This window comes from Bittarella massiliensis (ex Durand et al. 2017) (assembly GCF_001486165.1).
Lineage (GTDB): Bacteria > Bacillota > Clostridia > Oscillospirales > Ruminococcaceae > Bittarella > Bittarella massiliensis.
In genome coordinates, this window is the sequence record NZ_LN908977.1 from 927404 (window position 1) to 983986 (window position 56583).

The window sequence follows — 56583 nt, forward strand, 5'->3', positions numbered from 1 at the left end:
CAGGAGGCGAGCGTCCGCCCCCCTTCGGCGGCGGCAAAGCGCTCCCCCGTCCGCTGGATGCGGATCACTTTTTCTCCCCCGGGCCGCTCAGGCCGGCCGCCCCCCGCAGGGCCGCCACCTCCTGTTTGGTGAGGGGGCGGTAGGTGCCGGGCTTGAGCATCCCCAGCTTGAGGGGGCCGAAGGCGGTGCGCTTGAGGCGGGCGACCTCCAGCCCCACCTCCTCGCACATCTTGCGGATCTGGCGGTTGCGCCCCTCGCGGATGACGAACTCCAGCACACAGCGGCCGGGCTGCTTGTCCAGCACCCGGATGGTGGCGGGGGCGGTCTTGCGCCCGTCGATGTAGACGCCGTCGCTCATGGCGACGATCTGCTCGTCGGACGCGTCGGGGCGGACGGTGACCCGGTAGGTCTTGGAGACCTTTTTGCTGGGGTGCATCATCAGGTTGGCGAAGGCGCCGTCGCTGGTGAAGAGCAGCAGCCCCTCGGAATTTTTGTCCAGCCGGCCGATGGGGTAGACCCGCTCCCCCACCCCGGCCATCAAATCGGCCACGCAGCGGCGGCCCTGCTCGTCCTGCAGGGTGGTGACATAGCCCCGGGGCTTGTGCAGCATCAGGTACTGGTACTCGGCTTTGGGGGCGCCGTTCACCCGCTCCCCATCCAGGGTGACCAGGTCTTTGCGGGGGTCGATCTTGTCCCCCAGGCGGGCGGGGTGGCCGTTGACCTTCACCCGGCCGCGCTGAATGTACTCCTCGGCCTTGCGCCGGGAGCAGACGCCCCACTGGGACATGGCTTTTTGCAGTCGTGTATCTCTAGGCATAATATCCTCCTTTGGCCATACATTTGTATTTTACCATGTTTTTGGCCGCAGCACCACGCCCTTTTGTAAAATGTCTGCGCCCAGATCCCCCCTTTGCGCTGTCTCCCCCCTTTGCGCTGTCTCCCCCCTTTGCCGGGACAAAAAAGAGCGGGCGCCGGGGACCTGCCGTCCCGAGCGCCCGCTCCCCTTTGGCCCCCTACACCCGGATGGGAAGGCCGTACCGGTCCCGAAAGCTGCCGGCGAAAAGGCTGACCCCGTCGATGACCCAGCCGATGCCGCACAGGCCGAAGGTGAACAGGTAGAGGATCCCCATCCCCACCTTGCCGGCGTAAAACTGGTGCGCCCCCAGGTAGCCCAGCAGCAGCCAGAGAAGGATGGCCACCCACCTGCTCTTGGGGCTTGCCGCCTGCACCGGCTGCTGCACCGGCACGCGGGGCTGCGGGATCGAAAACACCGGCCTGGGCGGTGGTGCCCCCCAGCCAGGCGCCACCGGCGGGGGCGCGACCGGCTCCCGCGGGGGCAGCACCGTGCCGCAAAATTTGCAGACCCCGTCCAGCCCGATCTCCGCGCCGCAGTTGTCACACTTCACACACATCTCCCCCTCTGTCCTTTTTCAGGGTCTATGATAGCACAAAACGCCCGGTTTTGCACCCCGCGGGCCCATTTCACCCACAGCCAAAACCGCCGGCAAAACAGGTGGGCGACATCGGCCTCAAAAGGGAGTCGCACCGGCGCACGGCTCAAGAGACGGTTGCACCGGGCGCACGGCTCAGGGGATGATTGCGCCAGACGCGCGGCCCAAGGGATGATTGCGCCAGACGCGCGGCCCAGGGGACGTCTCTTATACACATCCAGACGTCTATAAGAGGCAGGTCAACGGCACTCCACGAGACCCCTTGCCTCCCCCACAAAGGCCGGGCGCGTGGGTGTCGTGGAGCCCGCGTCGCCGGCCGCCCATGTTGTTCTGTGATGGCTCCGGCAGCCGCCTAGATATACACTCGTGCCCTACACGCCGCTCGTCCGAGCTTACTCCGGTCTCTAATACACATCTAGGTGTGTATAAGGGGCCCGGGGAATGGTTGCGCCGGACGCGCGGCCGCCGGCAAACTGGCAATCGAGAATGCCGGTCCGCACCGCCTCTATTCAGAGATCGTCTTTCTCTTTGCGCATTCCTCTCCATTCAGGAGGCCTTCCGCCAGCGCCGTTTGCCCCCGGTAGAAGCAGGGGGTCGGCCGCTCAAGCGCCAGAGGGGGGAGGGCGAAAAACGCCCTCCCCCCTTTTTGGGCAGAGAAGTGCCGACAGCCGCCGGCAAACGCCCCTTTGAATGCTCCCCCAGCCGCCGCCTGGGAGGGGGGACCCTCTCCCGGCAGGGGCGTCCCCCCTGCCGCCCCCTCAATTTTTGATGGGATAGCCGTGTTGATCTTTAAAGGTGCCGGCGAAAAGGCTGATGCCGTCCACCAGCCAGCCGATGCTGAAAAGCCCGGCGGTGAAGAAATAGATCAGCCCCATCTTCATCTTGCCGGCGTAGAACTGGTGCCCCCCAAAGAGGCCAAAAATCAGCCAGATGACGATGGCCACCACCTTGCTTTTGTCGCTCACCTGCTGCGCCACCGGCTGATAGACCGGCTGCACCACTGGAGCGACCACTGGCGGGACCACTTCCGCCCCCGGCGCCGTCCCGTAGTAGTTGATGGTCACGTTCTGCACCGTTTCCTTCTGCGGCGCGGTATGGCCGCAGAACTTGCAGACGGTGGCCTCGCCCATCTCTGCGCCGCAATTCTCGCACTTCATCTTCCGTCTCCTCCTCTACACCGTTTTCTTTCGACATATTTTAGCATAAAACAACAATTTATACAAGATGCTGGCAGTGTATTTTAGAACGGAAAATGGCGGAAAATAAAATATTTCACCGGTCCTTTTTTTGAAAGAGGCCCAGCAGCCACTGCCAAAAGCCCTTTTTGGGGGTCTCCTTGGCCGCCACCCCCTGGGAGGCGACGATCTCCACCCGCGGGGCCTCCCCCTCCCCCGCGGTGTAGAGGATCTCCCCCACCACCTGGCCCTCCGCCACCGGGGCGTAGAGGAAGGGGGGCAGGTTGACCGTCTTTTTCAGGGCGCTGCCGTCTTTCAGGAGGAGCTCTTCCAGGTCGCTCTCCACCCGCACCGACACCGTCTCCGCCGTCCCCCCGACCACGTCCAGGGTGGCCACGTAGGTGGGGTCGGTGGGCTGCCGGTCGCCGGTGCCGAAGCCGTAATCCATCAAGTCCTTGTGCACCCGCCAGTCGTCGTAGCAGTGCAGGGTGACGCAGATGAGGGTCGCCCCGTCCCGGGTGGCGGCCGAGACCAGGCAGCGGCCGGCCTTTTTGGTAAAGCCGGTCTTCATCCCCACCGCCCCCTCCATCTCCCGCAGGAGGCGGTTGGAGTTGCGCAGGTGCCAGCGGGTGCCGCTGACGGCGATGGCCGCCTCCGAGCTCCCGCAGATGGCGGCAAAGTCGGGGTTTTGCAGGGCCGCCCGCGCCAGGATGGCCATGTCGTAGGCGCTGGAGTAGTGCGCGTCGTCCGGCAGCCCCGAGGGGTTTGCAAAGTGGGTATCCGCCATCCCCAACTGGGCCGCCTTCTCGTTCATCCGCTCCACAAACTGGTCCCCCGCCACCACCGAGGCCACGCAGGCCGCCGCGTCGTTGCCCGATTTGAGGAGCATCCCGGTCATCAGGTCCCGCAGGGTCAGCTGGTCCCCCGCCTTGAGACCCAGCATGCTCCCCTCGGTGTTCACGTCCTCAGCCGAGACGGTGTAGAGCTGGTCCAGCGGCCTGCTTTCGGCCGCCAGCAGCCCGGTCATGATTTTGGTGGTGCTGGCCATGGGGAGCTGGGCGTGGATGTCTTTGCCCGCAAACACCTCGCCGGTGTCGGCGCTCATGAGGATGTAGGCGTCGGCCTCCACCTTGGGGAGGACCGGGTCCCCCGCCCCCTTTTCCCCTTCGGCCCCCCTCGCCTCCCCCCCAAAGGCGAAGAGGAGGAGCCCCGCCAACAGCAGGGCCACCCCCCGGCGGGCGGCCTGGCGGTCCCAAGCCCGCTCCCAGCTCGCCCCCCTCCGGGGCCGTCTGTCCGGTTTTGCCGCTGTCTCTCTTCTCTTCAAAAAAACCACCTGCCCATTCAAAAAATCCTATGCGGAGGGCCGCCCCGCCATGACTGCCCGGCCGCCATTTCAAATTTTTGTCGCCGGGCGCAACTCGGGGCCGATTTGCGGGAAGACTATCTCTGCACCCATGATCCGCTTTTTACTTTTGAAAGAGGGAGGAATCAACCGTGAACGATCCGCGCCAAAACCAGTGGCCGGTCGACCCGGAGGACGACGAGGCGCTCTATTTTGACATGCTGGGGGTGGCCTCCAGCACCGAGACCACCGGGCTGACCCCCACGCCCCCCATCACCGGGGCCGCGGTCCAGTCTTACAGCGAGCTCTCCGACGTCCCCCTGGCCAAAGACCGGATGCCCGAGTTGGAGGGGGAGGAAAAGTGCCCCCGCGATCCCCTCAACGGCGAGGGAGACCGCTAGCTCCAGCCGGGCGGCAAAAAAAGGGACAGGCCTAATGGCCTGTCCCTTTTTGCTCTCTTTTGCGGGTGCGCCGCCGCTCAAAACTCGGGGAAGCGCAGCTCCCCCTCCATGGGGGTGGGGTCAGGGGCGCCCTTTTCCGGCTGCGGCCCGCCCTTGCCGCCCTCTTTCTTGGCGGCAGCCTTGGAGACGATGCCCGAGACCCGGTCCACCACGCCGGGGACCATGTTCACCAGCCGGTCGGCGGTGGTGTCCGACTTCTTGGTGAACTCCAACAGCCGCACGTCGTCGCCGTTGACCACCAAAAAGCCCACCGGGGAGACCGAGAGGCCCGCCCCGCTGGCCCCGCCGAAGACCTGCTTGGGGGTCTTGGTGGGGAAGTCGCTCCCCCCCGAGGCAAAGCCGAGGGAGACCTTGGAGACCGGGATGATGACCCCGCTCTCCCCCACCGGGATGGGCTCGCCGATGATGGTGTTGCCGTCGATCATCTCTTTGATTTTGTTCATCGCCGTATCAATGAGGCCTTGAATGGGATGTTCGCTCATTTGTGTGCACCGCCTTTATCTTCCTTTGCGCCCGGCTTGTCCGGGGCCTTGACACCTCTATTTTGGAGCAATTTGACGGCGACTATTCCCGCCGTTATCAATAGTATAATCGGTAGCGCCCCGATTTGGAAGGACAAATCCAAAAAAAATTCCGGTTCGGAGAAGTTGGGCTCCACCTGCACCCGGTCAAACCGGCAGTCAAAGGTGTTGGCCACCAGCCCCAGGCAGGCGTGGACGATCCCCCCCACCTGGCCGTAGAGGACGGCCGTCTCGTGGGGCTCGTCGTCCCCCACCCGCAGCCGCAGGTCAAAGTGGCGCAGGTGGATGTGCCGGGTCAAAAAACGCAGCCCCGAAAGGGTGGAGCGGAGGATGTCCATCACCAGCCCAAGCTGCTGGGAGAGGGGGGTCTTCTTCCCGCCCTTCCCCTTCTTCTTGCCCTTTCCCTCGGCGGCCCGCACCTCGTCCGCCTCGGCCTGTTCGGCCTCCTCGGCATCCTTGAAGGGGTAGACGGGGAAGCGCAAAAAGAGGTAGCGGAGGGTGGCCCGCTGCTCCTCCAGGCCGATCTCCACCTGGATTTTTAGAGGGATGAGCAGCAAAACCGCCAACAGCAGGAGAAGGCCCAGGAGGATCCGCCCGATCCACACCCACACCATGGCACGTTCCCTCCTCTCCCCTTTTCCGCGGACGGCGGCCGCAACGGCCGGTCACCGCACCCCGCCCGGGTGATGTTCGCCCCCTTGCGGGGGCGGCGCGTCAGCCCTCGGCCGACTCCTCCGACTCCTCCGTTTCCTCCGTCCCTTCCGCCGACTCCTCGGCGGCCAGTTCGGCAAACCGCTCCACCTGGGGCAGGTCCTCCAGGGAGCGCAGGCCGAAACAGCGCAGAAAGTTGTCGGTGGTCTTGTAGGCCATGGGCCGGCCGGGCAGGTCCAGCCGCCCCTGTTCGGCCACCAGCCCCTTCTCCACCAGGTTGACCACGGTGGAGGAGCTGTCGATCCCCCGCACCTGTTCAATGAAGGAGCGGGTCACCGGCTGGTTGTAGGCGATGATGGCCAGCACCTCGAAGGCCGCCTGGGAGAGGGGGGTGTTGCGCTTGACGTCCAGGGCGCGCTTGACCTCCTCGGAATAGGCCTTCTTGGTGGCCAGCTGGTAGCCCTCCCCCAGTTGAAGGAGGGCCAGCCCGCTGCCGGGCCGCTCGCAGTCGTCCTGTATGAGTTTGCACACGTTTTTGACGGTGGAAACCTCGATCTCCAAAATTTCGGAGAGCTTTTTGGGGCTGAGGGGCTCGGCGTAGGCGAACAAGACCGCCTCCACCGCCCCCTTGGCGTGGTTGATGTCCATTGGGGTCTCCCCTCCCTATCTCTTCTTTCCCCTCAGGGTGATGGCGCCGCTCTCGTCGTCCAGGGCGATGCGGCCGCCCTTGATGAGTTCCAGCACCGCCAGAAAGGTGGCCACGTTCTCGGTCTTTTCGTACTGGCGCCCAAAGAGGGTCTGCAGCCGCAGCCCCGCCGACTTGGTCAGCCGCCGCAGCACAAAGACGATGCGGGAGGAGACCGAGACCACCCGCTTGGCCACGATCCCCGAAAAGCTGGACTTGGGGGGCGCCTGCTTGCGCAGGATCTTCCCCCGCAGGGCCACCAGGGCCGAGAGCAGCTCCTCGGGCTGGTGGCGGCGGGTGTAGAGCAGGTCTTTGGGGGCGGGCAGTTGGTTGCGCACAAAGTGGGCCAGGGGGTCGTACTGCTGCCGCAGCTCCCCGGCGATCTGCCGGCAGATCTGGTACTCGATGAGCTGGCCCTGCAGCTCGGCCTTGAGCTGCTCCCGCTCCTCCTCGTGGCGGGGGAGGAGGAGGACCGTCTTCATGTAGACCAGGCGGGAGGCCATCTCCAAAAAGTCGCCGGTGAGCTCCATGTCCAACTGCTCGGCCCGCTCCATATAGGCGGTGTACTGGTTGACCAGCTCGGCGATGTTGATGTCGTAGAGATCCAACTTGTGCTTGGAAATCAGGTGGAGGAGCAGCTCCAGCGGCCCCTCGAATTGCGGCAGGGTAAAGTTGACTTCGGCCACCTGCTGTCCCCCTCCTCTCTCAAAATGGTCGGTCGCGTCAGACGATGGCCCGGGCGATCAGGTCGATAAAGCCGGTGAGGAAGCCCAGCCCCTTGTAGATGAAGCCGGTGAGGAACTGGATGGGCCAGTCCAAAAAGCCCAGCAGCAACAGCATCAGCACCGCCAGGGAGATGTAGGTCTGGTACTCCTGCAGCTTGTAGGTGACGTGGGCGGGCACGAAAAAGGCCAGGATGCGAAACCCGTCGAAGGGGGGCACCGGCAGCAGGTTGATGACGGCGATGGAGATGTTGATCTGGGCGATGAGCCCCAGCATCTGGATGAGGAAGAGGTAGAAGGCCGAGCCCAGCAGGGCGGGCACCAGCAGGGCGACAAGGCTCATCACCTTTACCAGGGCGATGAGCACCAGGGCCAGCAGGACGTTGGCCATCGGCCCCGCCAGGGCGGTGAGGGCCAGCCCCTTTTTCTGGTTGCGGTAGAAGTAGGGGTTGATGGGGGTCTTGCCCCAGCCGATGCCGGTGAGCAGCATGCAGAGGCTGCCCAGGGGGTCCAGGTGGGCGATGGGGTTGAGGGTGAGGCGGCCCTGGTTCTTGGCCGTGGGGTCCCCCAGCTTATAGGAGACCAGGGCATGGCCGAACTCGTGCACCGGGATGACGGTGAAGAGGGCGATGACCCGGACGATGACCGTCACGAGAAGCTGTTGCATGAGGTGGGTGTTCCCCTTTCCGATCTTTCAAATTGCCGGGCACGCGGCCCCGTCCCGCGGGGGCGCACCCGGCCCGATGCTGTCTATTATATCGGTTTGCCGCCCAAAAAACAATAGCGGTCCCCGGCGTTTTTTGAAATTGGGGCTTGCTTTTGGATGCAGATTCTGTTAAAATACATTCGTTGACTTCTAGAATGTTCTTATTGTAGGGAGGTGCAGATAGATGGCAAAATGCGATATCTGTGGCAAAGGCGTGACCTTCGGCATCAAGGTCTCTCACTCGCACCGGCGTTCCAACAAAGCTTGGAAACCCAATGTCAAACGCGTGAAGGCGGTTGTCAACGGCACTCCTTGTCGCGTAAACGCCTGCACCCGTTGCTTGCGTTCCGGCAAAGTGACCCGCGCAATCTAACCTGGGCAGACGGCAAAGGCCAGACCGATTTCGGTTTGGCCTTTTTTGTCGTCTCGATCTCCCCTGCCGCCGCCTCCCGCCCCCCCTTTTTGCGGCCGGGGGGAGCGAGGGCAAGGGAAAAGGGGAAGATGAAAAAAAGAGGGCCGCTGCCGGCGTGTTTGCCGGCGGCGGCCCTCCCCCTTTTTTTGCGGGTATCCCCTACTCCCCGAACCAGACCTGCTCGCTCTCGTGCTTGCGGGGCCGGCTCATGAGGTTTTTGATCCCCTGGCGGCAGTCGAGGCCGTTATAGAGCACCTGGAACATCTGCTCGACGATCGGCATCTCCACCCCGGCCTGCAAGCTCAGCTCCCGGGCCACCAGGGTGGCGGTGTAGCCCTCGACGGTCATCCCGATCTGCTTGATGGCGTCGGTGGCCGCCATTCCCTGGCCGATGAGGAGGCCGCAGCGGCGGTTGCGCGAGTGCATGCTGGTGCAGGTGACGATCAGGTCCCCCACCCCGGTGAGGCCGGCGAAGGTCTCGCTGCGCCCGCCCATGGCCACCCCCAGCCGGGCGATCTCGGACAGGCCGCGGGTCATGAGGGCCGCCTTGGCGTTGTCCCCCAGCTTGAGGCCGTCGCTGATGCCGGCGGCCAGGGCGATGACGTTTTTCAGCGCCCCGCCCAGCTCGACCCCCACCACGTCGTCGTTGAGGTAGATACGCAGGTTGGGGTTCATCAGCACCGTCTGCACGTACTCGGCGTTGGCCCTGACCTTGCAGGCGGCGACGATGGTGGTGGGCACCCCGCGGGCCACCTCCTCCGCGTGGGAGGGGCCCGAGAGGGCCACCACCTGGTGACCGCCGATCTCGGACTCGATGACCTGGGTCAGCCGCAGCTGGGTGCCGTTTTCCAGCCCCTTGGCCACGTTGGCCAGCACCGCCCCCTCCGGCACGTGGGAGGCGACCTTTTGGGCGGTGGAGCGCACCGCCTGGCTGGGCACGGCGAAGAGGAGCAGTTGCGCCCCCTCGGCCACGGCGAGGTCGGTGCTCACCCCCACGTCGGGTTCCAGCACCACCCCGGGCAGCAGCTTTTTGTTCTCCCGCTCGTAGGTGAGCAGGTCCACCTCCTCCTGGAAGGGGGACCAGAGGGTCACCTCGTTGCCGTAGGAGCGGGCCATCACCGCCAGGGAGATGCCGAACCCGCCGGCGCCCAAAATCACGATCTTTGCCATCTGTACAACCGCCTTTCCCCGGGGCGAACGCGCCCCGCTGTATTGCAGGGGGCCTCCCCTATTTCTGCACCTTCTCTTTTTTCTTGCCGAAGCGGTTCTCCTCGCCCCGCAGCAGCCGCCCGATGTTGGAGCGGTGCATGAAGACGATGATGGCCGCAAAGATCACCGCGCAGATGGTGACGGTGACCGGGTCGCGCCCCAGGGCGCGGGAGACGAAGTAGGTGATGACCGGGTAGCACAGGGCCATGACGATGGAGCCCAGGGAGACGATCTTGCTGGTGAAGGTCACCGCCGCAAAGACCACCGCCGTCAGGGCCACCGAGATGGGGTCGATGAGGACCGCCGCCCCCGCCGAGGTGAGCACCCCCTTGCCCCCCTTGAAGTGGAAGTAGAGGGGGAAGATGTGCCCCAGCACCGCAAAGTAGCCCCCCAGATAGGCCCCGTAGATGGGGTCGAGCCCCAGGGCGTACTGAAAGACCAGCCGCCCGAGGAGCACCGAGATCGCCCCCTTGGAAAAGTCCCCCACCGCCACCAGGGCGGCCGCGCCCTTGCCGGCGGTGCGCAGCACGTTGGTCATCCCCGCGTTGCCGCTGCCGTACTTGCGCACGTCGTCCTTTAAAAAGACCCTGCCCACGATGACCGCCCAGGAGACGCTGCCCAGCAGGTAGGAAACCAGCGCCACCCCGGCCATCCAGAGAATCTGTGTCGCCGTCATCTCAAAACCCCTCTCAACTGTGTTTTTACAGCCCAAAAGAGCCCCGCCTTCCCCGCCGGGGCTCCCTCTTCTTTTTTTCCATTGTACCACAGAGATGGAAAAAATGCGGCCCTTTTTAGGGGGAAGGCCCATTCTTTTTTCCTTGCCTCTGCCCCGGAGTTCCCTCTCTCCCGGGGCTACTCCCCCCGCTGCCGCACCGACAGGCGGATGGGGGTGCCCTCCAGGTCGTACTGCTCGCGGATCTGGTTTTCCAGATAGCGCTGGTAGGAGAAGTGGAAGAGCTCCTTGTTGTTGACAAAGCAGACGAAGTGGGGCGGGTTGGTGGAGGCCTGGGTCATGTAGTAGATCTTCAGCCGCTTGCCCTTGTCGGTGGGGGGCTGCACCCGGGCGGTGGCGGCGGCGAGGATGTCGTTGAGCACCCCGGTGGTGATGCGCAGGGAGTTGTTCTGGTGGGCCTTGACCACCTTTTCAAAGAGCTGGCCCAGCCGCTGCCCGGTGAGGGCGGAGAGAAAAACCATGGGGGCGTAGGGCATGAAGGAGAAATCCTCCTGCAGCTGTTTGCGAAAGGCCTGCATGGTGTGGGTGTCCTTCTCCACCGCGTCCCACTTGTTGACGGCGATGACGCAGGCCTTGCCCTGCTCGTGGGCGTAGCCGGCCACCTTGGAGTCCTGCTCGGTAAAGCCCACGGTGGCGTCGATGACCATCACCGCCACGTCGGCCCGATCCACCGCCATGAAGGCCCGCAGCACCGAGTAGCGCTCCACCGAGTCGTCCACCTTGTTCTTGCGGCGGATGCCCGCCGTGTCGATGAAGACGAACTTGCCGTAGCGGTTTTCCACCCGGGAGTCCACCGCGTCCCGGGTGGTGCCGGCGATGTCGGAGACGATCATCCGGTCCTCCCCCAGGACCTTGTTGATGAGGGAGGACTTGCCCGCGTTGGGCTTGCCGATGACCGCCACCTTGATGGCGTCCTCGTCCTCGTCCTCCTCCGCCTGGCCGGGCAGCTCGTCCACCACCGCGTCCAGCAGGTCGCCGGTGCCGTGGCCGTGGACCGAGGAGACGGGCAGCGGCTCGCCGATGCCCAGGTTGTAAAACTCGTAGAACTCGGCCGGGAGGCCGCCCACGCTGTCGCACTTGTTGACGCAGAGGACCACCGGCCGCCGGGATTTGTGGAGCATGGCCGCCACCTCCATGTCGGTGGCGGTGACCCCGTCGGGCAGGGAGACCACGAAGATGATCACGTCGGCGCTGTCGATGGCCAGTTGGGCCTGCCGGCGGATGTGCGAGAGGATGACATCGTCGGAGTGGGGCTCGATGCCGCCGGTGTCCACCAGCAGGAAGGTGCGCCCGCCCCAGTTGCAGTCGTAAAAGATGCGGTCCCGGGTCACACCGGGGGTGTCCTCCACAATGGCCAGACGCTGGCCGATCAATTTGTTAAACAGGGTGGATTTGCCCACATTGGGCCGCCCCACCACCGCCACTACCGGTTTGCTCATTGCGCATTCCCTCCCAACACGGCCTGTATGAAGCCGTATCCGTCGTTTTCCACCAGGGTCAGTTTGGCGCCCAGGCGCGCTTCCAGCGCCTCTCTGGGCACGTCGTCCAAAAATTTGTCCTGCTCGTGGCGGAGCATGCAGGTGGGCACCAGCACCCGGTCGGAGAGGAGCTTGCCCCCCGCCTGCCGCTCGATGTCGGTGGCGGTGACCAGCCCGGCCACCGTCACGTTGCCGCCGAAATACTCGTTTTCGATCACGTGCACCCGCGCCTGCAGCCCGGGCACCCGCTGGGCCAGCGCATCCACCATCCCGCGGATGTAGTCGGCCGCGCAGACCCCGGTGATCAGGTCGCAGGGGGATGTCTGCACCGGGGCTTCCAGCCGGGCCAGCTCGCTCTCAAACTCCTCCAGCAGCAGGGCGGTCATCCCCACCCCGTTTTGCAGCTGCTCGAAGTCGCCGTAGTAGCCGCTGTCGGGGAGCGGCCGTCCGGCGAGGATGAAGAACTCGTCCCCCGGGTAGATGAGCCGGGTGCCGTGCTCCTTCAAAAAGGCGTCGGTGAAGCGGTGGATCTGGTCCAGCACCGCCCCCGCCCCCGCCGGGGTGAAGGGGGTCAGCTGGCAGAGCCCTTGGCGGTATTTGGTCAGCCCCACCGGCACCACCGACACGCTGGACACGCTGGGCCAGAGGGCCCCCAGGTCGGCCATGGTCCGCTCCAGCTCCGCCCCGTCGTTGTAGCCGGGGCAGAGGACGATCTGGCAGTTGAGGCGGATGCCCGCTTGCGCCAGTTGGCGCAGGTAGTCGAGCTTCTCCCCCGCAAAGCGGTTGCCCATCATCTCCCGGCGCAGGTCGGGGTTGGTGGTGTGCACCGAGACGTTCACCGGGCTGATGTGCATCCGCTTGATGCGGTCGATCTCCCGCTGGTGGAGGTTAGTCAGGGTGACGTAGTTGCCGAAGAGGAAGGAGAGCCGCTCGTCGTCGTCCTTGAAATAGAGGGTCTCCCGCATCCCCGGGGGCATCTGGTCCACAAAGCAGAAGATGCAGTTGTTGGTGCAGGAGTGCTGCTTGTCCATCAAGTAGGTCTCGAATTCCAGGCCCAGGTCCTCGTACTCGTCCTTTTCGACGATGACGCCCTGCAGCTCTCCCCCGCTCTCAAACTCCAGCTCCACCTCGGTCTCGCTGGAGTAGAACTGGTAGTCCAGCACGTCCCCGATCTCGTTGCCGTTCACCTTCAGCAGACGGTCGCCCGCCTGAAACCCCGCCTCCTCGGCCGGGGAGCCGGGGATGACCCGGGTCACAGTCACTGCCATCTCTGCCTCTTCACGCCCTTCCCTAAGCGGGCCGCCAACGCGCGCGGCCCCTCTCTATCAGAATGCCCCGCCGGACGGGGCCAATCCACGAAAAAAAGAGAGGGACCACCCTCTCTTTATCTCTGAGGAAGCTTACGCTTCCTTTTTGATGATCTCTTTGCCTTTGTAGAAGCCGCAGTTGCCGCACACTCTGTGAGGGGCTTTCAGCTCGCCGCATTGCGGGCATTTGGAAAACGCGGGCATCTCCAATTTCCACACGTTGGAGCGGCGTTTGTCCCTTCTGGCTTTGGACAACTTTCTCTTTGGTACTGCCAAGTTCAGCACCTCCTTAACATTGGTCTTTCTGGAAAAAAACTATTGCAATAGCTCTTTTAAAGCTTCCAGGCGGGGGTCGATCTGCCTTTTGTCGCAGCCGCAATCACCCTGGTTCAGGTTCGCCCCACAGAGGGGGCAGAGGCCTTTGCAGTCCTCCCGGCACAGAAATTTGAGTGGGAAATCCAGCCGGAGGTCGGTGATGGCGACCTGGTCCAGATGGACGGCATCACCGTCGACAATGATGTCTTCATCGGGACCATTGGGCGACTCCTTGACGAGGGTGTGGGTGTACCGGTACTCGAACGCCCGGGAAATGGGGTCGAGACAGCGGTCGCACACCGTCTCCACCCGGCCGCTCACCGCAAAGTGGAGTTCGGCGATCTGGGCGCGGTTGACCGCCTCTCCCACAATGTGGAGGGAGGCCGGCCGGTCGTCATCGCCGTAGAACTCGCTCTGGGGAACTTGCAGGGTGTAGTCGAAGGGGAGGCGAAGCCCCTCCTCCGCAAGCAGGCGCTTTACGTTTAAAAGCATAGTGACTCCTTAGTCCGCCACAGACTTATTATATAGACTCCCCCTGGGGTTGTCAACGAAAATCCGCGGCTTTTTTCCTTGTTTTCTCAAATTTTTGCGGGTTTTTGGCACCGGGCCTAGACCAGGGCGCGGATCAGGCTGCCCCTGTCCCCCGGCAGCAGGTCGATGACCGGCAGGTCGATCATGGTGTAGGCCCCCGGCGCGCGCTTGCAGGCGGCCCGGGCCGCGCAGACGAGCACCTGGGCGGTGAGGGCGGGGTTGTTGATCGACATATTGAACTCGAAGTTCTGGTTGTGGGTGGTGCCGCTGACCCCTTTGCGCACCAGGTTGACCCCGTGGCCGGTGTCGATGAGGGCCTTCACGTCCTCCACCTGGGCGACGTGGGTCTCGTCGTGGACAAAGTAGGGGTCTGCCAGGACGGCGGCCTTCACCGCCGCAAAGTCGGCCCCCTCTTTGAGCTGGACATAGACCATCCGCCGGTGGACGCCGGTGCCGGTGGGGATGGTCATGGACAGGGCGTTCTCCACCCCGGGGATGGCCTTGACCGCCACCGTGTGCCCCATGCTCATGCCGGGGCCGAAGTTGGTGTAGGTGATCCCCTTGGGGGCCAGCCCCTGCAGCAGGGCCCGCACCACCGAGTCGCTGCCCGGGTCCCACCCGGCCGAGACCACCGCGGCCGCCCCGCCGGCCTGGGCCACCGGGGTCAGCTCCTCCACCAGGTCCCAGATGCCGGTGTGGATGTCGTAGCTGTCCACGGTGTTGATCCCCTGGGCCAGGTACTCCTTGGCGTACTGGGGCACCGACCGGGTGGGGGTGCAGAGGATGGCCACCTGGGGCTTTTCGGGCAGCTCCTTCACGTCGGCTGCCACCGGCACCCCGGCCAGATCGGCGGAGAGGCCCTGGCGGCTGGCCCCTCTGCGCACCAGCCCCACCAACTGAAAGTCCTCGGCGGCCTGCACCGCCTCGACGGCGGCCCGGCCGATGTTGCCGTAGCCGACAATTGTCGCTTTGATCATCTTCATCGCACTCCCTTTTCCCATATTTGCCCGGCGGCCCCGGAGATGGACCGGCCGGCCGCCGCTGATCGCGCAAAAACAGTGTACCCCATTTTTGCCCCCCTCGTCAATACGAAAGAAGGGGGATAGGGGCGCCGCCTATTCCCCCGCCCGCCCGGCGGGGACCGCCTCTGCCTCCTCGGCCTTTCGCAGCGGCTTCCAGACGGTGGCCAGCATGGTCAAATAGCAGGCCGACCCGCCCACGAAGTTGGAGACCGGCTCGGCCAGAAAGACCCCGATGACCCCCAGGCCGCCGATGCGGGGCAGGAGGACGGTCAGGGGCACCACGATGATGGCCTTGCGCAGCAGGGAGAAAAAGACCGCCTGTTTGGAGCGGCCCAGGGCCACAAAGGTGGACTGCCCCGCCATCTGAAAGGCCATCATGAAGTAGCCGAAGAAGTAGACCCCCAGGGCCTGGGCCCCCTTGCCCACCAGCTCGGGGTCGCTGCTGAAGAGGTGGATGAACGGCTGGGGAAAGAGCATCAGCACCAGCCAGGCCGCCAGGGTGTAGACCACGCAGACCACCGACATGAAGCGGATGCCGCTGCGCACCCGGCGGTACTCCCTGGCGCCGTAGTTGTAGCCGATGACCGGCTGGGCGCCGTTGGTCAGCCCGTTCATCGGCATGCTCACCACCTCGCGCACCGAGTTGGCCACCGTCATGATCCCCACGTAGAGGTCGCCCCCGAACTGCTGCAGGTTGATGTTGCAGACGATCTGCACCAGGCTGTTGGTGATGGCAAAGCAGAAGGAGCTCATCCCCAGGGAGACGATCTCCCCCACCAGCTTCCAGTCCAGTTTCATGGTCTTTTTTTGCAGCCGGTAGATGGCCTTTTTGCCGGTGAGGAAGCGAAACACCCAGGCGGCCGAGAGGAATTGGGAGATCACCGTGGCCAGGGCCGCCCCCTGCACCCCCATGTGGAGGACAAAGATGAACAGCGGGTCCAGGAGGATGTTGGTCACCGCCCCCAGGAGGACGGTCATCATCCCCATCTTGCCAAAGCCCTGGGAGTTGATGAAGCTGTTCATCCCCAGCCCCACCATCACAAAGACGCTGCCGCAGAGGTAGACGGTGAGGTAGCCGTCGGCGTAGGGGAAGGTCTGCCCGCTGGCCCCGAAGAGACGCAGCAGCGGCCCCTTGAAGGCCAGAAAGAGGGCGGTGAGGACCAGCCCGGTGGCCACCATCATAAAAAAGGAGTTGCCCATGATGGTCTCGGCCCGCTCGTCGTCCCCCTTCCCCCGGGCGATGGAGCAGAGGGGGGCGCCCCCCATCCCGAAGAGGTTGGCAAAGGCGGTGATGATGGAAATGATGGGGAAGGTCAGCCCCAGGCCGGTGAGGGCCAGGGTCGCCGCCTCGGGGATGTGGCCGATGTACATCCGGTCCACCACGCTGTAAAGGACGTTGATGAGCTGGGCCAGGGTCATGGGCAGGGCCAGGTCGAGGATGTTGCGGGACACCTTGCCCTTTGAAAAGTCGTTTTGTCTCTCCGTCGGGATCGCCTCCATTCACACGCTGTTCATTATACACCGATTCGGGGGCGGGGGCAACGGGGCGCAAACAGCCGGGGGCGGGCGCGATCGGCGCGCCCACCCCCGGCGGGGAGGGAGGAGTTTAGTTGTACCGGGCCACGCAGTCGGCCACCAGGTCCCAGAAGCGGTCGCCGTCCAGGGTGATGCCCACCTGGCAGTTGGCGGGCTTGCCGGTGGTGCCGAAGTAGTCGCAGACGGTGCGGCCGTAGCTGGGGCCGCCGCTCCGGTCCACCTCCACATACATCTCTTTCACGGTGAAGATGGTGGGGTCGATGAGGTAGGCCACACAGGTGACATCGTGCACCGGGCCCCCGTCCAGGCCGTAGGCCTCGTGCTGGGTCTTCCAGGTGAAGCGCATGATGTCGCCGAAGAGCCGGCCGCCCACGTTGTCAAACCCCTCCATCCGCTCAATGACGTCCATGGTGCAGGCGGTCTGGTTGGTCAGGTCCAGCCCCATCATCACGATGGGCACCCCGGAGGAGAACACCACGTGGGCGGCCTCGGGGTCGGCGTAGATGTTGAACTCGGCGGCGGGGGTGGTGTTGCCCAGCCCGTAGGCCCCGCCCATGAGGACGATGCGCTGGATCTTTTGCAGGATGCGGGGCTCGCTGCGGATGGCCACCGCGATGTTGGTGAGGGGCCCCACCGGCACCAGGGCAATGTCCCCGTCGGAGGCCAGCAGGGTGTCGATGAGGTAGCGCACCGCCGGGGTCTTTTCCGCCTGCCGGGTGAGGGGGGCGAACACCGGGCCGTCCAACCCGCTCTCGCCGTGGATGTTGGCCGCCACCACCTGCTCGCGCACCAGGGGGCGGGGCATCCCCGCGTAGACTGGGACATCGAGCCCCAGGTGCTGGCAGAGGTGCAGGGCGTTGGGCAGGGTCTTCTCCAGCGTCTGGTTGCCTGCCACCACCGTGACCCCCAACAGTTCGATGGCCGGGTGCCGAGCCGCCACCATCAGGGCAATGGCGTCGTCGTGGCCGGGGTCGCAGTCCAAAATGATTTTCTGTCGCATCATCAACATTCCTTCCTCTCTCGTCGGGCGCGGCCTGGCGGCTGCGCGGCTCTCTTTACAGTTGTAGTGTAGCAGTCCCCGCGCTATACTGGGTATGAGATTTCTCACATCAAGGAGGGATGCCCTGTGGTCTTGGTCGACGACCAGCCGCTGCTGGACCGTTTTTTGCGCCAGTCCGACTTTTTGGACTGCTTCTCCTTCCCCGCCCAACAGTATGCCCGGCTCTACCACCTGGAAGCCGGGGAGTACATCGTCGAGGAGGGGGTCCAGCCCGCCTTTCTCTACTACCTGGTCGCCGGGCGGGCCAAACTCTACATGACCCTGCCAAACGGCAAGGTCTCGCTCATCGACTTCTTTCGCGCCCCCTGCTTTGTGGGGGAGATGGAACTCATCGGGGTGCAGCGCAGTTCCCGGGCGGTGCAGGCCCTCTGCGGCTGCTACTGCCTGGCCCTGCCGGTCGATGAGTGCCGGGAGCGGCTGTTGGGCGACCCCCGGTTTTTGCGGCGCCTCTGCGTCTATTTGGGGGGCAAGAATGTCCGCACCGTCCTCTCCCTCTCCCAAAACAAGGGCTTCCCCCTGGAAAACCGGCTGGCCCACTTTCTGCTGTTGGCCGCGCCGGACGGCTGGTACGCCGAAAAGCACACCCACGCCGCCGAATACCTGGGGGTCAGCTACCGCCACCTGCTCTACGTGCTGGCCGACTTCGCGTCCAGGGGGTACCTGAAAAAAGAGGGGGGCGGCTATCTGCTGACCGACCGGGCGGCGCTGGTCTCGCTGGCCCAGGGCCTTGAGCCGCCGGAGGGCGGGTAAGCGCCGGAAAGCCGGCGCGCCGGGACCACCGGTCGATTTTTCCCTTTTGCTCTTTTGCTCTTTTGCTCTTTTGCTCAGACCCCTCTCGGGCGGGCGCTTCTCCCCCTCTCTCCAGCGCAGAAAAGAGCCCGCCCGGCGCGCATTTCGGCGCGGCCCGGGCGGGCTCTGAAAGGGGTCTTATAAAACGGAGGTCACAGGTACTTCTTCATGTTCTCGGGGAGCGTGTTCTCGTCGGCGGAGACGGTGAAGACCAGGTTCACATCCTTGATCTCGGCCACACCGGAGAGTTTGTCGAACATGGCGCCCAGCCCCTCCAAGTCCTTCTCGGGGCCGCCCACCTTGAGGATGGAATCCACAAAGACATGGGTGATGTCGTAGTTGCCGGCCATCAGGCCCAGGATGAAGCCGTAGAAGATATCAAAACCGCAGATGCCGTAGGCGTCCATGTCCACCAAGCGGACATTGGAGTCCACATCGTACCGGAGTTTCAGGGTTTTGTCCAAGCATACCACATTTCCAGCTGAAGTTTTTGCTGCGTCGTTGATCTGCTCAAGGAGTTTTTTGGTCTTGCCCGAGCCTCTGCTGCCAACAATGAGTTTTATCATAGTGGTGTACCTCCTATATTTTGGTCCCGCCCCGGAGTGGGGTGGGGACTATTCCTGAATTTCTTTGACGAGCTCTTCCCGCAGGTCCTCGTAGCCGGGTTTGCCCAACAGGGCGAACATGTTCTTCTTGTAGCTCTCCACCCCGGGCTGGTCGAAGGGATTGACCCCCAACAGATAGCCGGAGATGGCGCAGGCCTTCTCCAAGAAGTAGACCAGGTAGCCAAAGGAGTGGGCGTCCATCTTGTCGATTTGGAGGACCACATTGGGGACGCCGCCCTTGACATGGGCGAGGATGGTGCCCTGCATGGCCTTTTTGTTGACGTTGGACATGTTCTGCCCCGAGAGGAAGTTCAGCCCGTCGAGGTTTTCGGGGTCCTCGGGGATGAAGAAGTCGCTCTTGGGTTCGGCGAAGTCGATGACCGTCTCAAACAGCTGCCGCCGCCCGTCCTGGATGTACTGGCCCAGGGAGTGCAGGTCGGTGGAGAAGATGACGCTGGAGGGGTAGAGGGCCTTGTGGTCCTTGCCCTCGCTCTCGCCGTAGAGCTGTTTGAACCACTCGTTCATCTGCCCGTAGGAGGGCTCGTAGCTGGCCATGATCTCGACCGAGTAGCCCTTGTTGTAGAGGATGTTGCGGATCGCCGCGTACTTGTAGCAGTCGTTTTTCGCAAGGTTGGGGTCGGTAAAGGCGTCCTGCGCCTCTTTGGCGCCGGCCATCACCGCGTCGATGTCGCAGCCCGCCACGGCGATGGGGAGCAGCCCCACCGGGGTGAGCACCGAGTAGCGGCCGCCCACGTCGTCGGGGATGACGAAGGTCTCGTAGCCGTTGCGGTCGGAGAGCTCTTTGAGGGTGCCGCGGGCCTTGTCGGTGGTGGAGTAGATGCGCTCCTTCGCGCCCTCGGGGCCGTAGCGCTTTTCGAGCAGCTCTTTAAAGACCCGGAAGGCCAGGGCCGGCTCGGTGGTGGTGCCGGACTTGGAGATGACGTTGACCGAGAAGTCGACCCCCTCGCAGATAGCGAGGATGTCGTTTAAGTAGCTGGGCGAGATGGTGTTGCCCACAAAGTAGATCTGCGGGGTGTCCTTCGCCAGGGCGTTGTAGTTGTTGCTCTTAATGTACTCGATGGCGGCGCGGGCCCCCAGGTAGGAGCCGCCGATGCCGATGACCACCAGCACCTTGGACTGCTGCTGGATCTTCTTGGCAGCGGCCTTGATCCTCTCGAACTCGGCCTTGTCGTAGTTGGTGGGCAGGTCGACCCAGCCCAGGAAGTCGTTGCCCAAACCGGATTTTTCGTGGAGGGTCTGGTGGGCGGCGCAGACCAGGTGCTGCATCCCCTCGTACTCCTCCGGGCGGATAAAGTTTGCCAGGTAGTTGGTATTGCATTTCACTGCCATTTTACTTCCCCCTTATTGGTTGATTCGATTGTAATATATCTAAGCAATACTGTCAAGTATGCTTGTATGCAAAAGATATTTTTTGTAAAAAACCGCCAAATCAGCGCATCACAAATAAGTATTTCAGCAGAATTTGGTAGCCGGTCAAAAAGTCCATCTTGGCCACCGGGGCGGCGGCGGTGACCGGGTATTCGCCGATTTTTTCGCCGTCCAGCGAGAGTTCCACCACCCCCAGTTTCTGCCCTTCCTCCACCGGAGCGGTGACGTCCTCGGCGATCTGCACCGCCTGCACGATCTTGGCCCCGCTGCCCTTTTTCACCAAAAAGGTGCCGTCGCTGCCGTAGCGCAGGGGCACCTCGCCGGTGACCCCGCCCTTGACCTTCAGGGTGGTGGGGGCGGTTTCGGGCAGTTGCAGGGTGGCCATCTCGTAGTTGGCGAAGCCGTAGTCCAGCAGGGCCTTGGCGCCGTTGAAGCGGTCGTTGGAGGTGGGGCAGCCCATCACCACCGCCACCAGGGAGAGGCCGCCCCGCTCGGCCGCGGCCGAGAGGCAGCTGCCCGCCCCGTCGGTGGTGCCGGTCTTGAGGCCCACGCAGCCGTCGTAAAAGCGCACCAGCTTGTTGGTGTTGACCAGTTGGGTCGCCCCGCCCCGCAGGGAGTCCATCCAGACGGTGCTGTACTTTTTGATGTCCGGGTGCTTGAGGAGCTCACAGCTCATGATGGCGATGTCCCGGGCGGTGGAGACGTGGCCCGCCGCGTCGAGGCCGTTGGGGTTTTCAAAGTGGGTGTTCGCCATCCCCAGTTCCTGGGCCCGCTGGTTCATCAGGGCCACAAAGGCCTCGGGGGAGCCGGCCACGTATTCGCCCAGGGCGGCGGCCGCGTCGTTGGCCGAGGAGATGGCGGTGGCCTTGATGAGGTCGTTCACGCTCATCTGCTCGCCGGGTTCCAGCCAGATCTGGCTGCCCCCCATCTTGCAGGCGTAGTCGCTGGCGCTGACCATGTCGTCGTAGCCGAACTTGCCGGCGTCGATGGCCTCCATCACCAGCAGGAGGGTCATCACCTTGGTGATGGACGCCGGGGGCATCGGCTCGTCGGCAGACTGCTCGTAGAGCACCTGCCCGGTGCTCTGCTCCAGCAAGATGGCCGACTTGGCGTTGATGTTGATGGCCCCTTCCGGCGCGGGGGAGGCGGCGACCACGGGCTGTTCGCCCCCCTCCCCCAGCAGGTCAAAGTCGGTGGTGGTCACATCTTCGTATGCAAAGGCCGGCGCCGCGCTCAACAGCAGCGCCGCCGACACCAGGGCGGCTGCCAGTTTCTTCATTCCCTATCACCTCTTGCCAATGGATATGAGGCGAGGGGATGAAAAAGTCGCTTATAAACAGAAAAAATCGCCGCAAGGCGATTTTATTCCACAATGAATTGACGGATGTCGTCCAAGACCTCTGGGCAGTGGTCGCAGTCGATGGTCAGCAGCAGGGGCTTCGAGAGGTCCTGGCTGAAAATGCCGATGATGGACTTGGCGTTCACCCGGTTTTCAGGCTCTCCAATGGTGGCGGTCGCGTCGTATTTGGACAGGCTGTGGATAAAGCTCTTGATGTCGTCAGCCCTTTTGAAAAACACCTTTACTTGTGTCATCGTCTCGCTGCCTCCTTACTTCTTTCATTCATTATATACTACCCCCCTCCTTTTCGCAACCGACTTTGTTGTTTTCAGCTGCATTTTTATGTATAATAATAAGAACTGTTTTTTGGGCAGTTTGCAAAAGCCGCCCCCTCTTTTCGCCCCGGCGCGACCCCCTTTGACCGGGGGCGGCTGCAAGAAAAATGTAAGAAATCCGCTCGCTGTTTTGACCAAAAGAGCGGTTAGACTAATGACAAGGGAAAGTTGGTAGAGCAGATGAGAGTTTCCTTTTACACCCTGGGCTGCAAGGTCAACCAGTACGAGACCCAGGCCATTGCCGCCCAGTTTCAGAAGGCCGGCTTCGAGCTGGCCGGGCCGGAGGAAAAGGCCGATGTCTTTGTGGTCAACTCCTGCACGGTGACGGCCACCGGCGACAAGAAGACCCGCAACCGGCTGGCCCGCTTCCGCCGGGAAAACCCCGACGCGGTGGTGGTGCTCACCGGCTGTTTCCCCCAGGCCTTTCCCGAAAAGGCCAAGGCCCTGCCCGGCATCGACGTGGTCACCGGCGCGGGGAACAAAAACCGGCTCGTCGAGTTGACGCTGCGGGCCATCAGCGAGAAAAGCCGCATCGTCGAGATCGCCGAGCACACCCCCGGCGAGGGCTTTGAGGAGATGCAGGTGCAGGACTTTGGGGAGCACACCCGCGCCTTTGTCAAAATCCAGGACGGGTGCGACCACTACTGTTCCTACTGCATCATCCCCATCGCCCGGGGGCGGGTGCGCTCCAAACCGCTGGAGGCCATCCGCCGCGAGCTGTCGGTGCTGGCCCAAAACGGGTATAAAGAGGTGGTGCTGGTGGGCATCAACCTCCCTTGCTACGGCAAAGACCTGGGGCTGCGCCTCATCGACGCCGCCGAGTGCGCCTGCTCGGTGGAGGGCATCGAGCGGGTGCGGCTGGGCTCCCTCGAGCCGGAGCTGCTCACCGACGAGGACATGATGCGCCTGGCCGCCCAGCCCAAGTTCTGCCCCCAGTTTCACCTCTCGCTCCAGAGCGGGTGCGACGCCATCCTGCGGCAGATGAACCGCCACTACACCACCGAGGAGTACCTGGAGATCGTCCGCTTCATCCGCAACCACTTTGAAAACCCCTCCATCACCACCGACATCATCGTCGGCTTCCCCGGCGAGAGCGAGGAGCACTTCTTGCAGTCCCTGGCCTTTGTCAGAGAGGTGGGCTTTGCCCGGGTGCACTGTTTCCCCTACTCCCGGAGAGAGGGCACCCGGGCAGCCGCGCTGCCCGACCAACTGCCCGCCCGGGTGAAGGAGGAGCGGAACCGCCGCCTGGCCGCCGAGGCCGAGCGCTGCAAGGCCGCCTTTTTAAAGGAACAGGTGGGCCGCACCGAGGAGGTGCTGCTGGAGCGGCAGCGGGAGGACGGCTCCTTCGAGGGCTACACCAAAAACTACACCCCGGTGCGCATCAAGGGCGAGGGGCTCGCCCCCGGTCAGATCGTCCTCTGCCGGCTGGACTGCTGCAGTGAGGAGCACTGCCTGGGCTGCGCGATCTAGGGCAAAAAAATGGACAGCCCCCAGGCTGTCCACCGTCGCACCTATCGGTATTCTTCTTTCAGCAGCCCCTGCAGGCGCTCGAGGGGGATGTTCACCTCGTGCTCCTGCCGCTGCATGGATTCCTGTTCCCCCGTCTTGCAGAGGACGACAAGCTGGGTATCGGTGAGGTAGAAGGGCTGGTCGCCCTCCAGTCCGGCCGGGTGGTCGAGTTGCCGTTCCATTTCATTTTTCACTATGCTCAGATAGTCACTTGAATCGGTAAACAAGTCGCCAAGGGCCAGGCGCTCGCCTGTGGTGAGGCTGTACACAGCCCCCGTCGCGTCGCTGTATACGGGCTGCCCCTCTACCGAGAAGCTGCGCGCACAGCGCACACTGACAAATGCCGGGGTCTGCCGGGTGATCGTTTGGGTATAGCTGCCTTCGGCCCGCTGGTCGGTGTAGGCCAGGGTATTGGCCTGGGCGTTGACCGACGCCAGGTTGTCAAAGGCCGCGTATTGGAGTTCGCTGTTGATTTTGCGGGCGGTCTCCTCCCCCACTTCCTCCCCCACCGAGACGGTGGTGGTTTTATAGGTGAGGTTGTAGTCCTCCAATCGGTCCTCCTGGCCGGGGGCGAAATACTCCGCCCGGGCGGTCCTGGGGACGATGAAGGCCAGCGCCAGCGCCGCCACGGCGCAAATTGCAAACCATTTTTTCATTCGGGACACCTCCCGCCGGGTGCGACGGTAGTATTGTCCCCCCAGGGTTCGGCAAAAACCCCTCAACTTTTTGGCTGGGCTGGCGAAGGCTGGCTGGCCGCCCCACAAATTCCAGTTAAAGAAGGATCGGTATGAAAGAGACGACCAAAAACAGGGTGAATTCCCGCCACTTCAAAATCGCCGCAGTGCTGGTGGTGCTGGCCCTCTGCGGGCTGGCCCTCTGGGCCTTTGCCCCGGTGCTGGGGATGCTGGGCAAACCCAACGCCAGCGAGCTCATCCGCGAGTACATCGACGGCTTCGGCCCGGCCGGGGTCTTTGTCTTCCTGGCCATCCAAGTTTTGCAGATCGTGGTGGCCTTCATCCCCGGCGAGCCCATCGAGGTGCTGGCGGGGATGATGTACGGCACTGTCCCCGGGCTGCTGATGTGCATGCTGGGCTGCTTTATAGGCTCCATCTTGGTCTTCTTTTTGGTCAAGTGGCTGGGGCGGGACTTCGTGCACAACTTCTTCTCCGAGGAAAAGCTGCACAAGCTGAAATTTTTGAACGACAAAAACAGCTTTGAAAAGCTGACCTTCCTCCTCTTCTTCATCCCCGGCACCCCCAAGGACATCCTCACCTACGTGGCCGGGCTGACCCCCATCCGCCCGCTGCGGTTCTTCATCATCTCCTCCATCGCCCGCATCCCCTCCATCGTCACCTCGACCCTGGCGGGCTCCCTCCTCATCAAGGGGCAGGCGGGCAACTCCATCATCGCTTTTGCGGTGGCGGGGGCGCTCTCCCTCATCGGCATCTTCATCTACAACCAAATCGTCAAGCGCTACAACGCTAAGCGGGAAAAACAGTCCTAAAATACAGAGGGCGCCCGGCGGACAGGTTCCGCCGGGCGCTCTTTTTTTGGTCATCTGAGAAAACGCCTGGCTGTGCTGGGGCGCAGAAGGGCTTTCGCGATGCGTGAGAAAGGGAACTCCCGTTTGACACCGCAAAAGTGCGGTCTGCCAAAGGAAGCCCCGTCGCAGACCGGCCGGCGGGAAGAGAACAGGTGGGCCCATTCACGGGCGGCAAGCAAAGACCCCTTCGCCGCTGGCGGGCCGCGCCAACGCCTGGGACATGGCTGGTATCGCGGGACGTTGCCCCTATATATGGGCCCACCCATTCCGCTGGTGGACTCCTGTTGCCGCACAATAAAAACCGAAACGGCCCTGTCCGCCCCTCGCCGCCGGGATGGCGACCGGGGCGAACGGCAAAAAATTGGTCTCTGTGGCCGCGGCCCGGGGGTGGGCCACACGGCCGAAAAAGGGCTGCCTGGCGGCTCTTTTTTATTTCCCGGGAAAGAGGGGCTACTCCCCCTGCTCTGCGGCGCGGCGGAGCATCCGGTCCATCATCGCCCCCATCTTCAAAGGGAAGAGGTAGCACAGCCGCACCTGAAACTGCTGTGCCGGGGAGTGGCAGATGACGAAGCTCCGCTTCCCCAGCCGCCGGGCCAGCCCCTTCCCCACCGCTTCGGGGGCGGCGAAGAAGGCCTTGGGCACCGGCAGGGGGGCGGCGGAACGGGTGTCGGTCAGGGGCGGGTGGAGCAGGTGCACCCCCACGCCCCGCCCCGCCAGCTCGATGCGCAGACACTTGGCCAGCGCCTCGATGGCCCCCTTAGAGGAGGCGTAGGGCGCGATCCCCCCAAAGCCGGTGACCCCCACCCCCGAACTGGTGAAGTAGAGGGCGCCCCCCGTCCGCTCCAGGTGGGGCAGGGCGCTCTTGGCCAGGTGGAGGGCGCCGAAGTAGTTGACCGCCAGCACCGCCCGATAGGTCTCCTCGCCGGTCTCCCCGGCGGGGGCAAAGGTGCAGAGGCAGGCGTTGTGCACCGCCCCGTCCAGCCCGCCCAGCAGCCGGGCCGCCTCGTCTACCGAGCGCGCCACCTCTTCCTCCCGGGAGACGTCGCAGAGGAGGGGCCACAGCCGGCCGGGAAAGCGGGCCACCAGGGGGGCGAGGCCGTCCAGCTCCCGGTCGAGCACCGCCACGGCGTGCCCCCCTTCCAGCAGCCCCTCGGTCAGATAGTAGCCGATGCCCCGGTTGCCCCCGGTCACGATGTAGTTGCCCATTTCAGCAAGCTCCCCTTTCCATGGCGGCCAACTGCCGCCCCACCGCCGCGCCGAAGGCGGCCTTTTTCTCTTCAGTCAGCTCCCCCGAGAGGAGGTAGCGCTGGGTGTAAAAAAAGATGGGCGCGTAGTAGCGCACCGCCAGGTCGGCCGCCGACTCGCCCGCCAGCAGCCCCAGCCGCTGCAACTGGGCGAAGGCCGCCTCCTGGATGCGCAGGGGGCGGTCGAAGAGCCACTCCCGATAGAGGCGGCGCAGTTCGCCGTCGTGGTGCTGCTCGATGGCCAGCAGCCGCAGCACCCGGTTGCAAAAGGGGTCCATCAAATACCCCTCAAAGAAGCGGCGGGAGACCCCCTCCATCGAGACGGGGGCGGCGACCCCCTCCCCCAGGGCGGCAAAGAGGGTCTCGGTGAGCCCGTCGCCCTGCTCCTCAAACCGGGCGAGGATCGCCTGTAAGATGGCCCGCTTGTCGGCGAAGTGGTAGTAGACGGTGCCCTCCTTGATCCCCACCGCCCCGCAGATGTCGCGGATGGACACAGCCAGGTACCCCCGCTGGGCGAACTGCTCCAGCGCAGCCTGCAGGATGCGCTCCCCCGTCTTTTCCCGTTCCATGAAACCCCTCCTCTAACAGTCGTTCGATTTAGTTTATCAAACGATTGTTCAAATGTCAAGGGGCCTCCCCTCTTTCCTGCCGGGTGGCCGGACAGGGACGGGAAAAAAGAGGGATGGAGAGAAGGTGGGGAGAAATAGGCGGGTGCAGGGGTGGAGAGGAAATTGGGCAGACAGGGGCGAAGGGAAGAGGCGGAGAGAACGATGGATAACAGGGACGGGAAGGCCAAACAGGCAGACAGGGAGGGAAAACCGGCGGAGAAAGGCGGATGGGCAAAATTATGAAGAACGGCGGGTGACAGGGAAAAGAAAAAGCGAGCGGACAGAGGCAAAGGGGAAAACAAGCGGAGAGAAATCGGCGAAAAGGCAGGCTGCCAGAACACATAGAAAACGGCGGGCGACAGAGGTGGAAAGGAGAAGCGGACAGAGAGAGGTAAGGGAAAGACAGGCGGACAGAGGCGGAGGGAAAAGTAGGTGGAGAAGAAGCCGGAGAAAAAGATAGACGGACAGAACGTGTAGAAAACGGCGGGCGACAGCGGTGGAAAGGAGAAGCGGGCGGACAGAGGCAGGGTGTGCCGACAGAGCCCAGAGAGAACGGTGAGCACCAGAGGTGGAAAGGCAAAGGGGGGCAGGCGAAAGTGGAGAGAAAGACGAACAGGAGGGCGGACAGAGACAAGGGGAAAACAGGCCGACAGAGGCAAAGGGGGGAAACAGATGGAGGCGCAAAGAGGGCGACAGGCACAGAGGGCCGCCTCTGGCCAACAGCTGTTCCACCCCTCCCCCGCCGATGTCAAATCTCCTCCCCCACCGCCCCCAAAGCAGTGGGAAAACAAGCTGGCCGGGCCAAGAGCCGTCCCGGCAAAAAATCCTCCCATTTTTTTCTCGTCTGCCTTGACATTCCTCCCTGCAAATGCTATATTGAGAGCACAGAGTTAGTTAGTGCTAACCTCCAATCTCCCCTCCCCTGGGTGCTCTGCCGGCGGGAAGGGCGATTGCACGGCGGCTCTGAGCAGGCGTTCCCACACACGCCTGCGTGCAAAGTGTCAACCGGCCTTTGTGTTTCATTCCTCATGTTTCTTACCGGTCAGAAGCGGCGGCCTGCCGAGGGTCGCCGCTTCTGGCTGTTTTGCCGCCCGGCAAATTTGTCCCGGGGCGGGCGCCGCCCTTGTATTGCGCCCCAAATCCGTGTATCATTTGAACAGAGCTTCTGCGGCTGCGGGCCCCGTCCCCGGCCGCCCACAGAGAAAGGGAGAATGTGTGATGAAAACCATCGGATTCATCGGCGCCGGCAACATGGCCGAGGCCATTGTCAAGGGGATCGACCGCACCGAATTCCTGCCCCCGCAACAGATCGGGGTCACCGACGTGAACGTGCAGCGGCTGGAGCACTTTGCCGCCATGGGGCACCGCGCCTTTGCCGACTGCCGGGAGCTGGTGGCCTTTGCCGACTACCTGGTGCTCTCGGTCAAGCCCCAGCAGATGGCCGACGTGCTGGCCGAAGCGGCCCCCGCTCTGCGGGAGGGGACGGCGGTCATCTCCATCGCGGCGGGCATCTCCGCCGACTACATCCGCCGGACGCTGGGACGGCCCGAGCTGGTGGTGATCCCGGTGATGCCCAACACCCCCCTGCTGATTGCCGAGGGAGCCACCGCCGTGGGGCGGGAGGAGGACACCCCCGCCGAGCAGCTGGCGTTTGTCAAGCAGATCTTCGCCGCCAGCGGCAAGGTGTGGGAGCTGCCGGCCAACAAGCTCAGCGAGGTGATCCCGGCCAACTCCAGCTCCCCCGCCTTCATCTACTACTACGCCAAGCTCTTCTGCGATCAGATCAGCCAGTACGGGCTGGAGCGGGAGACGGTCAAGGAGATGTTCTGCCAGACCCTGATCGGCGCGGCGCGGATGATGCTGGAGAGCGGTGAGGACATCGACGACCTCATCGCCAAGGTCTGCTCCAAGGGGGGCACCACCGTCGCCGGCATCGAGGGCTTTCAGGCCAAGGGGCTGGACGCGGCGGTGGCCTACGGCATTCAGCGCTGCATCGAGCGCGCCCATGAGCTGGGGCAGGCCAACGGCTGACCCACTACCCTGACCGCCTCTCTCCCCTGCAAATTGGGATGTGAAAGGGCCGCCTCTGCCAGGGGGATGAGACGGAAAAATTTGATAGCTGGCGGGCAGGGGCGGTTTTGTTGGAACGCTGCCCTCCTGCCAGGCAGTGCGCCGGGCGTCGGCCTGGGCGAGCGGGCTCCCCGACATGTCTTTGGCGCGGGAAGGCGGCGGGACAGCGTTCGCCAGACACCCGGTGACAAGACAGTCGCACCTGTTGCGGTGGAGACTGTTGGGAAGGGGCCTTTCCCCACCCCGGCAGCTGTTTTGGCGGCTGCTGTCGGGGGGAGGGGCAACGTTTCAGGCGCGCCCCCTCCCCTTCCATGGGCTGAAGTGGGAAGGCGGCTGCGCGAAGGAAAGGGAAGAGGGCTGGGCGGTGAGTGCCCGGCTCTTTTTCTGTGGCAAGGTCGTCTCCCTTTGCGCGGCGGGTGCGAAGGGCAAGCAGACAGAAAACACCCGGGCCCTTCGCATCGGGAAAACGCCAAAAGCAGGGCGAAAAAAGGGTCGCTCAAGGGGTAGGCGGACAGGGCGGTTGACAGCAGATTGGGAAAGTTGTATGGTAAAGATAATCAAACGGTCTCCTTTTTTGGGGATGTTTGCTGTCTCCCCCTCACGCAGGGGGAGTGGATTGAAATATTGTGCCGCTGTAAAGAGTGGGGACAAATCCCAGTCTCCCCCTCACGCAGGGGGAGTGGATTGAAATAAAATTGGGGTTGAAGGGAGAGAGACCGCAGACGTCTCCCCCTCACGCAGGGGGAGTGGATTGAAATACCGCCCGGTAGAGGTCATAGGGGATACAGAAGTCTCCCCCTCACGCAGGGGGAGTGGATTGAAATCGTCCTTAGACTGGATACGTCCGGCGATGATTTGGTCTCCCCCTCACGCAGGGGGAGTGGATTGAAATCGCTGGCTGGCGGTGTCCTCGACCAGCCCGACCTGGGTCTCCCCCTCACGCAGGGGGAGTGGATTGAAATTTCAACGGCCTCATCAGCGAGAAGCTGGTCCGAAAGGTCTCCCCCTCACGCAGGGGGAGTGGATTGAAATCTCGTCATCGTCCTGGAGCGCCTGCCACCCCTGCCGGTCTCCCCCTCACGCAGGGGGAGTGGATTGAAATTGATTACCCGCAAATTAATTAAGGGGTGATGCGGCGTCTCCCCCTCGCGCAGGGGGAGTGGATTGAAATTCAGCAAGCGGTGCTTCCGCGTCGGCCAAATCTCGTCTCCCCCTCGCGCAGGGGGAGTGGATTGAAATATGCTGACCACAATGTCGGCCAGCTTTTCGCGGGTCTCCTCCTCGCGCAGGGGGAGTGGATTGAAATTTAGATTTGCGAGCCAAGGGTATTGGGCTCAGGATGTCTCCCCTCGCGTAGGAGGAGTGGATTGAAATTTCTTTTTTCGGCCCTGGCTGCAATTGGACTACGTCTCCCCCTCGCGCAGGGGGAGTGGATTGAAATACGGTATTTCGTCACCGACTCGTTGAAATTGTGCGGGTCTCCTCCTCGCGTAGGGGGAGTGGATTGAAACGCGATTGCGAACGGCAAAGGCGGCGTAGGGAAAAGGTCTCCCCTCGCGTGGGAGGAGGGGATTGAAATGAGGAGCTAGACCAGTTTGCAGGCCCAGAAGAGAGTCTCCCCCTTGCTCGTGAAAGTGGGCATTGCTTAAAACCCGCTGCCTTGCGTCCCTCTACTCCCGGCTTTCAAGTCCTCTTCTGTTTTGAAAAAGTGGTCGGCAATCGGGCTCTCGGTGGCGCGCCCCTCCCCGCACGAGAAGGGCAACTCGCATCGCGGCTTTGGCCTCGGCGCTTTTGACGGTTTCGCCTTCCCCCTCCCGGGGAGTGGTCCCGAGCTGCCGCTCCAAGGCCGGTGGGCGGTGCCGCGACCCCCACCATCGAAAACGTCCACCAAACCCAAAGAGAGAGGGGAAACAGGCCGTTTCCCCTCTCTCTTTTTGTCGGCAGCCGACCCTAGTCCACCACGCCGGGGGTGCGGCCGATGCCCACCACCTCGCTGACCAGGCGGCGCCAGGTGGCGCAGCCGACGATGCCGTCGGCACTCAGTCCGTTGCGCCGCTGATAGTTCACCACGGCGGTGCGGGTGTTCTGGCCAAAGTAGCCGTCCAGCGAGCCCGCCCGGTAACCCAGGGCGTTGAGGGCGTCCTGCAGCACCAGCACATAGGTGCCCACGCTGCCCACCCGCTGCAGGGGGTAGCCCGCCGAGCAGGCCGGCGGGTTGGTGCGCTTGTCAAAGTGCACCCAACTGGGGGTCATGCTCAGCGGCTCGACATAGACCCAGACCCCCAGGGACTGGGCCAGGTTGTGCAGCCGCCGCCGGCAGGTGCTGCCCAGGTTCTGCCCCACGTCAAAGGAGACGCCGGCGTAGTGCTGGCTCTGCTGGCCGTGGCCGCCCTCCCAGATGCGCTTGAAGGCGTAGCCCACGTAGATCCCCTGCCCCCAGGAGCGGCGGGTGGCGTTCCAGGACTCCATGGCGGCGGTGTTGGTCCAGAGGGTGTTGGAGCGGGAGGAGCCCCGAAACTCCTTGACCAACAGGGTGCGCCCATAAGAGTAGGGCATGGGGTCGTTTTCGCCCCGATTGTAGGTCTCCATCCGGTTGGAGCCCACGTTGTATACCAAAATTCTAGCCATATCAATCACCTGTACCTTGTTTTGTGAAGTGGAGGATGCTCATCACCAGTCTATGTTTCCCTCCCCCAGGGGTGATTGCAGGCGAGAAAAGAGCAGGCGACGGTTTTTTTCCCCGCCGCCTGCTCTCCTGTTCCCAGCCGTGTCTCTATTTGGTTTTCGGCAGTTTCATCCCCTGTAAAAAGGGGGCCAGATGCCGCCCGGTGAGGGAGGCGGGGGTCCGGGCCACCTCCTCCGGCGTGCCGGCCGCCACCAGCCGGCCCCCCTCCTCCCCGCCTCCGGGGCCCAGGTCGACGACCCAGTCGCAGGCGGCGATGAACTGCAGGTCGTGCTCCACCACCACGGCGGTGGAGCCCCCCTCCACCAGCCGGGTCAACAGGCGCAAAAAGCCGTCCACGTCGGCCGGGTGCAGCCCGGCGGTGGGCTCGTCGATCAGGTAGAGGGCCGGCTCCCCCCGCCCTTCCCAGAGCTGACAGGCCAGTTTCAGCCGCTGGCACTCCCCGCCCGAGAGGGCGCTGGACGGCTGTCCCAGGGGCAGGTAGCCCAGCCCCGCCTCGGAGAGGAGCCCCAGGGGCCCGGCGACGGCGGGCAGGTCGGCAAAGAGGGCCGCCCCCTCGTCCACCGACAGCTCCAGCACCTGGCTGATGTCCTTCCCCCGGCAGCGCACCGCCAGCACCGGCGGCGAAAACCGCCGCCCCCCGCAGACCGGGCAGGGCAGTTGCAGGTCCTCAAAGAAGAGGAGGTTGCTGCTCACCTCCCCCAGCCCCTGGCAGTGCTCGCACCGGCCCCCGGGGCTGTTGAAGGAGAAGTCCGCCGCCGTCAGCCCCGCCTCCCGCGCCTCGGGCTGGGCGGCAAAGAGGTCCCGGATGGGGGCGAACACCCCCGAATAGGTGGCCGCGCAGGAGCGGCGGGAGCGGGCCAAAGGCTCCTGCCCCACTGCCACCACCCGCCCGGGGCGCGGTCCCGACAGTCTTCCTCCCCATCCCTCCCCCTCCCCCCCCCCTTGCAGCGTACCATACACCATCCTCGTCTTCCCCCACCCCCCCCTCTCTCTTCTTCTCCTCTTTTTTTTTCTTCTCTCCAGGTCTCTTCCCCTCCCCGCCGTGCTGCCACCGTCCGCCCTTCCCCCTCCCGCTCCCCCTCCCCCCTGGCCGGCCCCCCCCCCCCCCCCGCCCCCCCCCCCCCCCCTCCATCTCCCTCCCCCTTGTCCCCTCCTCTTCNGCAGCACCCGTCTTTTCTGGCAGAGTTTCAGCCTCACCTTCCTCGCCCTCATCGCGGTCTTTGCCCTGGCCTTTGGGCAGCTGGTGCAAAAGCCCGCCCTGGAGGAGCGGGAGAAGCAGGCCCAGGTGGTGGAGGCAAACTACGCCTCGGGCACCAATCTGCTGCTCTGCCTGCGGCCCGAGGAGCGCAGCCTGCCCGACGCCTTTTTGTTGGTGGGGATCAACGGGACCAAGCGGCAGTTGGCCCTGACCGTCCTCCCCCCCTGCTGGAAGGTGTCCTTTGCCAACCGGGAGGACAGCCTGCAGCAGTGCGACCCAGTCGGCGGCGGCCATCACCTCCAGATCGTGCTCGATGACCAGGACGGTGTTCCCCTGGTCCCGCAGCTCCCGCAGGGCGGCGATGAGACCGGCCGTATCCGCCGGGTGCAGCCCGGCGGTGGGCTCGTCCAGGATGTAGAGGATACCGGTGATCTCGGCGGCCAAGGCGGCGGCCAGGCGGACGCGCTGGCTCTCGCCCCCCGAGAGGGTGGCGGAGGGCCTCTCCAGGGTCAGGTAGCCCAGCCCCAGCCGCTCGAGCCGCCCCAGCTTGGTCCCCAGGTCCCGCAGGTAGGGGGCGGCCAGGGCCCGCTCGGGGCCTTCCAGTTGGCCGTCGAGCGCTGCCAGCCACCCGGCCAGCCGGGCCAGGGAGAGGCCCGCCAACTGGGGCAGCCGCATCCCCCCCAAGGTGGCGCGGCGGGGGGCCGATTTCAGCCGCTCGCCGCCGCAGGCCGGGCAGGTCTGGCGGGTGAAGTACCCCTCCAGCCGGGAGGCGCCCCCCTTCTTTTCGGCGTAGCGCCGCCAGAGGTTGGGGAGCACCCCCTCAAAATCGCCCCCCTTCCCGTCCCCCTCCAAAAGGAGGGCCCGCTGCCGGGGGGTGTAGGCGGAGAGGGGGGTCCCCTCCTTCAGGGGGATGTGCAGGCGCTGGGCCGCCCGGCCAAACCGCTGGGCCTGGTACTCGCCGTAGCGCCCCTCCCAGGGGGCCACCGCCCCCTCTTCCAGGGCGCGGTCCTCCCGCAGCAGCCGCCCCAGGTCGGGCTGCAGCGAGACCCCCAGCCCCCGGCAGCCCTCGCAGGCCCCCGCCTCGGTGTTGTGGGAGTAGTCGCTGCGCCCCAACAGCCGCACCCGCCGGCCGCAGTGGGGGCAGAGGAGGTGACTGTGGTACTCGTCCCCCACCCGCTCCACCTCCTGGGGGTAGAGGGCCGGGCGGATGGTCCGGCCGCAGTGGGGACAGGGCTGGCAGGCCAGCTTTTCAAAGAGCATCCGCAGGTCGGTGTAGATGCCTGTGGCCGTCCCCAGGGTGGAGCGGGGCCCGGCGGTGCCGGTGCGGGGGGCGATGAGCACCGCCGGGCAGAGCCCGCTCACCCGCTCCACCCCCGGCTTGGCGATCCCCTGAAGGGCCATGGCCTCCAGGTACTGGCGCTGGCACTCCCGGTGGAGCAGATCGACGGCCAAAGTCGATTTGCCCGAACCCGAAGGCCCGGTGAGGACCACCAGCTTCTCCCGCGGGATGTCCAGGGAGAGGTTTTGCAGGTTCCCCTCGGTGGCATTTAAGATGGAGATCGGCCTCATTCCCTCTCCCCCCTTCCCTGCGGGGGGAACTTCTCCATCCGCACACAGCCCCCCTCGTCCACCTGCATGGCCCCGCCCTTGAAGCGGTAGCCCATCTTCTGGTAGAAGGGCCAGGCGGTGAGGGAGGCGGGCACCTCCACCCGCTGGGCGCGCAGAAAGTAGCCGTCCCCCTCCAGCGCCCGGACGATCGCCCGCCCCACCCCGCGGCCCTGCGCCTCCGGGGAGACAAAGACGGTGAGGAGGATGCTCTCCCGCACACTGCCCCAGTAGGGGGCCACGGTGCCGCAGCCCACCGGCCGCCCGCCCAGACAGGCCACATAGCTGTGCCCCTGGCGGGCCCTCTCCCGCAGGGTGTCGGGGCCCAGGCCGGCGGCCATCTCCTCGATGCGCGAAGGGGGGTAGTCCCGGGCGTTGACCTCCCGCAGGGCCCGCAGGATCAGCTGGTGCACCGCCGGCAGGTCTTCCTCCCGAAACCGTCTCACGTCGATTTTCATCTCTCTCCTCCTCTCCCCTCTTGGGGGTGTGTTGTCCCATCTTACCGCCTAGCGGCGGGGATGGCAAGGCGGGCGGAGAAATTTTTGCCGTTTTTTTGCCCAGGCTGTCCCCCCGGGGGCCGCTCTGTGCTAAAATGAGGAGAATATTTTTGGAAAAAGGAGCGGATCTCTCTTGAACGACAAGCGCAAACAGAGCCTGCTGGTCCTGGGCATCGTCCTCATCGCCTGCAACCTGCGCGCCCCCATCACCTCGGTGGGGCCGCTGGTGCCCACCATCCAGGGGGACACCGGCCTCTCGGGCACCTGGACGGGGATGATCACCACCCTGCCCCTGCTCTGCTTCGGGTTGGTCTCCCCCTTTGTCAGCCGCCTCGGCCGCCGGTTCGGCGGGCCCCAGGCCGTCTTTGGGGGGATGGTGGCCACCGTGGCCGGGCTGGTCATCCGCTCCTACTGCGGGGTCTGGGGGCTCTACCTGGGCACCCTCCTCATCGGCTCGGGCATCGCGGTGAGCAACGTGCTGATCCCCAGCATCATCAAGGAGGACTTCCCCACCCGCGCGGGCACCATGATGAGCGTCTACACCACCGCCATGTCGGTCTTTGCCGCCGCGGGCTCGGGGGTCAGCGTCCCCCTGGCCGCCGGGCTGGGGCTGGGCTGGAAAAACGCCCTGGCCTCGCTGCTGGTGCTGGCGGTGCCCGCCACCCTCCTCTGGCTGCCCCAGCTAAAGGGGGGCGCGGGCAGGCAGGGCGGCGGCGGGGGCGATCTCTTCCGGCGGATGCTCCGCGACCCCCTGGCCTGGAAGATCACCCTCTGCATGGGCAGCCAATCCCTCCTTTTCTACGCCGTCATCGCCTGGCTGCCCTCCATCCTCCTGGGGCGGGGGGTGACGGTGGAGCAGTCGGGCGGGCTGCTGACGGCCATGCAGTTGGTGGGGCTGCCCGCGGCCTTCTTCATCCCCCTGCTGGCCGACCGGCGGCGGGACCAGCGGCGGATCGCCGACACCGTCACCGCCCTCTTTGCGGTGGGCTTTTTGGGGCTCTGCTTCGGGCGGGGGCTCTGGGTGCTGACCCCCTGCCTGCTCTGCCTGGGGTTTGCCCAGACCGCCTCCCTCAGCCTGGCCCTCTCCTTCTTCGTCTGCCGCTGCCGGGGCGGGGAGGAGACCGCCGCCATCTCGGGGATGGCCCAGTCGGCGGGCTACCTCCTCTCGGCGGTGGGGCCGCTGCTCTTCGGCGCCCTCTTCGACTGGACCGGCTCCTGGGTGGCGCCGCTGGTCTTTTACGGCGGGGTCATCCTCCTCTACGCCTACACCGCCCACCAGTCCAGCAAAGACGTCTACCTGCTGGACGGGGATGCTGAACGGTAGACTTTTCCAAGGGACAGACAGGCTGGGATACAGCCTGTCTGTTTCTTTTTTGGAGGGGACTGGTGGGGCGGGCGTCCGCCTGGGGAGGACTGGGAAGGACTGGAGAGGGCACGGGGCCTCTCGACAGCCCCCCTTCGGATGGCCGCCGTCGGGGAGCGCCCGCGCAGAGAAAACCGGCGGCCCGGGAGTGGGACGTCCTCTTTCGGGCGACATCCCCGCCTGTTCCCTTGAAAAGGGAACGCCGAACCGGAATAGAGGCCGCCCGCGCGCAGTCGGAAAAGGTGGAAAGGGGCGCTGGGGAGCCGTGCCCCCGCCTTGCCCTGCCTGCCAAGCAGGGGAAAAGATGGGCCCTGCATCCCCGCGGCAGGAAAAATGAGGGACAGGGGAGATTTTCGCGCCCTCTGCCCTCCCCTCCTTGCAGGGCGTCGGGGAGGCGAAGGGGCGTTTCCCCTCCTCTCCCCGAACCGGCCCCTCCCTATTGCCAGCAGCGGCGATCTGTGCTATTATTCTGTCAGGCGATATATCGCGTCGCATAATAGTTGGAGGGGAGGGGAGCGCGGTGGCCGAGACACAGCCCATGAGCGAGGCCATGTACTACGCCCTGCTGGCCCTGACCGAGCCGGGCCACGGCTACGCCGTCATGCAGCGGGTGCGCGCCCTCTCGGGCGGGCGGTTGAAGATGGGTCCAGGCACCCTTTACGGGCTGCTGGCGCGGATGAAAAAGGAGGGGCTCATCGCCCTGACCGCCGAGGGGGCGCGGCGAAAGGTCTACGCCCTGACCCCCGCCGGACGCCGGGCCCTGCTGGGCGAGTACCGGCGGCTCAAACAGATGGTGGAGGACGGAGCGGGATTGGAGGGGTACCAGTGAAGAGGCGATACCGGTTTCACCCCGGGGACTACGCCCTGGGGGAAAATGAGCAGTTTTACACCGAGATGGCGGCCCGCGGCTGGCTGTTGGAGAGGCGGGGGGCCTGGCTGAGCCGCTTTCGCCGGGGGGAGCCCGCCCGGCTGCGCTACCGGGTGGAGCTCTCCTGCCCCGGGGTCTTTGACGAGAGCAGTGAGCTGCCCGAGGAGCAGCGGTCCCTCTACGAGGCCTGCGGCTGGCGCTTTGTGAGCCGGGGCGGGCTGGTGAACGTCTTTTGCGCCCCCGAGGGCAGCGGCGCGCCCGAATTTTACAGCGACCCCCGCCAGCAGGCCGACACCCTGAAGGCCCTGCGGCGAAACTACCTGTTGGGCTGGCTGCCCTTTCTGCTGCTGGCCGCCCTGCAACTGGCGATGGGGGCCGCCCTCTTCGGCGGCGCCGGCAGCGCCCTGGGCCGGTGGGCGGTCTCCCTGCGGCTGGCCTGGGTGACCGAAACCGCCCTGGTGGCGGCCTTCGCCCTCTTTTTGCTGCGGGAACTGACCGCCCTGCTCTACAGCGAGGTGCGCACCGGCCTTCTCTACCGGCGGCTGCGCCGGGGGATCCCCCTGGACCACGCGCCTGGCAGGCGGCAGCGGCTCTACCGGGCCATTCGCGGGGCGCTGCTGGCCGGCTGCGCCGCCTTTGCCTGGCCGTCCAGTGGGCGTCTGGCCGCCCCGCCCCTCTGCCCCAGACCCCCCAGGGGCCCTATCTGCTGCTGGGCGACCTGGGCCACCGGGGGGAGCGCACCACCCTGCCGGTAAAGGGGGGCGAGAGCACCCTCTCCCACACCCGCTCCCTGCAAGCCGAGCAGTGGCAGACCCGCGAATTTTTGCAGGAGGGGGAGCAGAGCCCCTGGCTCTACCAGCAGGTCTACCGCTTGGGGAGCGAAAAGGAGGCCCGGGCCCTCCTCCCCCTGCTGCTGGCCGAAGCGCCCCTTGCCCGGGACCCCAGCGCCTTTGCCGCGGTGCAGGCCCCCGGTTTTGACGAGGCCTACTGCGCCGGGGCCGAGTGCGCCGCCCGGCGGGGGAACACCGTCTACTTCATCACTTACAGCGGCCTTATGGACCACCCCGAGCAGGGGGAGGCGCTCTGGCAGACCCTGGCCCAGCGGGAGGCCGCCTGGCGGGAGGGATAGGGCAAAACCGGGCGGAGCCGCCCGCTTAAAAAGGGCGCTGCCCGGGAAGGCACACCTGGGGGGATGGCGGCCCGCCCCCCTGCCAAAATGGCAAGGGCTTTGGCAGAGGAGGATGCGACGCCCCCGGTGCGGCGGAGGGGAGCGGATTTTCTCCCCCCTTCTCCCGCCCCGCCTCTCTCGGCGAGGGCCCGCCCTGTCCCCTCTTTCGGGAAAGGGAGACCCCTTCCCCCACAGCGGCGGAGGGCGAAGCCGGGCGTATGGCAGATTTCAGCTGGCAGACTTTGTCTCCCCCCTCTCTTTGACAGAGGAGAGGGCGGTCTCCCCCTCTTGATGGGGACATCGGGCGAAACCGGAAGGGGCGCAGCCAGCGAGGTCTCCCCCCTTTGGCCGGGAAATCGGAAACGCCACGAGCGCCCCCGAGAGGCAGCGATCTGCTCTCGGGGGCGCATCTTTTTGGGAAAGCAGCGAAAACTTCAGCGAGTGCCTTTGGGGGAACGTGGGGCCCCCTTCCCCTAAAGGCTCTTTCTCCTCCCCACCTGACAAGGCGGGAATGACCTCCCCCTTTCTCCCCCAGCAATCCGTCCTCTGACCGGCTCTTTCCCCTTCTTCTTAGGTGAAGGGATGGAAAGCCCTCTCCTCCCCGAGGATGCTCTCTCCTCCCCACCCGACAAGGCGGGGACGGCCTCCCCTCTCTCCCCCGGCAATCTGTCCTCTGACCAGCTCTCCCCTTTTTTGGTGAGGAGATAGGGGGAGATAGGCGGCCTCTCACGATGGGGGCATCGGACGAAACCAGAAGGGGGCACAGCCAGCTACATCTCCCCCCTTTGGCCGGGAAATCGGAAATACCACAAGCGCCCCCGAGGAGCAGCGATCTGCTCTCGGAGGCGCTTGTTTGCCGCCGGTCCTGGGCGGGGGCGGTTCGACAGGGCGGCGGGGGCGGCTTTTGCCGCGGCGCATTTCAAGTCTTCATCTGCACGGGGTGTAGCCGGGCCGCACTGTGCGAATGGGGCGCCCCGCCGTCACCCGGCACTCTCCGGGTCCCCGTCCAGCTCCCCGCGGGGGGCGGGGGACATCCCCTTCCCCGCCAGCTCATAGCGGACCGACTTCATGTCCGAATGGTACTTGTAAAAGGCGTTCTTCCCGCCCATCTTGGCGCTGAAGAGGGCCATGTCCGCCTTTTGGTAGAGCTCGTCAAAGGTGCGCCCCTGCTCGGGCGCCATGGCAAAGCCCGCCGAGATGGAGAAGACGATGGTGTGGTCCTGGGCCTTGTAGCTGACCACCATCGAGCGGACGACGGCGTCCAGCTTGCGGATCACGTCCTCCTCCCGGATGTTCTTGCACAGCACCAAAAACTCGTCGCCCCCCACCCGGCAGAGGATGTCCTCCCCCCGGAAAAAGCCCCGCAGCCGCTCGGCGTTCTGGGCGATCATCGAGTCGCCGTAGGCGTGGCCGAAGACGTCGTTGGCCAGCTTGAAGTTGTCCAAATCAAACATCAGCAGCGCCGCCGGCTCCTCCCGCTGGGCGGCCAGGTACTCCTCGATCTTGGGGATGGCGGCCCGCCGGTTGTAGAGGCCGGTCAGGGCGTCGATCTCGGCCAGTTGGGTCAGTTTGAGCTCCTGCCGCTTCTGCCGGTCGATGTCCATGACGAAGAGGTAGGCGAAGACGTCGGGCGAACCCTCCAGCTCGGCCAGGTGGACCATCAGCCGCATCCAGTTGGCCTGGCCCCGGTAGAGGCGCTGGTAGTCCATGCTGGCCAACTGCTGGCCCTGGCGGTAGCACGCCAGCAGCCGCTCCCGGTCGCAGAAGGCGGCGAACTCCTTGCGGAAGGAGGGGAGCACCAACTGCCGGCCCACGTGGTCCAGCAGCTCTTCAAAGCAACTGCCGCCGCGGTAGCCGGTGTCCGTCCGCCAGGCCCGGCCGTCCTTCCCCACCGAGACGGTGTTTTGCTGCAAGTTGGCGCGGAAGTCGTAGACCGCCTGCCCCCGCAGCAGCTCGAGGATCTTGCGGTCCTCCCTGCTCTTGAGGGACTCGTTTTTCTCCCGGGTGATGTCCCGGTAGTAGCCCACGGCCCGCGCCGGGCGGCCCTCCCCGTCGCAGATGGTCTCGCCGGCGGTGTGCAGCCAGCACAGTTCGCCGTCGGCCCCGGTGACGGGGAAATCGCAGGCAAAGCGCTCCCGGTCGCGCCCGCCCTCAAAGGACTTCAGGTAGGCGGCGATGCGCTCCCGGTGCCCCTCGGGCAGGCCGGGGTGGGCCAGAAGCCGCCCGGCAAAGCCCGCCACCCGCTGGTCCTCCCCCGCCACCGGGCGGCCCAAGATCCGCTCGATCACCGCCCGGCCGCAGGTGGTGGAGAAGGTGAGGGCGCCGGTGCGCAGGTCCCAGTCCCAACTGTCGATGCCCGCCTGGCGGAGGATGCTCGAGAGCTTCTGACCGGCCAGCCAGAGCTCCCGCTCCTTCTCCTTGACGGTGGTCACGTCCCGATTGGTGCAGAGGTAGGTGACCTCCCCCTCCCCCTGCTCGATGCAGCGGCCGTCCAGGGAGACCCAGGCCCGCCGGCCGCTGGGAAGGTCGAGCCTCGCCACCTGGTGGAACTCGCCGCGGGCGGCCACCGCCGCCACCATCTCCCCCCGCAGCCGCTGCCAGTCGCCGGGGGCCAGGTAGCCCTCGTACCGGTGGGTGCGCAGCATCTCCTCGAACTGGCCGGGCCGGCCGCCCAGGTCGCGAAAGAGGCCGTCGGCGATCACCCGGACGCGCTCCCTCTCGCCGCGCACCTTGAGCAGGAAGATGTTCTCCGGGGTGTGGGCCATCAGCAGCCGCATCTTGTCCCGCAGCTCCACCGTCTCGGTGATGTCGACGACCATCCCCTGGAAAAAGTGCTTGCCCTCGTACTCCATGTACCGGCTCTGGTCGATGACCCAGCGGTAGCCGTCCTTGCCGCACATCCGGTACTCCATGGAGCGGTCCTTCCCCTCGCGCTGGAGGTTGTCGCCCCCCATCTGCACCAGGGCGCGGTCGTCGGGGTGGACCATCTCCAAAAACTTGTTGTCAAAGCGCTCGCCGATCTCCTCCCGGGTGAAGCCGAACATCTCCAGGAACTGGTCGCTGATGTAGAGGAAGCTGTACCCGGGGTCGTCGTCGCAGCGGTGGTAGGCCCCCGGCAGGGCGTGGTTGAGGAAGTCCAGCTCCCGGTTTTGCTCCAGCAAAAAGGCGTTGCGCTCGGCCAGCCGCTGCTGGGCGGCCATGGTCTGGGAGATGTCGGTACAGGCACTGACGATGGCCAGGCGGCCGTCCTCCGCCTCGATGACCCGGCCCTTGTCCAGGGTCCAGAACCAACTGCCGTCCTTGCGGGGCATCCGGTAGGTGGTGGTGTACTCCAGCCCCGGGTAGTAGCGGGGGCCGATGTCCCGGGTCACTGCCGCCAGGTCGTCGGGGTGGATGGTATTTTGCACCCGGTGGCCGATGGCATCGGCGAACTCGTCGTAGCTGTCGTAGCCCAGCAGCTGCACCATCTCCCGGTTGGCGAAGTAGAGGGGGAACCCCTCCTCGCAGTAGCCGCCGATCATCCCCCCGGGGCTCATCTGGGCGAAGATGGAGGCGGCGGCGCGGCGGTTCTCCTCCGCCAGCTGCATGAAGGACTCGTCGTTCTCGGCCACCCCCACCACCGCCGAGAGGGCCTGCTGGGAGGAGGCCAGCTGCTCCTCCTGGCGCTTTTGCTCGCTGACGTCGCTCACCGAGCCGTAGTAGAGCCGGTGGCCCAACTGCTCCCGCAGAAAGAAGGTGCGCAGGTGCAGCCAGATGGTGTCCCCCTCCTCGGTGAGGTAGCGAAAGTCGCCCTCGGCCCCGTTCAGGGGGCTGGCGTGGGCGCGACGGAAGATGTCCAGCGCCACCTCCCGGTCCTCGCTGTATACGCTCTCCATGGTGCGGCCGCGGCGCTCCTCCATCCCCTCGGGGGTGGTGCCGGTGACCCGATAGTACTGCTCGTTGACCTGCATCGGCTCCACCTGGTCGCCGCAGACGTCGTAGAAGGCGATGCCCCCCAGGATGTTGTTGAGGAGGATCTCGCTGAAGAGGTTTTCGTTGAGCAGCTCCCGGATCTGCAACATCCCCATCCGCTTGGTGTGGATGCCCCGGTAGTCGAAGTTGCCCTCGTCGGCCAGCAGGGCCTCCGCCTCGGCGATGGGCATGGGGCGGGCGAAGTGGTAGCCCTGGCCGTACTGGCAGCCGATCTCCAGCAGGAATCCCGCCTGTTCGGGGGTCTCCACCCCCTCGGCCACCACCCGCAGCCCCATCAGCCGCGCCATCCCGACAATGGCTTCCAGGATGCCCGAGCCCTTGCCCGCGCTCTGCTCGCGCATCTCCAAAAACTTCATGTCGATCTTGAGGACGTCCACATTCACGTCCTTGAGCATGTTCAGGGAGGAGTAGCCCGAGCCGAAGTCGTCCATCAGCACGGTGAAGCCCGCCTGCCGCAGTCGGGACACCGCCTCGGTGATGATGTCAAACTCCTCGGCGTAGGCGCTCTCGGTGATCTCGATGGCGATGAGGTGGGGGTCCAGCCGGTAGCGCTCGACGAGCTGCTGAAAGCAGGCCGCCACGTCCATGGTGTAGAGGTCCACCCGGGAGACGTTGACCGAGACCGGCACCGGCCGAAAGCCCCGGTCGAGCCACTCCCGCATCTTGGCGCAGACCCCCTCCCAGAGGGGGCGGTCCAGGTTGGCGATAAAGCCGTTTTTCTCCATCAGGGGGAGGAAGGCGCCCGGCGCCACCAGCCCCCGCTGGGGGTGCTGCCAGCGCACCAGCGACTCGAAGCCGACGATCTTGCCGGTCTTCATGTTGCACTTGGGCTGCAGGTAGAAGGTGAACTCCCCCCGCTCCAGCCCCCGCTGCACCTCGGAGAGGAGGTGGTGCTCCTCCTCCATCCGCCGCATCATCCCCGCGCCGTAGCGGCAGAGGCGGCGGGCATAGTTGCCCTTGACCGAGGCCAGGGCCAGGGCGGCCCGGTCGTACAGGGTGCGCACCGGCAGGGCGGGGTCCTCCACCCCGCAGACGCCGAAGGCCGGCAGGAACCCGGCATTGCCCCCCCGGCTGCGGGCCACCTCGGAGACCCGGGTCTCCAGCTCGTCCAGCGCCTCGGGCGCGTCGGGCAGCAGCAGGCAGAAGTCGTCGTCCCCCATATAGCCGGCGATCCCCCCGCGGTCCGCGGCCAGGGCCCGGAGGCAGGCGGCCACCGCCGCCAGGAAGTCGTCCCCGACGGACCGGCCGTGCCACTCGTTGAAGAGCTTGAAGTGCTCGATGTCCACCGCCACCACGCAGAGGGGGGACCCGCTGCCGGCGGCCACCGCCCCGTCCGCCGCGGCAAAGAAGGCGGCCCGGTTGTAGAGCCCGGTGAGGGGGTCGACGACGGCGGGGGCGAGGGCGGCCGCGGCCTCCTCCAGCTCCCTTCGCTTTTGGCTGTCGATGTCCTGCACAAAGCAGAGGACGATCTGCCCCTCCCCCGCGGCGCGGCGGAGGGGGACCACCGTCTGCAGCACCCAGCGCCAGCCGCCGTCGGTGCAGCGCTTGCGAAACTCCCCTTTTATGGAGCCCTCGCCCGCCAGCCGCTCCAACAGGTCCTCCAGCGACCAGAAGCGCAGGAAGGCGGCCCGGTCGTCGGGGTGGACCATCCCCTCGGAGGCCTCCCCCACCAGGTGGGTCAGCCGCCCTTCCGGGGCGGGGAGGAGGTACTTGTCCCCCTCGCGGTAGAGGATGCGGTAGCGGTCCTCCCCCAAGTCCAGCTCGAACAGCTCGTCGTAGACCGAGAGGCTGGTGAGGCCGTAGAAGAGGCCCTTGTTGTCCTCCTGGATCTCCCGGGCGAGGACGATGTCGCACTCCCCTTCGCCGGGCCACTCCAGCTTGCCGGTGCTGACCTCGACCCAGCGGCGCAGCCACTTGTTGTAAAAGACGGTCCCCTCGCCCTGCCCGCCGTGCAGGGGGCAGCCGGGGCAGGGCCCCTCCTCCCGGCAGAGGGCGCGGTAGCAGGACTGCCCCAGCCGCAGTTCGGGAAAGGTCTCCCCCAGCGCCCGGTTGAAGTGGACGATCCGGTGGTCCCTGTCGATCACATAGATGGCGGTCTCGCTGCCGCCCATTTGTCTGTCCATATTGCCCCATCCCGATCCTGCCCGCCGCGGCAGGGGATCGCTTTCCTTTTTGTATACAATTTATTATACGACCTCTGTCCGGGATGGTCAACCGGCCCTCCTCTCAAAAAGGGGGAAAAAAGAAAAGGGGCGGAGAACGGCCCCCCTCCCCCCGCCCGGCAAAAAAGCGCCCCGGCCGGATGCGGCCAGGGCGCTCTCTTTTGCGCAGAGGGGGTTGGGGGAACTAGTCCTCCAGCAGGGGCAGGGGGTCCATCTCCATCTCGATGGTGCCCAGCATGCTCTCCATGTACTCCACATAGCTCTCGCGGTCGAGCTTGGGCTGGTAGATCTCCATCAGGTGCCGGGCGCCGGCGGCGTCGCCCTTGAGCAGGTGGTAGGCGGTGAGGGCGAAGAGCTTGGCGGGCAGGATGTAGGCGATCTCCTCGTCCACCACCTCGACGTTGTTGTTGTGCAACTGGCCGGTGAGGCCGGTGGTGTAAAACTGGATCAGGGGCATGATGGCCGACACGTCGCCAAAGTCGGTGGAGCCGGTGATGTGCTCGCTGGCCGGGACCTCTTTGACCCGCAGGGGCCTGTCCTCCCCCACGGCATCGAGGGCGGCCTGCAGGGCCGACACGTCGGGGCAGGGCTGGGTGGAGAAGTAGCCGGGCAGGGTCTCGATCTCCAGCCCGCAGCCGGTGGCCAGGGCCCCGGCCTTGAAGGAGCGGTCGACCTTGGCGTTGGCGTCCTTCACCGCCTCCATGGTCTTGGCGCGCACGCAGTACTCCAGCACCACGTCGTCGGCGATGATGTTGACCGCGTCGCCGCCCTGGAGGTAGTAGCCGTGGCAGCGCACCGTGTCCTCGTCGCGGAAGCTCTCCCGCTGCAGGGCGATGCCGTGCAGGGCCAGCTCGGCGGCGTTGAGGGCGTCGACCCCCTTCTCGGGGAAGCCGGCGGCGTGGGCCTTGCGGCCCTTGAACTTGACGGTCTTGTTGACAAAGACGTTGGAGGAGCAGTTCATGATGATGGCGTCGTGCTCGGCGTCGGTGTCGCTGTGGTGGCCCAGGGCCACATCGATGTCCTCAAAGGCGCCGATGCGGATGAGCTCGCACTTGCCGCCGCCGTAGCGGGCCTTGCCCTCTTTGCGCAGACCGTTTTTGTAGTCGATGTCCACAAACTCCTCCGACGGGGTGGACATGAAGACCACGTTGCCGTCGAGGGCCTCTTTGACCTCGGGCACGCTCAGGGCCAGGGCCGCGCCGATGGTGGCGGTCAGCTGGGCGTGGTGGCCGCAGCAGTGGGCGGCGCCGGTCTCGGGGTTGGTGTCCTTGTGGTTGGCGATGGGCAGGGCGTCCAGCTCGCCGATGACGGCCACGGTGGGGCCGGCGGTGCCCTTGGGCTTCAAGTAGCCCTTGGCGCCGGTGATGGCCAGACCCTCGTCCACCTCCATCCCCAGGTTTTTGAGCAGCTCGTTGAACTTGCCGGCGGTACGGAACTCCCGGTACCCCAGCTCGGCGTGATGCCAAATATCCCGGCCAAAGGCCACGATCTGCTCGCGGTTTTGGTCGATGGTTTCGATGATCTTCTTCTCGATTTGATCCAATGAAATTACACCCCTTCAGTCACATAGTCTGACAAAATAACCGTTGTCGCCCCCTATTATACCGCCCGGCCGCCGCCCTTGAAAAGAGCAGCGGCGGGAGTTCGGCACTTTGGCACAACAAAGCAGTAAAATTCTGGGGTGATTGCATAAAAAACCAGTGGGAGCAGGCGACCCGTCCCTCCGCCCTGCCTGTCGCACCCGCGAAGGAGAGCCAATGCCTCCCTCCCCCCCGTGGGAGCAGCAGAAAAGATGCCCACCCCTCGTCGGCGAGGGCGTTCCGATGGCGGGCAGAGCCGGGGCGGCACACAAAAAAGGCGGTCTCGGTGGCGCGGTGGACAGCGCCGGAGAGGGCTGGCCGTCACCCTCTGCGGCTGGGCTACAAAAAAGGTCCACAGCGCCTGCCACTCCGCCTCCTTTAGTGAGAAACTCTGGTCAATGAGGGCTGCCCGGCAGCGGGCATACTGGAGCGGCTCCCCAAAAGAGCGGGCTCTTCGGCGCTGGCCACCGCGCCGAAGAGGGCTGCCCGCCCTCCCGCTGGTGAGGGGATGGAACAGTCCGCCCTATGGGCAACAAAATGGCCGCCCGTGCCCACCGGTGGCGTGGCAGGGCACCCCTCCCCTTGGGTGACAAACCGCCCGCCCCCTTTCTTCAGGAGCGGACGGCTCGCCTTTTTCCCCTCTCCGCGGGGCTGACAGCGTTCGCCCTCTCCCCTCTCGGCAGCAGATGGAGGGAAGGGCGACAGGGGGCGCAGACGGCTGTTTTCCGCCGAAGATGGGCGTACCGTCACTCTCTGCGGCTGGGCTACAAAAAAGCCAACAGCGCCTGCCACTCCGCCGCCTTTAGGAAGAAACTCTGGTCAATGAGGGCTGCCCCGGTAGCGGGCATGCTGGAGCGACTCCCCAAAAGAGCGGGCTCTTCGGCGCTGGCCACCGCGCCGAAGAGGGCTGCCCGCCCTCCCGCTGGTGGGGGGATGGAACAGCCCTCCCCGCGGGCAACAAAGGGCTGCCCGTGCCCACCGGCGGCATGACAGGGCACCCCTCCCCTTGGGCGGCAAACCGCCCGCCCCCCTTCTTCACGGGGCAGGCGGCTCTCGCCTTTTTCCCCTCTCCGCGGGGCTGACAGCGTTCGCCCTCTCCCCTCTCGGCAGCGGACGGAGGAAAGGGCGACAGGGGCGCAGACGGATGTTTGCCGCCGGAGACGGGCGTACCGTCACCCTCTGCGGCTGGGCTGTAAAAGGTCCACAGGGCCTGCTTCTCCGCCTCCTCCAGGGAGAAACTCTGGTCAATGAGGGCTGCCCCGGCAGCGGGCATACTGGAACGGCTCCCCAAAAAGGCGGTCTCGGCGGCGCTGTCTGCCGCGCCGAAGAGGGCTGCCCGCCCTCCCGCTGGCGGGGGGATGGAACAGCCCGCCCTATGGGCAACAAAATAGCTGCCCGTGCCCACCGGCGGCGTGGCAGGGCACCCCTCCCCCTGGGCAGCAAACCGCCCGCCCCCTTTCTTCAGGAGCGGACGGCTCGCCTTTTTCCCCTCTCCGCGGGGCTGGCAGCGTTCGCCCTCTCCCCTCTCAGCGGTGGAGGATGGGATGAATGGGCTGGGGCGCGGACGGCTGTTTGCCGCCGGAGACGGGCGCACCGTCACCCTCTGCGGCTGGGCTATAAAAGGTCCTCAGCACCTGCCATGCCGCCGCCTTTAGGGAGAAACTCTGGTCAACGAGGGCTGCCCGGCAGCGGGCATGCTGGAGCGACTCCCCAAAAGAGCGGGCTCATCGACGCTGTCCGCTACACTGAAGAGGGCTGCCCGCCCTCCCGCTGGTGGGGGGATGGAACAGCCCGCCCTATGGGCAACAAAATGACCGCCCGTGCCCACCGGCGGCATGACAGGGCACCCCTCCCCACAAACAACAAAAAGCCGTCCACCCCTTCCTTCACAGGGCGGACGGCTCTCGCCTTCTCCCCTCTCAGCGCCGGAGGGCGGGAAGGACGGGCAGGGGCGCAAGCGGCCGTTTGGCACCGGCGGCGAAGTCGCTGTCAAACCCCTGCGGCCGGGTCACAAAAAAGGTCAACAGCGCCTGCCACTCCGCCTCCTCGGGGGAGAGCCCTTGATCGATGAGGGCGTCCCGGTAGCGGGCATAGCTGGAGCGGCTCCCCAAAAGGGCGGTCTCGGCGGCGTTGTCCACTGCGCCGGAGAGGGCCGACCGCCCCCTCTCTCTGGCAATCTTCTGCAAACCTTCCAGCTGGTCGGGCTTGGTCTTCCTCGTCGGGAGCAGTTTGTTCGCCAGCCACTCTGAAGCCCCTCCGGCAGTGGCCGCCAACAGGGCCTCATCGGCGGTGCCCCCGTTGGCAGCCGCCCGCCAGCCGCTCTCCCCCGCCGCCTGGGCGATGTCCAGGGCCAGCGCAAGGGGGGCGCCCGCCGGGGCGTGGGTGAGCGACTCCCCCATGTCCATCGCGCCGTTGATGAGCATCTGCTGCCACGCCGGCCGGCCCTCGGTCACCCCCTCCCGCCCGGCATTTTTTGCAATCGCGCCGGAAAAGAAGGGGGCGTAGGGGTCCACCGGCTCGTACTCCCCCGTCACGGCGTTTTTCAGGCCCTGCCCGACGATGGGGAGGACGGCCAGCGGGCCGAGCACGCCGCCGGCGAGGACGCTCTGCGCCGCCCCCAACACCGGGTGTTCGCGGGCGTTCTCCTTCACCTGCTCGGCCAGCTCCTCCCCCTCCCGCCGGTTGAGGGAGCGGTCCAGCAGCTTCAGGTACCGATCCGCCGCCGCCTGGTCGCCCTTTCCCAGGTAGTAGTTGTAGTCCTTTCGCTCCTGGTCGGACAACTGTCGGTACTTGGCCTGTGCGCCGTCGTTGTAGGTGATCGGGACCCCGCCGGCCCCATTGTCCACAAAGGCAAAGGCGCCGGGGTTGCGGTGGGCGAACTCCACCGGGTTTTTCACCGTTCCCCGGGTGAAGAGGGGCTCGCTGTCCAGGCTTTTCCCCTGGGCGGCCAGCTCCTCGTAGTCGCTGTTCCCGCGCACCGCCTGCATCTCCTCCAGCTCCCCTTGCGCCCTTGCCGCCGCCCGGGCGTTCCTCAGCCAGTCGGCAGCCTGCCGCTCCTGCTGGGCCTGGGTCTGTACCTCCTCGTAGCGCAGGGAGAAGTCCTGCGCCAGGCGGACCATGGCGTCGTAGACCGCCGCGTCGCCGTGGGGGTGGTAGCTGCCCATCCACGAACCGACGGTGTCGGCGCACTTGCGCAATGCCTTGGCCGCGGTGCGACCGCGCTCGCCCATCTGGCCCCTTCCCCCAACTAATCTGCTCAGCCCGCCGGGGGCCTCCCCGCGCAGCCGGGCCAACAGCCGCTCCTCGTCTTCGCTCAACAGGCGAAATCGCTCCATCTCGTCCCCTCCTCAGTACAGGTCGCCGGGGGCCCCCGCCAGCCCGGCGATGGCGGCAAAGTCGCTGCCGCCAAATTGCTTTTTCAGGTCCGCCAGGGCCTGGGCCCAGGCCTGCCGCTGGATCTGTTCGATCTGGCCGTAGGTGCCGGCCCGTCCCACCCCCAGGGACTGGGCGTAGCTGTCCACCCGGTCGATCAGGGAGCGGGAGTAGTGCTTCTGCTCCGCCGCGGACAACCCCCGTTTCCCGCTCGTCGAGCCACCGCTCGTCTGGGCGTAGCTGGGCGCGCTGGAGCGGGCGCTGGCGGCCGCCGCATTCGCCAGCTCCCGCTGAAAGGCCTGCTCCTCCTTGCGGATGCGGTCCTCCCGCTCCTGCTGCTCCCGGCGGAGCTGGTCCTCTCTCTCCTGTTGCAGGCGGCGGAGCTGGTCCTCCCGCTCCCGCTGCAGCCGGCGCAGTTCCTCCTCCTGAACGGCGGCGGCGATCTTCTCGTTCCACCTGGAGGTAGAGGCGGCGATCTGCTTGCCGGTGTCGTAGCCCAGGTCCTTGATTTTGGCCTCGATCTCGGCCATCTTCTTCGCCTCGTCCAAATCGGCCGCGTTCAGCGCGCCCCGCAGCGCCGTGTCCTGGCGGATGCGGGAGGTCTCGGAATAGCCCGAGCGGGGCTCCTGGTAGACCCCGCCGGCCAGCCCCTTCTGGGCCAGCACCTCGTTGTTGCCGATGGCCGAGAGGCGGGCGTTGGTGTAGGTGTCCCCCCGCAACTTGGCGGCCGCCTCCTTGATGGGGTCTTTTTGCTGGTTCAGCACAGCCGTCTGCTGGGCCTGGGCCAACTCGTACAGCCGCTTTTCCTCCTCCATCGACTGGCGCAGCTGGTCAATATAACTGGACATGGCGTCCCCTCCTTCACTCAAAAAAAGGCCCCGCCGGACGGCAGGGACCCTCTCACTCCGACTTTCCGGCCCCGTCCGCCCGGGATTGGAGCACCGAGATGGCGCCGGCGATCACCTTGGGCACCGGCACCCCCATCAAGCCCACGTTCTCCACCACCGAGAGCAGCTCGTTGGCCAGAAAGGCCAGGGCCGCCCCGTCCCGGATGAAGCCGGTGCCCATCACCAGGTCCAGCCGGGCCGCCAGCAGCACCACCAGCAGCATGGCCCCCTTGCGGCAGAGGCCCTTGAACCCTGCCCGGCTCTCCAGCGAGCCGTCTGCCGACTTGCCCGAGCGGTGAAAGACCCCCGTCACCACCAGCCCGGTCAGGTAGTCGGCCCCCATGACGATGAGCAGGGCTGTGAGCATCTGCGACCATCCCCCCATTGCGGCGGAGACCGCGCCGCCCACTGTCCCCACAGCCGCCAGCACCCACCCCTTGATGTGTGTCATCTGTTCCATTTCTGCTCCCCCTATCTCGGAATGTCCAGCACCTGTCCGGGGTAGATGGTATCCCCGGACAGGCCGTTTGCGGCCTTGATTTCCCCGTATCTGCCGCCGCTGCCCAATTCCCGGGCGGCGATGGCCCAGAGGCTGTCCCCCCTTTGAACGGTGTAGGTCCTGCCGCCGGCAGGTGCCTGCCCGCCGATTTGAATCACCTGCCCGGGGTAGATCCGGTCGGGGTCGGCGATTCCGTTGCGCTCCGCCAGAGCAGCCACCGTGGTGCCGTAGGTTTGGGCAATTCCCCAGAGGGTGTCGCCTTTTTGAACAGTGTAGGAGACGTTCCCCTCCGGCTCAGAGGGAGCAGGCGCGGGGGCCGGTGCGGGCTCGTCCTCCCCGCCCTTTTCCCAGCCGTTGAGCCCGGCGGCCTGGATGATGGCCGGATAGTCCTTGTAGGCGATGTCACAGTCCACCCGGCCGGAGATGCCCGGCACCGCCCCGTCGCTGGTGTGCTGCCAGATTCCACAGGGCAGGCTGGGCTCCTCCACCCCCCAGTGGGCCAGCCAGAAGTCGTACTTTGCCAACTGGTCGGCGTACAGCCGGTTCTGGTGCCAGTCCCGGTTGGCGTACCACATGGCGTAGTAGCCCGCCCCCTCCAGCCGGGCACAGACGGTCTTTACAATGTCGGTGGCCAACTGACGGCCGATGCCGCCCCGCTTGGCCTTGTAGCCGTCGGCGTCCTCCATGTCGATGGCGATGGGGTAGCTGGGCTTCCTCCCCTCCAGCAGCCGCAGCAGATGGGCGGCCTCGCTCTCGGCCTCCTCGACGCTCATGGCGTAGCTGTAGAGGTAGGCCCCCCAGGGGAGACCCGCCGCCTCGCACCCGGCCACGTTTTGCAAAAAGCGCTCGTCGTCCTGGCCCTCCCGGTCCGAGCCGTATCCCGCTCGAAGCAGGGCAAACGCCACCCCGGAGGCCGCCACTTTGCCCCAGTCGATGTCCCCCTGGTGTTTGGAGACGTCAATTCCCTTTCTTTCCACTCTCGATCCCTCCCTAACCATTTGCGGGGACCGCCCGCTTTGGCGGCGCCCCGTGCGGCAACACAGATTTCCCTGTGAGACGCCCCTGACCTTCCCCTCAGACGGCTCCGGCAGGGCGGCGGCCGCGAATATCGGCGCCATGCAAATGGGCCGCCTCTCCGTCCCTGGGTCTGCACACCGGAAACCCGTCCCCAAAATTCGGAATATCCCCCTTATTGCACAAATGAAAATGCGATCCGCAAGGTCACGGAGGCCGCATCCCCGATGATGCCCACACAGACGTTGCCGTCGGCTTCGACCAGCACGTTGGCGTACCCGCCGCCGGACACGGGTAGGAGCACATCCACATACGAACTCGGGCGGTACTCCTGCGGCAGGGTGCACATGACGGGATACCCTCCCTCGCTTGGCTTGGCGTAACCGGTGATGTAGTCGGCGGTGACGGTCACCATTCTGCCCGCGCGGGCCACCCGGATGTTTGCGCCTTTAAACTGTGCCGTGGCCACCAGCGAGGCGGTGCTGAATTGGGTGGCCGCCGCTGCACCCACATCCTCCGCCGTCGGCATCTGCGCCAACTTCCCGTCGCTGTCCAGGGTCGCCACCCCGCCGGCCGCCCCCTTCTCGCTCGCGGGGACAGCCGCCTCGGCCAGGGCCGCCACCTCCGCAAAGTTCTCATTCAGGGGCTCCACCCAGTTGGGCGCGCCCTTCACAAAGGTGTACATTCTCCTCTTCCTCCTCTTCTCCACCCAGGCGCCGTCTCCCTCCTCCGAAAGAGGAAGAGGGGACGGCCGCCAACAGTCCTTTGACTTGACCGCCGACGCCTCCGCCTATTTCCAGCGGCCGATGGCTCTCCAACTCACTGTCAGTGCTCCGGCAACAGCGCCGCCAGAAAACACCCCGTAACCAAAAACCGCATTGGTTACCGCGCCCACATATGCTGTTGCCGAGGTGTACGTCCACGGCAGTTGAATGGTGACGACCGGCTTTTCCCCCGGTGCAAACAACTGCGGCAGAGAAACGGTCACCCCTCCGGAAGCCGGGGCATTCCAGTTGGACCTTCCCCAGCACTCCATCGTTCCGTCCGGGTGTTTCATCCAGCTGCCATTGGCGTTGCTGCCGCTCAAAACACCGTGGTATGTCCAATCGGGCCAATCGCCACTCGTCTGTTTGATGCGGGTGTACACATCGGCCTCGTTGTAGACCTGGACGGTCTGTTTGATATAGGTCCCGGTGCTGGTGACATCCGACACGATCACCTTCCCCGCCTTCGCCGCCGGTGCGTGGAGGAGGGTGGCGGCCACATTGTTGTTGGGAATCAGGTAGGTGCCGGGCGTGGTCAGGGCGTCGAGGTCCGTCCCCACCTCGAGGGCGGTCGTGGCGACCAGGGCCGCCGCTCCCACATCCTCCGCCGTCGGCATCTGTGCCAGCTTCCCATCGCTGTCCAGGGTCGCGACCCCGCCGGCCGCCCCCTTCTCGCTCGCGGGGACAGCTGCTCCGGCCAGGGCCGCCACCTCCGCAAAATTTTCGTTCAGGGGCTCCACCCAGTTGGGTGCGCCCTTCACAAAGGTGTACATTCTCCTCTTCCTCCTCTTCTCAGTCCAGACGCCGGCCCCCTCCTCCCCCGAAAGAGGAGGAGGGGACGCCCTTCGGCGCCCCCTCGGTCAGGCGGCCACGAACTTGTCGTACTGCCGCCGTATATGCTCCACGCTGATTTCGGCGTAGATCTGCGTGGTGTCCAGCTCCTCGTGGCCCAGAAGCCGCTGGAGGATGGACAGGTCCATCCCCTTGTCGTAGGCCGCGGTGGCAAAGGTGTGGCGCAGCAGATGGGGGTGGACCCGGTGGTTGAGCCCCGCCCGCTCGCCGATGCCCTGGATGATCCGCTCGATGGCCCGGTGTTTGATGGCGCCGTAGGGCCGCCTGCCACTGGCAAAGAGGGCGCTGCCCCCCCGCCGGTCCTTCAGGTACAGCTCGATCATCAGCCGGGCGCGCACCGAGAAGTAGACGGTGCGGCTCTTGTCCCCCTTGCCGTGGACGGTGACGCTGCGGTCCTGTAAGTTGAGGCTGTCCACCTCGATGGTGGCGGCTTCGTCGAGCCGGACGCCAGAGGAGACGAAGAACTCCAGCATCGCCTTCTCGCGGTAGGTGCGGCAGGCGTCGCGCATCCGCTCCACCTCCTCGCTGGTGAGGGGCTTGCGGGCGTGCTTTTTGTCCAGCTTCATCGACTTGATTTTGCTCATGGGGTTGCGTTTGACGATGCCCTCGTCCCGGCTCCAGCTAAAAAAGGAGCGCAGGGTGTTGATCTTGGTCTGCACACTGGAATCGGCGTTCCCCCGCTCGTCGTAGAGATAGGCGATGTATTCGCGGATGTCGTCGGTGCTGATTTTGGCGATGTGCTTTTTCACCTGCCCCTCAAAGATGGCCAGGTCGTAGGAATAGTTTTTGAGGGTCTTCTCCGACAGGCCGTCGATGCGCTTGGCGGTGAGGAATTGACGGATGCGGCGGCGCAGGTTGCTCCGCCCGCCCGCATCCTCCCTGCCCACTTGATAGGGGGCGAGCACCTCTGCCAAGCGGGATCCTTCCAGCCCGGGGAAGGCAGCCAAAAGCGCACCGGTGAGTTCTGATTTTGCGTCCACAGTAAAAACTCCTTTTTGCTTTTCAGTATAGCAAAAAGGAGCGCCTGCGCCGCACTAGTCGAATAAGGCGGAGGTAGGTCCATCTGAATGGATATATCCAACGCTCTTAAACGGGGCGACTTCTGCGGATTACAGCGTCGTCCGATACCGGAAAGAATTGAATTGTGTCTACATTGAAGGCTGGGCAAAAGCGTCGGTCGAAAGCCCTATTTTTGTTTTGCCCATTGGGTTTCGTCCAGATAGAAATTTGGAGTTTGCCGCTTCTCAATCCTGTGATTCGATGACACACTATACCGCCAGACTGGGGATAGGCGCAAACGGGGATGTGCTGTTTAGCAGAGTGGGACACAAGACATTTTTTGAAACGGGGGGCGCCTCAGTGACCTGCTCATTTTCGATTTGATGAATCATCTGGGTAACCATAGGTCAGTTGTTCTATGAAAAATTTTTATTATAGCCCGTATTCTACTTCCACCTTCCAATTGCCTGCCAGTGTATCTCAACGGTTCGCTCTATCGAGATAAAATTTGTAACACTGCCCCAAAAAGCACTCCTTGTCACACCGCCAAGCTTTACGGAAACAGCGCCCATCCCAGTGTCCAGCAGTGGGGTCAAAGATATATTTGGGGTGTCCCCGATAAACATCACCGGAAGGGGGATCGACGTTTCTTGTATGCCGACAGTACTGTTGGGCGGGACGGTCTGACTGGTGAGCTTTCCATAGGTGATCATTGTCCCATCGGGCCACTGTACCCAGGATCCATTGGCGTTGGTGCCGCTAGTAGGAAGATTGGAACGCCATCTTTTCCATGTATTTTGGTCATAGTAGTACTTTGGGCGACTGTATACGCCTCCGTCATCACAGATGTAGACTTGGCGCAGGTCTGACTTTTCTTCTTGAAAGCGTTCACAAAGAACAACCATTGTCCCCGGCGCCGGTACGGGGAGATTGTCGACGGATTGGGCAGCGGTATAGGTGGGGATGGCAATCGCAGAACCGGGTGTCGTCCATTCATCGGCGTTTGCATATCCTGGCGTTTGTGTTGTCGGGGCAATGATGTCGGTATACAAAAGCGGCCAAGCACCTACCTGTTTGGCCGTCACCCGATGCGGATTGTCCACAGAGGCGACGTGATTGGACACGTCTTCAAAATTTTGATTGAGGGGCCCCACCCAGTTGGGCTCTCCCTTTTTAAAAATATGCATTTCTCTCCCCCTCTTACTGTAAAGCCGAGGACAAATTTGTGTTGCCCTGATTTGGAGGGAACACAAATCTGTCGCTTCTGCCGAATGTCTGAGCAAACAGGTCGATAATTCCAAATAGTACCTGTTTTAGAGCCTCTTTCATTCTGAAAAAGCGGCTACGAGCAAGAGAGGGACAACCTCCTACCTCCGCCTTATTCGACTAAGTTGAATCAATCAAGGCTTTTAAGTCGCCAACCACACCGCATGTTAAGCCAATTGGGTGCTTGTTACTGATTCCCCAAAGGAAAAACAAAGTGCTTCCAAACGGCTTAAAACCAACATTTTTTTGCGAATGCCCCCGTTTTACAGATAGCAGGTACGCATTCGTCGAATAAGGCGGAGGTGGAAAGGCCAAATATCATTTCAGAAGGATTTCTAGCAGACGGCTTTTCCGCTTATTCCACCTACACAACGGGGTACACCAAAGACACATTGGGGTATGTCCATTTTTGGGCGGTGGTAAAAAACGACACCGGCAACTTTCACGGCCGGACTGTGCTTGGAGTTCTGCCGGTGGGATTTCGTCCACCAATGGAAACACACATTGCCGGCCTCATGTGGACAGTTGGCACCGAAACTGGTGCCGGCATTTCTGTGGCAGGAAACATCTTTCCAAACGGTGAAATTGTCTTATATGCGCCCTATGATTCTCAATATAATGTGGCGTCTTTACACATGGGTTTTTGCGGATTGAATTAGTCGGGTTGGTCTGTCATAAATCTGTCACGAAAGAACAGCAAAGGGCCGCACCTGCATCTAGATATGCGACCTCATTTGATGTTCGGTTGTAACAACCGTTGCCATTGGGGTATATTATCAGCCTTGCGTAGTTTACAATTTGTAGGCTTGGAGATGATACCGGCAGTAAGAAATTAACATCGTTTGGGGGACGGAAGCCTTCTGGTAAGCAAAAAACAGTATTTCCCATCGCTCCAGGAGAGGATACCCACCCTTGGAGTACGACCAGGTTATGAATGCGGCAATACTGAACAGGAAATTTAGAAGTTGCCCCATTTAGCAGCGGTAAATCATGCCAAACAGGCCCTTCTACGTCCGCCTTATTCGACAATTGCGCATCCACGTACGCCTTGGTCGGGGCCCCCAGCTGCTCGGCCGTCACCCC

50 protein-coding genes, 2 pseudogenes and 1 CRISPR repeat array (1 of these 53 running past the window's edge) are annotated in these 56583 nt (G+C 64.7%); of the genes and pseudogenes, 11 read left to right on the plus strand and 41 right to left on the minus strand.

Annotation, left to right across the window (positions count from 1 at the left end):
• The 5 genes from BN3266_RS11330 to BN3266_RS11350 all read right to left on the minus strand — a co-directional run.
• On the minus strand, positions 1-68 hold the beginning of the coding sequence (locus BN3266_RS11330) for a hypothetical protein (RefSeq protein ID WP_059005217.1). Its footprint begins 244 nt before the window's first position; only the first 68 of its 312 coding nucleotides appear in the window; it begins with the start codon at positions 66-68; its stop codon lies beyond the left edge, outside the window.
• Complete coding sequence (locus BN3266_RS11335) at positions 65-817, minus strand: pseudouridine synthase (RefSeq protein WP_044993318.1); 753 nt, start codon at positions 815-817, stop codon at positions 65-67. The genes BN3266_RS11330 and BN3266_RS11335 overlap by 4 nt, the downstream gene beginning before the upstream one ends.
• A gap of 196 nt (positions 818-1013) precedes the next feature.
• Positions 1014-1406: a TM2 domain-containing protein gene (locus BN3266_RS13630; RefSeq protein ID WP_242861769.1), complete on the minus strand. Its 393-nt coding sequence runs from the start codon at positions 1404-1406 to the stop codon at positions 1014-1016.
• A gap of 803 nt (positions 1407-2209) precedes the next feature.
• Positions 2210-2608: a TM2 domain-containing protein gene (locus BN3266_RS11345; protein WP_059005218.1), complete on the minus strand. Its 399-nt coding sequence runs from the start codon at positions 2606-2608 to the stop codon at positions 2210-2212.
• A gap of 115 nt (positions 2609-2723) precedes the next feature.
• Positions 2724-3950: a D-alanyl-D-alanine carboxypeptidase family protein gene (locus tag BN3266_RS11350; RefSeq protein ID WP_154669073.1), complete on the minus strand. Its 1227-nt coding sequence runs from the start codon at positions 3948-3950 to the stop codon at positions 2724-2726.
• A 170-nt stretch (positions 3951-4120) separates the two neighbouring features.
• Here BN3266_RS11350 and BN3266_RS11355 point away from each other — a divergent pair, with 170 nt between their 5' ends.
• The gene (locus tag BN3266_RS11355) at positions 4121-4369 is read left to right on the plus strand and encodes a hypothetical protein (RefSeq protein ID WP_021660942.1); all 249 of its coding nucleotides are present in this window, start codon (positions 4121-4123) and stop codon (positions 4367-4369) included.
• Positions 4370-4446: 77 nt separating this feature from the next.
• Here BN3266_RS11355 and ytfJ read toward each other — a convergent pair whose 3' ends face one another.
• The 5 genes from ytfJ to BN3266_RS11380 all read right to left on the minus strand — a co-directional run bounded on the left by ytfJ (position 4447) and on the right by BN3266_RS11380 (position 7675).
• Positions 4447-4911: a GerW family sporulation protein gene (gene ytfJ, locus BN3266_RS11360; RefSeq protein ID WP_021660941.1), complete on the minus strand. Its 465-nt coding sequence runs from the start codon at positions 4909-4911 to the stop codon at positions 4447-4449.
• On the minus strand, positions 4908-5564 hold the full coding sequence (locus tag BN3266_RS11365) for a DUF2953 domain-containing protein (RefSeq protein WP_021660940.1): 657 nt from the start codon (positions 5562-5564) through the stop codon (positions 4908-4910). Before BN3266_RS11365 ends, ytfJ begins: the two co-directional genes overlap by 4 nt.
• Positions 5565-5664: 100 nt before the next feature.
• Positions 5665-6249 carry an SMC-Scp complex subunit ScpB gene (gene scpB, locus BN3266_RS11370; protein ID WP_059005220.1) on the minus strand — a complete coding sequence of 195 codons (585 nt, stop codon included), beginning with the start codon at positions 6247-6249 and terminating at the stop codon, positions 5665-5667.
• 15 nt (positions 6250-6264) lie between these two features.
• Positions 6265-6972 (minus strand): segregation and condensation protein A, encoded by a 708-nt coding sequence (locus tag BN3266_RS11375; protein WP_059005221.1) that lies wholly within the window; start codon positions 6970-6972, stop codon positions 6265-6267.
• 37 nt (positions 6973-7009) lie between these two features.
• Complete coding sequence (locus BN3266_RS11380; protein ID WP_059005222.1) at positions 7010-7675, minus strand: site-2 protease family protein; 666 nt, start codon at positions 7673-7675, stop codon at positions 7010-7012.
• A gap of 223 nt (positions 7676-7898) precedes the next feature.
• Here BN3266_RS11380 and rpmB point away from each other — a divergent pair, with 223 nt between their 5' ends.
• Complete coding sequence (rpmB, locus tag BN3266_RS13325; RefSeq protein WP_021660935.1) at positions 7899-8087, plus strand: 50S ribosomal protein L28; 189 nt, start codon at positions 7899-7901, stop codon at positions 8085-8087.
• A gap of 198 nt (positions 8088-8285) precedes the next feature.
• Here the strand turns inward: rpmB and BN3266_RS11385 are convergent, their stop codons facing one another.
• From BN3266_RS11385 to rihB, 10 genes and pseudogenes are all read right to left on the minus strand, one after another.
• Positions 8286-9296 carry an NAD(P)H-dependent glycerol-3-phosphate dehydrogenase gene (locus BN3266_RS11385; RefSeq protein ID WP_059005223.1) on the minus strand — a complete coding sequence of 337 codons (1011 nt, stop codon included), beginning with the start codon at positions 9294-9296 and terminating at the stop codon, positions 8286-8288.
• 58 nt (positions 9297-9354) lie between these two features.
• The gene (plsY, locus tag BN3266_RS11390) at positions 9355-10011 is read right to left on the minus strand and encodes a glycerol-3-phosphate 1-O-acyltransferase PlsY (RefSeq protein ID WP_075109745.1); all 657 of its coding nucleotides are present in this window, start codon (positions 10009-10011) and stop codon (positions 9355-9357) included.
• Positions 10012-10187: 176 nt separating this feature from the next.
• Positions 10188-11507: a ribosome biogenesis GTPase Der gene (gene der / locus BN3266_RS11395; RefSeq protein ID WP_021660932.1), complete on the minus strand. Its 1320-nt coding sequence runs from the start codon at positions 11505-11507 to the stop codon at positions 10188-10190.
• Positions 11504-12673 carry a DUF512 domain-containing protein gene (locus BN3266_RS11400; RefSeq protein WP_278275385.1) on the minus strand — a complete coding sequence of 390 codons (1170 nt, stop codon included), beginning with the start codon at positions 12671-12673 and terminating at the stop codon, positions 11504-11506. Before BN3266_RS11400 ends, der begins: the two co-directional genes overlap by 4 nt.
• A pseudogene (locus tag BN3266_RS14460) lies at positions 12671-12826 on the minus strand (PDZ domain-containing protein); the annotation flags it as partial. The gene BN3266_RS11400 and the pseudogene BN3266_RS14460, both read right to left, overlap by 3 nt.
• Before the next feature lie 120 nt (positions 12827-12946).
• On the minus strand, positions 12947-13129 hold the full coding sequence (rpmF, locus tag BN3266_RS11405; RefSeq protein ID WP_021660930.1) for a 50S ribosomal protein L32: 183 nt from the start codon (positions 13127-13129) through the stop codon (positions 12947-12949).
• Between the two features lie 39 nt (positions 13130-13168).
• Positions 13169-13660 (minus strand): YceD family protein, encoded by a 492-nt coding sequence (locus BN3266_RS11410; RefSeq protein ID WP_059005226.1) that lies wholly within the window; start codon positions 13658-13660, stop codon positions 13169-13171.
• Positions 13661-13776: 116 nt separating this feature from the next.
• A complete protein-coding gene (locus BN3266_RS11415; protein ID WP_278275381.1) occupies positions 13777-14676 on the minus strand; it encodes a diaminopimelate dehydrogenase in 900 nt (299 codons plus the stop codon).
• A gap of 138 nt (positions 14677-14814) precedes the next feature.
• The gene (locus tag BN3266_RS11420; RefSeq protein WP_021660927.1) at positions 14815-16221 is read right to left on the minus strand and encodes an MATE family efflux transporter; all 1407 of its coding nucleotides are present in this window, start codon (positions 16219-16221) and stop codon (positions 14815-14817) included.
• Between the two features lie 106 nt (positions 16222-16327).
• Complete coding sequence (gene rihB / locus BN3266_RS11425; RefSeq protein ID WP_059005228.1) at positions 16328-17260, minus strand: ribosylpyrimidine nucleosidase; 933 nt, start codon at positions 17258-17260, stop codon at positions 16328-16330.
• A 123-nt stretch (positions 17261-17383) separates the two neighbouring features.
• Here rihB and yeiL point away from each other — a divergent pair, with 123 nt between their 5' ends.
• Complete coding sequence (gene yeiL / locus BN3266_RS11430) at positions 17384-18067, plus strand: transcriptional regulator YeiL (RefSeq protein WP_154669074.1); 684 nt, start codon at positions 17384-17386, stop codon at positions 18065-18067.
• Positions 18068-18258: 191 nt separating this feature from the next.
• On the opposite strand, the gene BN3266_RS11435 is transcribed toward yeiL, so the two are convergent.
• From BN3266_RS11435 to BN3266_RS11450, 4 genes are all read right to left on the minus strand, one after another.
• Positions 18259-18672, minus strand: coding sequence for a hypothetical protein (locus BN3266_RS11435; RefSeq protein WP_021660923.1), 414 nt, complete (start codon positions 18670-18672; stop codon positions 18259-18261).
• A gap of 48 nt (positions 18673-18720) precedes the next feature.
• Positions 18721-20061, minus strand: a complete 1341-nt coding sequence (locus tag BN3266_RS11440; protein WP_059005229.1) for a glucose-6-phosphate isomerase — start codon at positions 20059-20061, stop codon at positions 18721-18723.
• A 100-nt stretch (positions 20062-20161) separates the two neighbouring features.
• The gene (locus BN3266_RS11445) at positions 20162-21379 is read right to left on the minus strand and encodes a D-alanyl-D-alanine carboxypeptidase family protein (RefSeq protein WP_059005230.1); all 1218 of its coding nucleotides are present in this window, start codon (positions 21377-21379) and stop codon (positions 20162-20164) included.
• Positions 21380-21462: 83 nt separating this feature from the next.
• Entirely contained in the window at positions 21463-21693 is a 231-nt protein-coding gene (locus BN3266_RS11450) for an HPr family phosphocarrier protein (RefSeq protein WP_021660920.1), read from the minus strand.
• Between the two features lie 261 nt (positions 21694-21954).
• Between BN3266_RS11450 and mtaB the strand changes: the two genes are divergently transcribed.
• The gene (mtaB, locus tag BN3266_RS11455; protein ID WP_059005231.1) at positions 21955-23244 is read left to right on the plus strand and encodes a tRNA (N(6)-L-threonylcarbamoyladenosine(37)-C(2))-methylthiotransferase MtaB; all 1290 of its coding nucleotides are present in this window, start codon (positions 21955-21957) and stop codon (positions 23242-23244) included.
• Between the two features lie 41 nt (positions 23245-23285).
• On the opposite strand, the gene BN3266_RS11460 is transcribed toward mtaB, so the two are convergent.
• Positions 23286-23939 (minus strand): DUF3298 domain-containing protein, encoded by a 654-nt coding sequence (locus BN3266_RS11460; RefSeq protein ID WP_021660917.1) that lies wholly within the window; start codon positions 23937-23939, stop codon positions 23286-23288.
• 131 nt (positions 23940-24070) lie between these two features.
• On the opposite strand from BN3266_RS11460, the gene BN3266_RS11465 reads away from it, so the two are divergent.
• Positions 24071-24787 (plus strand): TVP38/TMEM64 family protein, encoded by a 717-nt coding sequence (locus BN3266_RS11465; protein WP_059005232.1) that lies wholly within the window; start codon positions 24071-24073, stop codon positions 24785-24787.
• Between the two features lie 489 nt (positions 24788-25276).
• Here the strand turns inward: BN3266_RS11465 and BN3266_RS11470 are convergent, their stop codons facing one another.
• Positions 25277-26032, minus strand: a complete 756-nt coding sequence (locus tag BN3266_RS11470; RefSeq protein ID WP_059005233.1) for an SDR family NAD(P)-dependent oxidoreductase — start codon at positions 26030-26032, stop codon at positions 25277-25279.
• Position 26033: 1 nt separating this feature from the next.
• The gene (locus tag BN3266_RS11475; RefSeq protein WP_059005234.1) at positions 26034-26639 is read right to left on the minus strand and encodes a TetR/AcrR family transcriptional regulator; all 606 of its coding nucleotides are present in this window, start codon (positions 26637-26639) and stop codon (positions 26034-26036) included.
• Between the two features lie 1257 nt (positions 26640-27896).
• Here BN3266_RS11475 and proC point away from each other — a divergent pair.
• On the plus strand, positions 27897-28709 hold the full coding sequence (gene proC, locus BN3266_RS11480; RefSeq protein WP_059005235.1) for a pyrroline-5-carboxylate reductase: 813 nt from the start codon (positions 27897-27899) through the stop codon (positions 28707-28709).
• 627 nt (positions 28710-29336) lie between these two features.
• A CRISPR array of direct repeats spans positions 29337-30055; the repeat unit is 35 nt; unit sequence GGTCTCCCCCTCACGCAGGGGGAGTGGATTGAAAT.
• Positions 30056-30698: 643 nt separating this feature from the next.
• Here proC and BN3266_RS11485 read toward each other — a convergent pair.
• From BN3266_RS11485 to BN3266_RS11495, 4 genes are all read right to left on the minus strand, one after another.
• The gene (locus tag BN3266_RS11485) at positions 30699-31376 is read right to left on the minus strand and encodes a peptidoglycan-binding domain-containing protein (RefSeq protein ID WP_059005236.1); all 678 of its coding nucleotides are present in this window, start codon (positions 31374-31376) and stop codon (positions 30699-30701) included.
• Between the two features lie 145 nt (positions 31377-31521).
• On the minus strand, positions 31522-32127 hold the full coding sequence (locus BN3266_RS14115) for an AAA family ATPase (protein WP_195891636.1): 606 nt from the start codon (positions 32125-32127) through the stop codon (positions 31522-31524).
• Positions 32102-34201, minus strand: coding sequence for an ATP-binding cassette domain-containing protein (locus BN3266_RS14175; protein WP_059005237.1), 2100 nt, complete (start codon positions 34199-34201; stop codon positions 32102-32104). Before BN3266_RS14175 ends, BN3266_RS14115 begins: the two co-directional genes overlap by 26 nt.
• The gene (locus BN3266_RS11495; RefSeq protein WP_059005238.1) at positions 34198-34695 is read right to left on the minus strand and encodes a GNAT family N-acetyltransferase; all 498 of its coding nucleotides are present in this window, start codon (positions 34693-34695) and stop codon (positions 34198-34200) included. The genes BN3266_RS14175 and BN3266_RS11495 overlap by 4 nt, the downstream gene beginning before the upstream one ends.
• A 172-nt stretch (positions 34696-34867) precedes the next feature.
• On the opposite strand from BN3266_RS11495, the gene BN3266_RS11500 reads away from it, so the two are divergent.
• From BN3266_RS11500 to BN3266_RS11515, 4 genes are all read left to right on the plus strand, one after another.
• Positions 34868-36058 (plus strand): CynX/NimT family MFS transporter, encoded by a 1191-nt coding sequence (locus BN3266_RS11500; protein ID WP_059005239.1) that lies wholly within the window; start codon positions 34868-34870, stop codon positions 36056-36058.
• A 559-nt stretch (positions 36059-36617) separates the two neighbouring features.
• Complete coding sequence (locus tag BN3266_RS11505) at positions 36618-36926, plus strand: PadR family transcriptional regulator (protein ID WP_242861770.1); 309 nt, start codon at positions 36618-36620, stop codon at positions 36924-36926.
• A complete protein-coding gene (locus tag BN3266_RS11510; protein ID WP_059005240.1) occupies positions 36923-37720 on the plus strand; it encodes a DUF2812 domain-containing protein in 798 nt (265 codons plus the stop codon). Before BN3266_RS11505 ends, BN3266_RS11510 begins: the two co-directional genes overlap by 4 nt.
• Before the next feature lie 68 nt (positions 37721-37788).
• A complete protein-coding gene (locus BN3266_RS11515) occupies positions 37789-38094 on the plus strand; it encodes a hypothetical protein (protein ID WP_059005241.1) in 306 nt (101 codons plus the stop codon).
• 1019 nt (positions 38095-39113) lie between these two features.
• Here the strand turns inward: BN3266_RS11515 and BN3266_RS14355 are convergent.
• From BN3266_RS14355 to BN3266_RS13980, 10 genes and pseudogenes are all read right to left on the minus strand, one after another.
• Complete coding sequence (locus BN3266_RS14355) at positions 39114-44228, minus strand: EAL domain-containing protein (protein WP_075109747.1); 5115 nt, start codon at positions 44226-44228, stop codon at positions 39114-39116.
• A gap of 223 nt (positions 44229-44451) precedes the next feature.
• Positions 44452-45810 carry an amidohydrolase gene (locus BN3266_RS11525; RefSeq protein ID WP_021658771.1) on the minus strand — a complete coding sequence of 453 codons (1359 nt, stop codon included), beginning with the start codon at positions 45808-45810 and terminating at the stop codon, positions 44452-44454.
• A 3110-nt stretch (positions 45811-48920) separates the two neighbouring features.
• Positions 48921-49071, minus strand: a pseudogene (locus tag BN3266_RS14580) (DNA gyrase subunit A); the annotation flags it as partial.
• Between the two features lie 123 nt (positions 49072-49194).
• Positions 49195-50067, minus strand: a complete 873-nt coding sequence (locus BN3266_RS11535) for a hypothetical protein (protein ID WP_059005243.1) — start codon at positions 50065-50067, stop codon at positions 49195-49197.
• Between the two features lie 52 nt (positions 50068-50119).
• Complete coding sequence (locus BN3266_RS11540; RefSeq protein ID WP_242861771.1) at positions 50120-50566, minus strand: phage holin family protein; 447 nt, start codon at positions 50564-50566, stop codon at positions 50120-50122.
• Positions 50567-50577: 11 nt separating this feature from the next.
• On the minus strand, positions 50578-51582 hold the full coding sequence (locus tag BN3266_RS11545; RefSeq protein WP_059005244.1) for a LysM peptidoglycan-binding domain-containing protein: 1005 nt from the start codon (positions 51580-51582) through the stop codon (positions 50578-50580).
• A gap of 212 nt (positions 51583-51794) precedes the next feature.
• The gene (locus BN3266_RS11550; RefSeq protein WP_059005245.1) at positions 51795-52304 is read right to left on the minus strand and encodes a hypothetical protein; all 510 of its coding nucleotides are present in this window, start codon (positions 52302-52304) and stop codon (positions 51795-51797) included.
• A 105-nt stretch (positions 52305-52409) separates the two neighbouring features.
• Entirely contained in the window at positions 52410-53156 is a 747-nt protein-coding gene (locus BN3266_RS11555; protein ID WP_059005246.1) for a pyocin knob domain-containing protein, read from the minus strand.
• 87 nt (positions 53157-53243) lie between these two features.
• Positions 53244-54215, minus strand: a complete 972-nt coding sequence (xerA, locus tag BN3266_RS11560) for a site-specific tyrosine recombinase/integron integrase (RefSeq protein ID WP_075109749.1) — start codon at positions 54213-54215, stop codon at positions 53244-53246.
• A 465-nt stretch (positions 54216-54680) separates the two neighbouring features.
• Entirely contained in the window at positions 54681-55421 is a 741-nt protein-coding gene (locus BN3266_RS13980; RefSeq protein WP_154669075.1) for a hypothetical protein, read from the minus strand.
• A gap of 381 nt (positions 55422-55802) precedes the next feature.
• On the opposite strand from BN3266_RS13980, the gene BN3266_RS13985 reads away from it, so the two are divergent.
• The gene (locus BN3266_RS13985; RefSeq protein WP_154669076.1) at positions 55803-56159 is read left to right on the plus strand and encodes a hypothetical protein; all 357 of its coding nucleotides are present in this window, start codon (positions 55803-55805) and stop codon (positions 56157-56159) included.
• Positions 56160-56583: the final 424 nt, after the last annotated feature.

Bases quoted from the DNA above. Each gene is read 5' to 3' on its own strand.
- BN3266_RS11335 (WP_044993318.1), bottom strand. From the start codon at position 817: ATGCCTAGAGATACACGACTGCAAAAAGCCATGTCCCAGTGGGGCGTC.
- BN3266_RS11345 (WP_059005218.1), bottom strand. From the start codon at position 2,608: ATGAAGTGCGAGAATTGCGGCGCAGAGATGGGCGAGGCCACCGTCTGC.
- ytfJ (WP_021660941.1), bottom strand. From the start codon at position 4,911: ATGAGCGAACATCCCATTCAAGGCCTCATTGATACGGCGATGAACAAA.
- BN3266_RS11365 (WP_021660940.1), bottom strand. From the start codon at position 5,564: ATGGTGTGGGTGTGGATCGGGCGGATCCTCCTGGGCCTTCTCCTGCTG.
- scpB (WP_059005220.1), bottom strand. From the start codon at position 6,249: ATGGACATCAACCACGCCAAGGGGGCGGTGGAGGCGGTCTTGTTCGCC.
- BN3266_RS11380 (WP_059005222.1), bottom strand. From the start codon at position 7,675: ATGCAACAGCTTCTCGTGACGGTCATCGTCCGGGTCATCGCCCTCTTC.
- rpmB (WP_021660935.1), top strand. From the start codon at position 7,899: ATGGCAAAATGCGATATCTGTGGCAAAGGCGTGACCTTCGGCATCAAG.
- BN3266_RS11385 (WP_059005223.1), bottom strand. From the start codon at position 9,296: ATGGCAAAGATCGTGATTTTGGGCGCCGGCGGGTTCGGCATCTCCCTG.
- plsY (WP_075109745.1), bottom strand. From the start codon at position 10,011: ATGACGGCGACACAGATTCTCTGGATGGCCGGGGTGGCGCTGGTTTCC.
- der (WP_021660932.1), bottom strand. From the start codon at position 11,507: ATGAGCAAACCGGTAGTGGCGGTGGTGGGGCGGCCCAATGTGGGCAAA.
- BN3266_RS11410 (WP_059005226.1), bottom strand. From the start codon at position 13,660: ATGCTTTTAAACGTAAAGCGCCTGCTTGCGGAGGAGGGGCTTCGCCTC.
- BN3266_RS11415 (WP_278275381.1), bottom strand. From the start codon at position 14,676: ATGATCAAAGCGACAATTGTCGGCTACGGCAACATCGGCCGGGCCGCC.
- BN3266_RS11420 (WP_021660927.1), bottom strand. From the start codon at position 16,221: ATGGAGGCGATCCCGACGGAGAGACAAAACGACTTTTCAAAGGGCAAG.
- rihB (WP_059005228.1), bottom strand. From the start codon at position 17,260: ATGATGCGACAGAAAATCATTTTGGACTGCGACCCCGGCCACGACGAC.
- BN3266_RS11435 (WP_021660923.1), bottom strand. From the start codon at position 18,672: ATGATAAAACTCATTGTTGGCAGCAGAGGCTCGGGCAAGACCAAAAAA.
- BN3266_RS11440 (WP_059005229.1), bottom strand. From the start codon at position 20,061: ATGGCAGTGAAATGCAATACCAACTACCTGGCAAACTTTATCCGCCCG.
- BN3266_RS11445 (WP_059005230.1), bottom strand. From the start codon at position 21,379: ATGAAGAAACTGGCAGCCGCCCTGGTGTCGGCGGCGCTGCTGTTGAGC.
- BN3266_RS11450 (WP_021660920.1), bottom strand. From the start codon at position 21,693: ATGACACAAGTAAAGGTGTTTTTCAAAAGGGCTGACGACATCAAGAGC.
- mtaB (WP_059005231.1), top strand. From the start codon at position 21,955: ATGAGAGTTTCCTTTTACACCCTGGGCTGCAAGGTCAACCAGTACGAG.
- BN3266_RS11460 (WP_021660917.1), bottom strand. From the start codon at position 23,939: ATGAAAAAATGGTTTGCAATTTGCGCCGTGGCGGCGCTGGCGCTGGCC.
- BN3266_RS11465 (WP_059005232.1), top strand. From the start codon at position 24,071: ATGAAAGAGACGACCAAAAACAGGGTGAATTCCCGCCACTTCAAAATC.
- BN3266_RS11470 (WP_059005233.1), bottom strand. From the start codon at position 26,032: ATGGGCAACTACATCGTGACCGGGGGCAACCGGGGCATCGGCTACTAT.
- BN3266_RS11475 (WP_059005234.1), bottom strand. From the start codon at position 26,639: ATGGAACGGGAAAAGACGGGGGAGCGCATCCTGCAGGCTGCGCTGGAG.
- proC (WP_059005235.1), top strand. From the start codon at position 27,897: ATGAAAACCATCGGATTCATCGGCGCCGGCAACATGGCCGAGGCCATT.
- BN3266_RS11485 (WP_059005236.1), bottom strand. From the start codon at position 31,376: ATGGCTAGAATTTTGGTATACAACGTGGGCTCCAACCGGATGGAGACC.
- BN3266_RS11495 (WP_059005238.1), bottom strand. From the start codon at position 34,695: ATGAAAATCGACGTGAGACGGTTTCGGGAGGAAGACCTGCCGGCGGTG.
- BN3266_RS14355 (WP_075109747.1), bottom strand. From the start codon at position 44,228: ATGGACAGACAAATGGGCGGCAGCGAGACCGCCATCTATGTGATCGAC.
- BN3266_RS11535 (WP_059005243.1), bottom strand. From the start codon at position 50,067: ATGTCCAGTTATATTGACCAGCTGCGCCAGTCGATGGAGGAGGAAAAG.
- BN3266_RS11540 (WP_242861771.1), bottom strand. From the start codon at position 50,566: ATGGAACAGATGACACACATCAAGGGGTGGGTGCTGGCGGCTGTGGGG.
- BN3266_RS11550 (WP_059005245.1), bottom strand. From the start codon at position 52,304: ATGTACACCTTTGTGAAGGGCGCGCCCAACTGGGTGGAGCCCCTGAAT.
- BN3266_RS11555 (WP_059005246.1), bottom strand. From the start codon at position 53,156: ATGTACACCTTTGTGAAGGGCGCACCCAACTGGGTGGAGCCCCTGAAC.
- BN3266_RS13980 (WP_154669075.1), bottom strand. From the start codon at position 55,421: ATGCATATTTTTAAAAAGGGAGAGCCCAACTGGGTGGGGCCCCTCAAT.